Source organism: Tychonema sp. LEGE 06208 (assembly GCF_015207505.1).
Taxonomy (GTDB): domain Bacteria; phylum Cyanobacteriota; class Cyanobacteriia; order Cyanobacteriales; family Microcoleaceae; genus Microcoleus.
On sequence record NZ_JADEWT010000050.1, the window covers coordinates 1 to 44,347 of the forward strand.

Genomic DNA, 44,347 nt, shown 5'->3' on the forward strand with positions numbered 1-44,347 from the left:
TAATGACTAATGACTAATGACTAATGACTAATGACTAATGACTAATGACTAATGACTAATGACTAATGACTAATGACTAATGACTAATGACTAATGACTAATGACTAATGACTAATGACTAATGACTTCTTGGCTTCTTAAGAGCGCTTTGGAGATGCTAGATTGCGGAATGAGGTAAATTGGGCATCGAATAAAAGTTTGATGATGCCTGTGGGGCCGTTTCGGTGTTTGGTGATGATGACTTCGGCAATTCCGCGATCGGGCGAATCGGGGTTGTAATATTCATCTCGGTAAAGCATAATGACTAAATCGGCGTCCTGCTCGATACTATTATGAGCGTACAATCCTTGTGTAGCAAAGTTTTTAACTTTATCTACCGTTAGATCGTAAACCATTTCTTCGCCGATGAAATCTATCTTTTTTATTTTATCCCAATAGATATCGCTAGCAGCAATTTTCAGAATTTCTTCAGATTCTAGAAGATTAGCTAACTGCATAGCTCGTTCTCTACTGATATCACATTGATAGGAACTGTCGCCACAATAGCGCACGCCCAAACCTGCTTTAATTTGTTTAGTTGTTAAACCCAAACGTTCTCTGGCAATATTAACTTGGGTTCGCCAAACTTGGTTGGGAATTAAATCTCGGTTGGTATTAGCCCGTCCAGAATTTTCTAGATATATTTTGAGGGCGAATAAACTTTCTTGTTTATAATTGCCAACCGCACCAATCCCATATACAAATTTTTCTAGACATTGCTTCCCGCCCACCCATACTTGATATTGAGTTCGTCCTTTGTTTCCTTGGGAAACGGATTTCAAAGATGCATTAATATTCAATTTTAATAATAACGATCGAACTCCCCGCGCTAGTCTTTCGCTACTAGATCCATAGTAAACACTGGGATAGTGGGAATTGTCTTTACTCGTGCGGATACAACCATCAGTTGCCCATAGGTGTCGAAGGAAAAGAGCGATCGATTCTTGCGGTTGGGTAAATACTAAACTGGGAATAAATTTTTCATGGGAACGTAAACCAAAGATTTCTAATTGTTCGAGCCATTTAGTAATCTGATTTTTAATATTGGGAGCTAGACGATAACTAGCGGGGAGATAAACTTGATACCAATCGCGTTCGCGTTTAATGCGGGGATTAATTTGATCGCCAAATACTTCTCTAGCCAAATGTGCAACTAATTCAGCTAAATCTAATTCTCGCGTCGTGTACTGAATGGTATGTCGGGGCAAAGTACAACCATCACCAATTAAATGTCCTAGTAAAGCTAATTCAGCATTACCCATCGTCTGCACTTCAGTACAAGGAATTGATCGAGGTGTAGCAATCCGATCGCCTATTTTTAATTCATCTAAACGCTTCCAACCATCTGATGTAAAGAACTTATGATTGCCGGTTGCTGTAATCGAATTTCCCAAGCAAGTTGTCATCTCCCAGACTGGCTTGACTCCCGTACAAAAAGCATTAGTCACAATCGCTTTTTCCTGTTTCAGGGTATCTGAATTTAATCCCCAAACAGCAAAGCCAGATTTGCCGACTAAATCGCGAATTGGGACTTCTAATCCACTATCCGCCAGCGTAACTAAACTATCACCTGTTAAGCAGCCACTTTCGCGTAAATCAGACATCATCGGCCGCTTATTTGTCCTTGCTTCTACACTGCGACTCAACTGAGACAAAGCAATAATCGGCACGTTGAGCTCGCGGGCTAAACCTTTGAGGCTTCTAGTAATTCGAGATAATTCTTGGACGCGGTTGTCGCTGCTACCTTCCATTAATTGCAGGTAATCTAGCAAAATCAATCCTAGAGCTCCGCCTTGTTCCGCTTGGAGGCGGCGGACTTTCGATCGAATCTCCATCACGGTAATATTGGGAGTATCGTCAATAAACAATGGCAGTTCTGATAAGTTGCCAATGGCTGTACTAATTGGTTCCCATTCGTTTTGACTGATTCTGCCCGATCGCAACCTGTTACTTTCTATTTTGGCTTCACTGGACAAGATACGCTGCACTAGCTGTTCTTTCGACATTTCTAAGCTAAAAACGGCAACCGGCAATTTTTGCTGTCCAGCAGCGATGTGGTGGGCGATGTTGGTACAGAAAGCCGTTTTGCCCATTGCTGGCCTAGCCGCAACGATGATTAAATCCGATCGCTGAAAGCCACCTGTCATGGCATCTAAATCATAAAAACCGCAGGGAATACCGGGAAGTGTCAGGCCTTCATTGCGATTTTCTAAGTCTTGAAATGTTTGGTTTAGGGTTTCGCCGATGGATACTAAATCCTGTTGCGGGCGGTCTTGAGTGATGCCAAAAACTTCTTGTTCGGCGCGGTCTAAGACTGTTTCTAGCGGTGCTGCTGTCTCGTAACCTAATTGTACTATGTTGTTGCCAGCTTCGATCAATCGGCGGCGCTGATATTTGTCTTCAACTAGGGCTGCATATTGGTCGATGTTGACTGCTGAAACTGTGCGATCGACTAATTGTGCTAATTTAGTGAGTCCTCCGACTTGTTCTAACTGGTTGCGATCTGTCAACCAAGTTGTCACCGTCATTAAATCTGTCGGTTGGCCTTGCAAAAATAGCCCTAATGCCGATCGATAAATGACTTGATGAGCGGTGATGGCAAAAAACTCCGGTCGCAGAAGTTCGGCAATTCGAGAAATCGCTTCGGGGTCAATTAAAATCCCGCCTAAAATTGCTTCTTCTGCCTCTATATTTGTCGGCATCAAATCGCTCATTAGTCAATAGTCCTCAGTCATTAGTCATTAGTCATTAGTCATTAGTCATTAGTCATTAGTCATTGGTCATTGGTCATTGGTCATTGGTTGCGATTTATTAGTCTTCAGTTTTCAACCTGCAAGTTAGCATTCCTCAGTCTTTCGTTAGCTGTACTCAGTTCTTAGCTAATGACTAATGACTGATGACTGATGACTAATAACTAATGACTGATGACTGATGACTCTTAATTACATCGGGACAACTTGAATATTAACTTCGGCGGTAACTTCCGCGTGAAGTTTGATTTCAGCTTTGTATGTACCAGTGCCCCGAATTTCGGGTAGGGTGATGCCGCGCCGATCGACTTCTTGACTGGTAGAGTTGAAAATCAGTTCTGCTACTTCTTGGTTGGTGACAGTACCAAAAATCGCGTCTCCTTCGCCGACTTGCTTGGAGATGATGAAAGGCCCGGCTGCTTCCAAGGCGGTTTTGCGGACTTCAGCTTGCTGCTTGAGTTCTAACTGGCGCAGTCTTTCTTCTTCACGGCGGCGCTCTGCTTGCTTGAGAATGCCCGGAGTGGCTCTAAATCCCATTCCTTGGGGTACTAGGTAGTTGCGGGCGTAGCCTGGGGCTACTTCTACTACGTCGCCAGCTTTGCCGAGTTTGCTGACATCTTTGTTTAATACTAATTGGACGCGCTTGGCCATGATCGTTGCTTGTGGGGTTTTAATTGCAACTTTCTATAATAGCGAAGTTTGAAGGGCGATCGCAAGGGAGAAGAAAGAAGTCATTAGTCATTAGTCATTAGTCATTAGTCATGTTTTGCTGTCCCCCCCCGAGCTTTCCGTCCAACGTCATCAGGAAGAGGAATGAGATATCATTCATTTTTGGCGGGTTCATCCGTCTCAAGGGAAGGTTGTTAAGGCATTGGAGAGGACTCAAGTCCTCACTGCGAAGCTGATTGAGCAAGGACTGAAGTCCGAACGATCGAACCTGTTATGGATTTTTTAGCTTTTGGCTCATCAATCGCCCTACAGCGGCCAATAACTCACTCGGATCGATGGGCTTAGATAAATGTTGGTCAAATCCGGCTTGCAAAATTTGGCGCTCGTTCGCTTCTCCAGCATAGGCCGTTAGGGCGATCGCCACCAAATCTCGATACTCTGGCGCAAGCTGAGTGCGGATGTGACGGATCAGCATATATCCGTCCATCTGCGGCATTCCGATGTCGCTGACGAGCAAATCCGGTGCAGTTTGCGCGATCGACAGCAGCGCCTCAGCAGCAGAAGATAGCGCAATCACCTTTGCACCCCCTTGGCCGAGGACGAAGGCGACAAAATCCCGCGAGTCGAGATCATCATCTACCACCAAAATTCTCAATCCCGAGAGCGGGAAAGATGAAATATCGCAACTACCAGACGAATTGACCGCTTCTAACCGCTGCGCTCTAGAATCATCATTTAATAGCGGTAATCTCACCGTAAACGTCGCTCCTTGACCTTCTCCAGCGCTTTCTACAAATACCGTCCCGCCGTGCAGTTCGATCAGTTGGCGGACGATCGCCAATCCCAATCCCAAACCCCCAAATTTGCGAGTAGTCGCGCCGTCTTCTTGTCGGAAATGCTCGAAAACATAGGGCAAGAAATCGGGAATAATACCTTTACCCGTGTCGGCGACTTGAATTTCCACTTCTTGGCCACCGACTTGCGTTAATCTAACTTCAACTCTACCGCCTTCGGGCGTAAATTTTACCGCATTCGATAACAAATTCCACACAACTTGCTGCAAGCGACTTGTATCGCCGAGAACGAGTCCGACATCGGGATTTAAAATTGTTTCGATTTGAATTTTTTTAGCTTCGGCTGCTAATTGCACCGTTTCCAAAGCAGACAAAATAATGATTCCCACATTCACCGGAGCCACAGTCAATCTGAGCTTCCCTTGCAGAATTCTAGACACATCTAGCAAGTCTTCGATTAATTGAGATTGCAGTCTGGCGTTGCGCTCGATTGTCTCCAACGCTTTGGCTGTTTGAGTCGCGCTCAGCTTCCCTGCTAGCAGCAGTTGCGACCAGCCTAAAATCGGATTTAGGGGCGATCGCAACTCGTGAGAAAGCACCGCCAGAAACTCGTCTTTAATCCGGTTAGCTCGCTCGGCTTCCGCGCGGGCAGTTTGTTCCAATTGCAGAACCATATCGCGCTCGATTTCTACTTTTTTGCCCTCTGTCATATCGATCGCAGAGCCAATAAAACCTTCAAATTGTCCGCTTTCAGTAAATCGAGGAGCCGCCGCATCCAGCGCCCAAGAATATCCGCCATCCGGGCGTCCCACGCGAAATTCCATGCGGTAAGGTTCCTGGCGTTCGTTGGCCATCAAAAATGCGTTTTTGGCTGGTTCTCGGTCTTCTGGATGCAAAGCATTTATCCAACCAAATCCTAAACCTGTTTCTTGAGTTTGACCGGTGAATTCATACCAGCTTTCGCTGAGGAAAGTGCAGTAACCTGTGGAGTCTGTTACCCAGACCATAAAAGGAGTGTTGTTAGCCATATTGCGGAATCGCTCTTCGCTTTCTTGCAACGCTGCTTCTGATTGTTTGCGTTCTGTAATATCGCGACAGACAATCACTCCACCTTGGATTTCGTTGCTAGTATCAACCACCGGATAACCGCTGATACTGATCCAGCGACTTTCGCCATCTTGGCGGTCGATAAATACTTCTACATCATTGACATATTCGCCTTTGATTGCTCTGACTAGGGGTAGTTCAGCGTTGGGAAATAGGGTTTTTTTGTCTGGCAAAAATACTCCGTAGGTGCTCGACCATTCCTCCCAGGATTTTTCATTCGATAGCTGACCGAATATCCCCTCGGCGGCTCGGTTAAACAGCACAAACTCCCCTTGTTGGTTGGCAAGAATTAAACCGTCACCAATGCTGTCAATAATTACTTGTAGTAACTTTGTTTGTTCTTGCCGCTCGATTTCTGCTCGTTTGCGATTTGTGATGTCGCTGGAGATGCCAATCAAGCCGATCACTTCTCCCGCCTGATTGCGGTAGGGAGCTTTCATTACCAGAAATGTCCGAATGCCATCGTGAGATTCTTCGAGGACTTCTGTTTGTCCAGATTCCATAATGCGCCGATCGTTTTCCGTGACTGTGACTGCAAGTTCTACTACTGGGTATAAATCGATATCGCGCCAGCCAATTACTTCATCAGCAGTTTTTCCCAGCGCCTCCAGCGCGGGCGGATTGGCATAAATAATCCGTCCTTCTCGATCTTTGACAAAAATTGGCGTGGGCGCTGACTCGTTAATCACGTTCAAAATTGCATTCTTTTGTCGCAGTTCTTCTTCTGTGCGTTTGCGATCGGTAATATCGCTCCAATAAGCCGTCAATCCTCCGGCGGCTGGATAGGCGCTGACTTCTACATAAACTTGAAGTGAAGGTGAAAATTCTTCAAATTTGACAGAAACTTGCTCGTTAATAACTCGATGAAATTCTTGATATACTCTCGAATTGGATTCTTTCTCGGCGGGGAACATCTCCCAGATCGATCGACCTAACAAGTCGTTTCTCGATCGCGCCAGCAATTTTTCAGCAGTGGCATTAACGTAGGTATAGCGCCATTGCGAATCGAAGGCGATAAAGGCATCGGTAATACTTTCGATAATATTGCTGACCTGCTGTTTGGCCTCGGCGATGGCGAGTTCAGCGTTTTTGCGATCGGTGATTACTTCCGAAAAAATCATGATCCCGCCAATCTCACCGCTGTTGGTGCGCCAAGGGTGAATTTCCCAGCGCACCCAGTCCATCGAGCCATCAGCGCGGGGAAACAGTTCTTCTGGGCAGATTTCGACTGCTCCCGCCAGACAGCGCTGGTGGATTTGTTTCCAACGATCGGGCAAATCTGGCAATATATCGTAATGCGATCGCCCGACAATATTTTGAGCGCCCAGCCCGTAGTTAGCCAGCCAGCGATCGCTCACCAGCATATACTGCATCTGGCGGTCAAACATCGCCACCCCCACAGGCGAATGTTTAACAAACAGTCGCAACTTGCTGTAGTGTTCGCGCAGAAGATTTTCCGCCTGTTTGCGATCGCTGATGTCTTTGAAAAGTATGGCGACTTTGCGGCTGTGCGGCTCGGGAGTGCGGAACGCCGAAACCTCAAACCAGCGGTTCATCGCTTCGGAGCCGTGTTCAAAGCGCAGCGGTTCCCCCGTGAGCGCGACTTTGCCGTACACCTCAAACCAATAATTTTCGTGCTCTGGAATGAGCTGTCGCATCGTTTTACCCGCAGCTTGTACGAGTCCGGTTTGTTTCTCGAAGGCCGGATTGATTTCTAAGAAGCGGTAATCGATCGGCTTTTCGTTGTCGTCAAACAGCATTTCGATGATGCAAAAGCCTTCGTCTAGGGACTCAAACAAAGTGCGGTAGCGTTCTTCGGATCGGCGCAAAGCTTCTTCTGCTTGTTTGCGATCGCTAATATCCACAAACGCTCCCACACAGCCGCAAACTGCGCCCTGTTCGTCAAATAACGGCACCGCATTCACCAACCAATCAAAAGTCGCTCCGTCCGATCGCACCATTTGAATTTCCACATCCCGCACTTCGGAGCCCGAAGCCGCAGCCCGCTGCATTGGGAGCTCTTCTGGCGGGATTTCTACTCCGTTGCTGAGTTGTCTGAACGGAAGGACTGCGGCTTGCTCTCCGCTTGCAGAAACATTGGCATCGGGCGGCACTGCGAGCATCGATTGAGCAAACCGGTTAGCGCGAATTACTTGACACTGGGCGTCGTCTGCGATCGTAATTCCGACGGGTACGGCATCAAGGATTGATTGCAATTCATTCACTCGCCACTCTAGTTCCTGGTTGAGCCGTTGAATTTCTCTTTTGCTAGCTTGGCGATGCGTAATTTCGTGTACCGTCACGTTCACGCCCAAAACGCGATCGTCCTCGGCCCTGAGCGGATAGAGACTCAACAGCCAATCCTGTTCGACTCCCGGCTGTGCTGAGTTCGTCCTGCGAAGTTCGAGCTGTTGAAGTGGAACTTTAGTTTCAATAACTTGTCGGTAAAGCGGCTCTAAATCATCTGCCATTTCTGGCAAAATTTCGCGCAATGTTTTGCCGATGTGGGCGGCGGCTGGAACTCCGTTAATTTCTGCTAGCCGATCGTTGATCCGGACAAACCGCAACTCGGTATCGACAAAGCAAAGTCCGATCGGCGCGCTAGCATAAATCGCCTCAATTTCTGCAAGTTGTTGCCGCGCAGTTTGGGCTTGTTGAATAAAAGCAGCCCGATCCGCTTTCTGCTGGGTGACATCTTGAAAATAAACCGCAATTCCCGAGGCGATCGGATAAGCTCGTACTGCATACCAAGCATTGAGCGGCTCATAAAAAGATTCAAAACTAACCGTAACTTGCTCTCTGGCGCAGCGCAGGTATTCCTGCTCGAACAAACTACCCGCAGATTCGGGAAACTCTTCCCAAACGCTGTTACCAATCAGCTCTTGCGGGAGTCGATTCAGCCACTGCGCCGCTTGAGAATTGAGGTAGGTAAATCGCCAGTCTCGATCCAAAGCAAAGAACCCGTCGGAAATACTTTCGAGTGTGTCTGAGAGTTGTGGCGCGCCGACGTTACAGGCTGCTTCTGGCTGAGGTTGAGCAATTTCGGTGAAGGTTGTAACTACGGCGTAGGGAGTCGATCGATCTCCCTGAAATAAAGGTTGAGAATTGAGATTCAACCAAATCAATTCTCCCTGCGGTTGATAAAAGCCCATAATAACATTTGAGCTTGGCTGCCCGGTTGAAAGCGCCACCATCGGCGGGTGCATCTCGCCGGGAAAATCCGAGCCATCTTGACGCACAGTCTGCCACGGACAGTTTATCGAAGAGTTGCCCTGCATTTGTTGTGCTGTCATCCCCAACAGTTTTTCGGCGCGAGCATTGCACCCCTGAATGCTACCGTCTGCCAATTGCAAAACCATGCCTATATCTGTTGGTAAAGGCGCGCCCGGGTAAAGCGCGTTGTTAGAATACGTTGAAACACAGGGGTCGATGTGCTGTTGGGGTTCAGTATTGCCTAGATTTTTCATCGATTTCTAACAACGGTTTGAGTTTTGGCTAAGCCAATCGCGATCGTTAAATAATTATACGGAAATCATTCCGAGGAAGTATTACTTTAAACAGGGTTACAATTCAAACTTAAGAGGGATGTCGATCGTCCTACTGGAATGTTGATATCGGGACAATTTATTGTATCGCACAGTCCCTGAGCTTAACCAGTTGCCGCTACAGAGCAAAGGCCAGAGGCAGTTTTCTGGCTGTTTCAAAGCAGGGGTAAGCCCGATCGGTTTTCTTGGTGGCTGCATATTATCAACGGCTGTGGCTCGTTGCACACATTTGACGTGATGCAGGTATGTAAGGCTGACGTTGCTATTGTCAAAATCGGTCTTTCATGGCGCGCAATTGAGCGAAGGTTTGGACGGGATCGCGGGTGTTGGCTGCTGATTGGAGGTTGGGCAAATCCCAGCGCAAAAATGGGTTGGTCTTTTTCTCGATGCCGATCGAGGATGGTATGGTAGGTTGCGATCGGCTGCGCGCTTCTTTAACTTCGGCTAAGCGCTGCTGCAGATCGGGATTGTCGCCATCTACGCCGATCGCAAATTGCAAGTTTTGCAGCGTGTATTCGTGGGCGCACCAAACTCTGGTACTGTCCGGCAGGTTTCGCAATTGTTCCAGAGAAGCTAGCATTTGAGCTGGAGTGCCTTCTTTCAGTCTGCCGCAGCCTCCCGCGAATAAAGTGTCCCCACAGAACAATTCGCCGGTTTCGCCTTGGTTGCGCGCGGGGAAATAGTAGGCTATGTGAGCTTTTGTGTGGCCTGGTACGAAGAAGACTTCGGCGGTTCTGCCGGCAAATTCTACTCGATCGCCCGCTTGCAAAAACACTTGCTGTCCGGGAATTCTGCCTCTATCTTGTGCGCCGCCGTAAACTTTAATTTGCCGAAAGCGATCGATCAGTTGCTGGTTGCCGCCTATGTGGTCGTTGTGGTGGTGCGTGTTGAAAATTGCTGTTAATTCGGCTCCGAGCGAGCTCAGTTGCTGCAAGACCGGTTCTGCTCGGGCTGGATCGACGACTGCTGCTGTCTGGCGATCGGGGTCGTGCAGCAAGAAAATGTAATTGTCGGACAGTACCGGGATTTGATAGACCTGCATAGAATTACCTCTGGATAAAAATTATTATAGAATCAAATTTAGTGCGATCGCACTTCCGAGGCAGGCTTAATTCATAATTATAGACTCCGCGCATCTATCTTTGGGAGTATAACCTCGATCTTGTGTCCGATCGATTAACCGCAGGCGCGACGGGTTCGTAGTGCGGAATGCGAGTCCGTAAAATTCTGCGGAATGCGAGTCCGTACTAGGAACCATTTTTGTTATCGTAATCGAGCGGACATGATATGATAGATTATTTCTGCTGTTCCACAAATCGATTTGCATCATTTCTGAGTTAAGAATTGCCAGCATCTTTAACTATTCTGACATAAAGGCGATCGAATAAATGCGAACATCTCCCAACAAATCGAACTTGACAATTTCTCAAATGGTCGATCGGATTGTAGCGTCTGGCAAAATTGCTCGCCGCGAACATTTAGTTTTGACTTCCACTATCCTATCTGATGATAAAATTTCCGAAGAAGACCGATATCAAATCAATCGCATCTTTGATTATCTTCAAATTGGTCGCCTTAAGTTTATCGATTAATTTTTTTAGTTGACAGTTGAAAGTTGACAAAAAAACAGACTTAACCCAACCCTAAAATAATACAATCGACTATCCAACTACAAAAAAAAACAGAATAAAATGAGTACAAAAAAACCAACAATTTTGGTAACAGGTGGAGCTGGATATATTGGCTCTCACGCAGTATTAGCACTGAAAAAAGCTGGTTACGACGTGATAATTTTGGACAATTTAGTTTACGGACACCAAGATTTAGTAGACCGGGTTTTGCAAGTAAAATTGGTAGTGGGCGATACGAACGATCGCGCTTTGCTCGACAACCTGTTCGCCACTCACGAAATTGCAGCAGTAATGCACTTTTCAGCCTATGCTTACGTGGGCGAATCTGTTACCGATCCAGCTAAATATTACCGCAACAACGTCATCGGCACAATTACACTTTTAGAAGCAATGATCGCTGCGGGAGTGAAAAAATTTGTGTTTTCTTCAACCTGCGCGACTTACGGCGTACCGCATAAAATTCCCATCGCAGAAGACCACCCACAAAATCCGATAAATCCCTACGGCGCTACTAAGTTAATGGTAGAACGAATTTTGTCCGATTTTGATGTTGCGTACAATTTTAAATCAGTTTGTTTCCGCTATTTTAACGCGGCTGGGGCAGATCCAAACGGGTTGTTAGGAGAAGATCACAATCCAGAAACTCACCTGATTCCGTTGGTGTTGATGGCGGCTTTGGGTAAGCGGGATTCGATCGCAATTTTTGGGACAGATTACGATACTCCCGACGGTAGTTGCATTCGCGATTACATTCACGTTAACGATTTGGCATCGGCTCACATTTTAGGATTGGAATATTTGTTAAATGACGGCAAATCTGATTTCTTTAATTTGGGAAATGGCGGCGGATTTTCGGTAAAAGAAGTGATACAAACGGCTCGTGAAGTGACTGGAAAAGAGATTAAAGCGGTTGAGTGCGATCGCCGTCCGGGAGACCCAGCAGCCTTAGTTGGTAGCAGCGAAAAAGCTATCAAAATTTTGGGTTGGTGTCCAGAATATCCCGACATTAAGGATATTTTAATTCACGCTTGGCAGTGGCATCAAAAACGACACTCCACTTAGTAAGCTGTTGCTCATATAGATTGTGTATGGCAATTGACGCTCCGATGGGGAGAGAATTTGACAAATTTTATTTGCACAACAGCTTATTTAGGGTGCTGACAACCAGAGAAAGTCTGGCGCGAGAGACAAGGTAAACTCGAAAGAATCGAGGGCGACAGCTTCCACGGAGTTAAGAAAATGTTTTTTGGTAAGCCGGAAATGCTGCCGCCAGCTCGTTAATAAGAGGAAAAAGAAAGAGTAGGCTTGAGTTGCGTAAATATTGGATTGATGGGTTAACCGCAGATGTCAAGCGGATACACACAGATGGACGCAGATAATTCAATAATTGAAAGTGAATTAGTGCGAGATGTCTAGTGGATGCTCCAAACCATATTTGATGATATGACTTACCGGCAAAAAACTCCCATCAGCGTGCTGGTGGAATTACCCAGCTTGAATTATATATATGAAGTTTGCCCGATCGCTCCGAAAAGCAATTCTGTTATTTCTGATCTCCTGTTTGCTATCCGTTGCAATTCCTCCCGCAGTTGCTCAGATTCAGTCACCGCCTGCTGTGCAGCTTGTCCGACAAGCTCGCACTCTGTGGGAAGAAAAACGTTTTTCCGAAGCTGTACCGCTCTTGCAGCAAGCGGCGGTACAGTTTGAGAAAACAGGCGAAAATCTCCCTCTCGCCACAGCCTTGAGCAATTTAGCTGCAACCTACGGGCAGTTAGCACTTTGGGAACAAGCAGAACAAGCTGTGAATTCGAGTTTGTCGGTGGTGCGAACCGAACCCAAAACTGCCGAACAGCAGCGGATTTTGGCTGAAACTCTCAACATTCAAGGACAGTTGCAACTCGAACGGGGACAGACTCAAGATGCGATCGATAACTTCGACTCAAGCGCTAAAATATTCGAGCAAATCGATCGCAAAAACCAACTTTTTCAAGTTCAAATCAATCAAAGTCGGGCTTGGGAAACTCTCGGACTTTACCCAAGAGCTTGCAAAATTCTGTTAACTTCCTTGATGTTGGAAAACCAAACTTGTGCAGTTTCGACATCAGATTTGGCAACTTTAAAAAATCAGCCTATTTCTGCCGAAAAAGTCCGGGCAGTTCATGCTTTAGGGCGGGTGCTGCGGGTTTTGGGACAACTGGAAAACTCCCAAACTTTGCTATTAGAGGCACTGACAGCAGCCCAAAAATTAGGTATCAAACAAGATGAAGCGGCAATTTATCTCAATCTGGGAAATACGGCGCGGGCGAAAAGTAATAAACCGGGTTTGAACACCCGACAGCAGGCTGACTTGGAAGCCTCGGCTCTAGAATATTACGATCGCTCGGCGGCAATCACAGTCGCAACACCTCTACAAATTCAGGCGCAGTTGAACAAATTAAGTCTGTTGGTCGATCGCACAAACTGGTCGGAAGCAGAGGTTTTGTGGCGTTCCATCGAACCTCAAACCGCTGAATTGGCTTCAAATCGTGCGGGACTTTACGCTCGAATTAACCTAGCTCAAAGCTTGATGAAATTAGCTCAGTCGCCTGCAAAAACTTTGAGCTTAAGCGATGTTGACAAAATGCTCGAACGCTCAGCAGCACCGGCAAATAGTTTGGGCGACAAACGCATACAAGCTTACATTCTGGCAGCTAGGGGCAAACTTTCGGAATTGCAGCAGCAGCATCAGCAGGCGGAAAGTTTGACAAATCAGGCTTTGAGTTTGGCACCAGTGTTTGAATCTCCCGATATTGCCTATCAATTATTGTGGCAACTCGGACGGATTCGGAAAGCTCAGGGAAATACAGAAGGGGCGATCGCCCAATATACTCAAGCTGTAAATGTATTGTCTTCTCTGCGGGGCGATTTGGTGACAGTGAATCCCGAAGTACAATTTTCGTTTCGGGAAAGTGCCGAACCGGTTTATCGGGAATTAGTCGGACTGCTTTTGGCAGAGGAATCTCCGAGTCAAGCTAAATTGAAACTGGCGCGCCAAACGGTGGAATCTTTGCAGTTGGCGGAATTGGATAACTTTTTTCGGGATGCTTGCGCTGATGCTAAACCACAGTCGATCGAGCAAATCGATCCTGCTGCGGCGGTGATTTATCCAATTATTTTGAGCGATCGTTTGGAGGTAATTTTATCAATTCCCGGCAAACCACTGCGCCGCTACACTACCAATAAGTCTCAAGCCGAGTTAGAAACAGCCTTCAGACTAGCCAAAAATACGATCCGGCCTGCTGCGTTTCCCCGCGACAGGTTGCCCGCCGTCCAACAGGTTTACGACTGGTTAATTCGCCCCGCAGAGGCTGATTTGACTGCCAGCGGAATTAAAACTCTGGTATTTGTACTCGACGGTTATTTGCGAAATCTGCCGATGGCGGTGCTGCACGACGGCGAAAAGTTTTTGCTAGAAAAGTACAGTATTGCTTTGGCACCAGGACTGCAATTGCTGACACCCAAACCTCTGAGGGAAGTTAAGTTAAGAGTGCTCGCGGCTGCCCTCTCAGAAGCGCGTCAAGGCTTCTCGGCTTTGCCGGGGGTGAAACGAGAAATTCAACAAATTTCTGCTCAGATTCCCGCTACTGACCTGCTGAATGAAGATTTTGTTAGCGGGCGGTTGCGCGATAAAATCAAATCTTTGTCTTACCCGATCGTCCATTTGGCAACTCACGGTCAGTTTAGCTCGAATGCGGCGGATACTTTTATTGTGACTTGGGACGAGCGGGTGAATGTCAAGGAGTTCGATCGACTGCTGCGATCGCGCACTGGGGATAACCAACAGCCGATCGAGCTTTTAGTGTTGAGTGCTTGCGAAACAGCTTCGGGCGACAATCGCGCGGCTTTGGGTTTGGCCGGGGCGGCAATTCGATCGGGTGCCCGGAGCACAGTCGCCACGCTTTGGCAAGTCAACGACGAATCTACTGCTATCTTTATGACTGAGTTTTATCGGCAGCTTGCTGCTTCTAAAACCACCAAAGCTGAAGCCCTCCGCAACGCTCAATTAACCTTGTTGCAAAACCAAGAATATAAAAATCCCTACTACTGGGCTGCTTTCATACTCGTGGGGAATTGGCAATAATGTGAACTACCAGACGCTGACCACTTAAGTGGTACAGCGCTGGCTTCCTGATTCAACGGGGCGGGGCGTCCAACAAAACGGAAGTTTTGACGAGGAAAGGCTTACATCCCCTTCACAGGCAGAAGCGCTAGTCCCTAACGCCAGAATCCGCAAGGCTTCATTTCTAATATTCATCGCTGCATTTACATCACGGTCATGGTGCGTACCACAATGCTCGCAAGTCCATGCTCTAACATCAAGAGTGAGATTATCAACTCGATTTAGGCATACATGGCAAGTCTTAGAGCTAGGAAACCATCTATCGATTTCAACGTATTGTTTTCCTTCACTCTGGGACTTGTACTTGAGCATCGTGCAGAACATACCCCAGCCAACATCACTAATAGCTTTGGCTAAATTATGGTTCTTTACCATGCCTTTGATGTTGAGATTTTCTACTGCAATAACTTGGTTTTCGTTAACTATCTTGCGGGATAGCTTGTGCAGAAAATCTTCGCGGCACCGGGCAATTTTGGAGTGGACTTTTGCCACCGCCAGTTTCGCCTTTTTCCTGTTTTGACTGTTTTTCTTTTTGCGAGAAAGCTTTTGCTGCTTGCGTTTCAAGTTTCGTTGGCGCTTGACAAAATGCTTGGGATTGCCAAACTTAGAGCCATCACTGGTAATCGCAAAATGAGTTAACCCGACATCAATGCCAATAGCTTTATCTACTGGGACTAACTCAGGCTGTTCTTTTGCATCGTCAATCAAAACAGAAACAAAGTGTTTACCGTCCGGGTTGCGAGATACGGTAACAGTCTTAATGCTTCCCTCAAAGTCACGATGTCGCCGACAGAAAACTAAACCAATTTTAGGTAAATTGATATAGTCACCCTCAAATTTGACATTTTGAGGGTAACTGATCGACTGCCTACTATGCTTGGCTTTAAATTTGGGCAGCATAGCCCTCTTGTCAAAGAAGTTTTTGTAGGCAGTAGATAAATTCAATGCAACCACCTGCAAGCATTGAGAATATGGCTCTTTCAACCATTCGTATTCTTTCTTGAGTACAGGGAGCAAGCCTTGTATGTATGCTCTGGATAGTCCTTTTCCGGTATTCTTGTAAGTTTCTTGACATAAATTCAAAGCATAGTTCCAGAACCATCTCGCACAGCCAAAAGACTTTGCAAGCAAGACATCTTGCTCATTTGTGGGATAAATTCTGTACTTGTAAGCTTTATACATTTATCAGGAGTGCAGAATACCGATAAAATTATCATAGCGCACAAAAATGATTATTGATTCGCTGTCGCTCAATTTATTTTATGACTCTTTTTCATCCCGACGCTCACCTTCGGTAGAGCGCGGGACTTCCCATTCGCATTAGTTAAGATGGGAATCGGCCAAACAGGGCATCGGGCTTCCAGTCAACAGTCAACAGTCAACAGTCAACAGTCAACAGTCAACTGACAACAGTCAACTGACAACAGTCAACTGATACCGCTAGGGAATTGATTCCCTAGCGGTATAAATGCCGTGAGGGTTTGCAGGAGATGTGGATAATCACAAGGTTTAAACTCCTACCCGAAGTCCGTACAAACTCAAAGCTCGATCGAACTTTCATTCAAATTCGGCAGCACTAGGCATAACCAACCAATTTCAATATAAAAAATATACAACTACTTTCAGTGATATTACTTAGTCCCATATTTTTTTAAACTTTCTCAAATTAGCGATCGACTGCGCCAGAGGAAACTAGCATCGCCATTCAAGCTATACCGCTAAACTTTAAAATTTATTACTTTTGACACTTGACATGAATAAAGTGTTACACTATACAAACAAATTAAAAAACTTTATAGTCGCAAATTTGAGCGCTTACTACAATGAACACACAAGTATTTAAGCATTTCAATGAATTGCAGCAACATATCGATCCATTACCTCTAGAACAAAAAGAAAATTTTACCAGTAATATTAACAATTTATCCTGCTCTTTGCAGGAATTGTCAGTCGAAACTCAGCAAATTTTATCAACAAAAGAAAAGCAAACTAAATCAGAACAAATTAACCACTGTTTAGAACTTAAAGTATCTCAACAAGGTGCTCGAATCAGAAATTTAGAGCAGCAGTTAGACGAAAGTCAGGTGCAGTATAAAAAAGTGACTCAGGTGCTGACAAAAGCAGAAGTAAGATTGCACACTCTCCTCGCAAATTCTTCCGATTTAATCACAATTATTGAAGCTGACGGGCGGATAGGAGACGAAACTTCGGTGGCGCTAGAGCGGATTTTAGGCTACAAACCAGAACAAAAAATCGGTAAATTATATAATGATTTAATCCACCCAGATGATGCCCCTGCTTGGCAGGAATATTTTGCCAACTTGCTCAAACAACCGGGGATTGCACCGCCCATAGAATATCGCAAACGCCACGCTAACGGTGACTGGGTATATTTAGAAACCATTGCTAACAATTTACTACACGATTCCAGCATCAACGGCATAGTAATCAATTCTCGCGATATCACAGAGCGGAAGCTCTCAGCAGCAGCGTTAGAAAAATCGCAACAGCAAATCGTTAATATCTTAGAAAACATCACAGAGGGCTTTTATACGCTCAACCGCCATTGGCAGTTTACTTACATTAACCAGAAAGCAGAAGATTGCTGGTACAGAAAGCGTCAAGAGCTTTTAGGTAAAAATATTTGGGAGCAGTTTCCAGAAAGCGCAAAGACGATTTTTTTTAATGAACTTCATAATGCCGTCTCCCGTAATGTTGCTGTTAAATTTGAATGGTATTACGAGCAGCCAAATATCTGGTTGGAAATCGAAGCTTATCCGTCGGAAGAAGGTTTATCTGTGTTCTTTCAAAATATCACGGCTCGCAAAAACCAAGAAGATGCGCTGCAAAAAATCCACTCTCAGCTCCTACAGCAAACCAACCTGCTCAATAGTGTCCTCTCAAATACACCGGGCAGACTTTTGATGTTCGATCGCGCAGGGCGGTTAACTTATATCAATCGCGCCGGATTAGAGTTAACTCCGCTGTCAAAAACCTGCATTTTAGGCAAATCAGTAGCAGAAATTGGCTGGCCGCCAGAACTGATCGAACTCCACAATAATTGCTGGAAAAATATACTAGCCACAGGAGAAAGTTTAACAATAGAAACAGAGTTTATTCATCCGCGCACCGGGCGCAGGAATTATTGCAGTTACATTTTTAGCCCGATCGCGAATGCGGAGGGTAGCATCGAAGCAGTTCTCGTGACAAATAGAGACATTACCGAACTTAAAACAGCCGAAGCAGCTTTGCGGGAATCAGAATCTCGCTATCGCATTCTCTCGGAAATTACCTCAGATTTTGCCTATTCTTTTAACCTATTGCCCGACAAAACTTGGGTGTGCGAGTGGATGACTGAAGCTTTTACTCGGATTACAGGCTATAGTGCATCAGAAATCGCAAATTCCGGTTGGCCCGAATGCAACTGCATCCATCCCGAAGATCGAGAAATGCTGCAGGAACAAATGCAGTCTCGCTCCTGCAGCAGCAAGGAAGTCAGCGAATATCGAATTGTCACCAAATCCGGTGAAATCCGCTGGCTGTGGGATTGCCGGCAAGTTGTGTGGGATGAAGCCGAGAATCGCGCTGTAGGTGTTTACGGTGCTTGTCAGGACATCACCGAACACAAGTTAGTAGAGGCTAAATTGTGCGAAACCAATCAAGTTTTAGAAGGGTTAATTGAAGCTTTGCCCGTGGCGGTTTTTGCTGTCGATGCGTCGGCTGCGGTGACGCTGTGGAATCCGGCGGCGGAGCAAATTTTGGGCTGGGAAAAATCGGAGGTTTTGGGGAAGATTTTGCCGATCGTCCCCAGCGATGAAATTCTCGACTTTAGCGCTATGCTTCAGTCAGAATTGGCAGGAAAAGCGCCAGTTGCCAAGCAGTGCCAGCGGCAGCGCAAAGACGGTTCATTAATCGATGTCTGTGTCTCAAGTTTACCGCTGCGAAATCCCCAAGGCATGATTACCGGGAGTTTGAGGATATTTTCTGCGATTTCCGCAGCCCTAGGAAAGCAGGAGAAAAAAGGGAATATCAAGGGCGAGGGCGATCTACTCGATCCCTTTTGGGCGCGTTACGTCAGCCTTCCTCACCTTAATGTTGCAAGGAGGCTCCCGCTATAACGAAGTTTAGCGGCGAGAGGAATTGCAACCAGTATAAACGTGCGACAGCACAACGGCAATAATTAAGCTATACTCATAGTAGTGAGTTTTTTGGTGAGATGGAACAAGTCCTGACTTTAGTTGTAAAGCTTCAAGCTAGTATCGAACAGCAACAATTGTTGTCCGATACAGCTTATGCTTTTGCGTCAGCTTGTAACTGGATTAATCAAAATGTTAATCATAACCTAACTAACAGAAACTCCATCCAAGCTGTCTGTTACAAAGATGTGAAAGAACAGTTTGGACTAACAGCTAACCATGTTGTTAGAGCTTGTGAAGCGAGTAGGAGCCAATCGTCTAACGGCAAAACAGAAAGGGAAAAAGGTCAAGAGCTTTAAGCCCACTAGCTTTGATTGTGATGCTAGGACTTTTCGTTTCGTTGAGTCAAATTGGACGGTGAGCATTTCTACAACTCTCAAGCGGTTAAAAGTTTCTTTGAGAGCTAGTAACTACCCTAAGGGCAAGCTAACAGGTCATAATCCTACTTCGGCTCAAGTTTGTTTGCACAAATATGGTTGCTGGTACGTCCATATTCAGCTAAAATCGGAAACTCCGAAACCTCAAAAAACAACTAACGTAATTGGTGTCGATTTCGGAAGGCGTGATCTAGCTGTAACTAGCACAGGTAAATCGTGGTCAGGTAAGGAGATTCAAAAAACTAGAGATAAGTATAGCCGTGTTCGGGCTTCTTTGCAAAAAAAAGCATCTCAAGGCACAAGGTCATCTAGACGTAGAGCTAGACAGATTTTGAAACGGTTAGGAGGACGCGCGGGAAGATACCAAGCATGGCTAAATCATAACATCTCAACAGCCATTATTAATGATGCAAAACAGACTCAATCCTTTGTTTCAATCGAAGATTTAACAGGGATTCGCGAACAAACTAACTCTAAACCCAGAAACAAGACTGAAAGAAGAAGGTCTAATTCTTGGGCTTTTTATCAGTTAAGAACGTTTCTCGAATACAAAGGAATAAAGGAAGGGATTGAGGTAGTTGCCGTCAATCCAGCCTATACGAGCCAAAGTTGCCATTGTTGTTTGCATATCGGTGTCAGAACCGAGAAGAAATTTAAGTGCAGCAATAAAGTCTGTGGTTGGATTGGTGATGCAGACGAAAATGGCTCGAAGATGATTGCATTATTGGGGGCGAGTGTAAGCCGTCCTAGAGGTTCTGAGTTGTTGTCTTGTGCAATCGCTCAAGGGCTACCAAAAGCCCCCACTATAGCGTTAGCTTAGTGGCGGGTAGTTTACCTCACCAACAAATAAACAAGTTCGCAGCGAATAATATCACTAACATAGGTTAGTATAGCCTTTCTGTGCTCTCATATTATGAGGTACTATGCGGCATAGGGCATAGGGCATACCTCACTTTTTTGAGAAAGGCTATAGTGCAATACGGTTCACTTAACATATTTATGCCCCGGAGATCCCCCTCGCATCCCCCGGATAGTCGGGGAGTAGGGGTTGACTTTGAGGGGATTCTTGTTCCCCCCTTTTTAAGGGGTGTGCCAGGGAGATCGTCTTAAGTAAACCGTATTGGGCTATAGTGAGGACTTCATTCCTTCTTAAATCCAACTAACAGCTAGCAATAATATCACTCAAATAAGTTAGTAGTGAGGACTTCATTTCTTCTGAAATCCAATCGGTAAAAACTCAAATTCTCAATAACTAATATCAAATCCTCTCTTCATCAGAATAGTAAATTCGAGTTCACTGTTGACGGTTGACGGTTGACAGTAAACAGTCAACAGTCAACATCATTCCGGTGTCACCGGAAATGATATAACCCGTAGTTTTCAATCTTCAACTCGTCTGACAGCCATGCGTTGCAGCGGCAGGCTGAGGATGCTAGAAGCAGTCAACAAGTAAGAAAGAACAGTAGTCAGCTTCAAACTGAGCAATAACCAGCTATCCTCTGGTAAATGAAGTTTCAGCCCGAAGACAGAAATGCAGTACACTATCCAGTAAGTAAAGCTCATCTCAATCAGCATTTCTTCGCTCAAAGCACGATCGCCCGCCAGCTTCGACTCACGCTTATCGCCCAGCAACAGCAGACCTGCAATTGAAGCCATAAAAGAAATCATCACCACACAGTCACGCCAGTTAAGCTCAACCATTTTCAACTCCGCTGCGATCTGAATTTTTGAAATTAAAAATCAGTCTAAGGGATAAGTTTTCCCGCTTCCAGCAATAGTTACAAATTGAAACAGCAGCAGTTACAAATCGCAATGAAAATGCACCGCAACCGCCCGCAACCGTCTCGTTTAGTCGGCCGAAAAGAAAAATCCACCTTAAATATTGTTAAGTTGGGAATACCTCGCCTGCATTTTGCCGACCTCTACCACAAACTGCTAACTCTTTCTTGGCCGCAATTTTTCCTTCTGATTTGTCTGTCGTATTTAGTCATGAATGGTTTATTTGCCTTAGCTTACTTGGCAGGAGGAGATTGCATTGCTAATGCTCGGCATGGTTCTTTGAAAGATGCCTTTTATTTCAGCGTGCAAACAATGGCGACCATCGGCTACGGCGCAATGTTTCCCCGCACCGATTACGCTAATACTATAGTCGCGATCGAAGCGTTTTTTGGTTTGTGGGCCGTGGCGATGGTGACGGGACTAGCTTTTTCAAAATTTTCCCGGCCAAGCGCTAGAGTTATCTTCAGCCGCGTAGCAGTAATAGCTCCTTTCAACGGCGTTCCCACTCTGATGTATCGCGCGGGAAATCAGCGCTTCAATCAAATTTTAGAAGCCCAGCAGGGAGTTACTTTGATCCGCGACGAAGTAACATCGGAAGGAGAATATATGCGCCGTTTTTACGATTTGCAATTAATGCGGAATCAATCTCGTATTTTTTCCTTAACTTGGACGGTAATGCACGCAATTGATGAGAGCAGTCCTTTGTACCAACTTACTGCTAAAGACTTGATGGAGCAGGAAATAGAAATTGTAATTACGCTCACTGGAATTGACGAAACAGTTTCGCAAACTATTAACGCGCGACATTCTTTTGTAGCGTCGGAAATTATGTGGAATATGCGGTTTGTAGATATTATTTTGAGAGCGCCGGATGGTGGTCGGGTGGTTGATTATACTCGGTTTCACGATGTGAAACCTATTGAATGAGACAAAATTTACCCGCGAGTGCGTCGAAACCCTATTTTTGGCGAAATATAGCTTTCCCACCTTGAATTTCCATAAAAACCCGGTTTCTTTGGTATCGATCCAGGAGTGCTATGAAAATTTTGATTTAGTCACTGCTAGAATACTTGTATGCCAAAATAAGCTAATATTTATGAACTCAATAGCTGCGAATATGACACTGAAAGAATTGCAACCGCAACTCCTAGCGTTAAGTCCCGAGGAAAAGACTCAAGCTATACAATTACTCGCCCAAAGTTTAACCAACTTTTGGGCGGGCATTCAAAAGACTCCAGATGTCATGGGGGGAGAAGCCTGTATCCGAAAAACTCGGATTCCTGTTTGGCTGTTGGTAAGTTATCGCCGTCAAAGTGCCACCGATGCTCATATTTTAGAAGGTCATCCGGATTTGAGTGCTGCAGATTTGGTGAATGCTTTTAGTTATGCTGAGGCATATCCTGATGAGATTGAAAGAGCAATTCGAGAACAGGAAGAGGCATAAACTGTGGCGCGTCTTTATGCAGATGAACAATACCCGTTTCCTGTTGTAAAATTACTGCGAAATTTGGGCCATGATGTCCTGACAGTTCAAGAAGCGGGTAAGGCTAACCAAAAGATTCCGGATGAAGAAGTTTTAGATTCTGCTATTAGCAATAATCGTGCATTTTTGACATTAAATAGACCGGACTTTATACAAATGCACAGGTTGAGTTCTGACCATGCGGGCATAATTGTCTGCACAAACGACCAAAACTGGGAACGGCTGGCTGTACGCATTAATGAAGCTATTTCTAATCTGGAAACACTGAGAAGTCTACTGATTAGAGTTAATCGACCGTCGGAGTGAGCATAAGTGATAGAATACATCGAGTATGAAATGAACTTGCAAACTTGACAAATAAATCCACTCTCAATTTACCCAATTAAACATAAAATACCGCTCTCCTAAAAGCTTTCTGTGCATCTTTTATTCCATCTTCCTTCTTCCATCGGACTGATGACGTTGTACGGAAAACTCGGAGGCGACAGCACTGATGACTAATGACTGATGACTAATGACTGATGACTAATGACTGATGACTAATGACTGATGACTAATGACTTCTTCCTTCTTCTTACTATGCGAATAATTCATACTGCTGACTGGCATTTGGGGCGGCGTTTTCGAGGGATCGATCGCACTTCCGAAATTGCGATCGCCCTCGAACAGATTTTGAAACAAGCCAAAGAGCTCGATGTCGATGCCGTGCTCGTCGCCGGCGACATTTTTGACGTTCCCAACCCTCCAGCCTACGCTGAGCGCGTTGCCTATCACTTTTTCTGCGAGCTCCAAGCTGCCGGAATTCCCGCAATTGCGATCGCCGGCAATCACGATTCCGCATCCCGCATCGACAGCATCGCCCAATTGCTCTCCCTCGCCGGCGTTCGCGCCCTAGGCAAACCCAAGCGTTCCGCCGACGGCGGCAGCATTACTCTTAATACAAAAAGCGGTAAACTCTGCGTGGGAGCGATGCCTTTTGCTTCCGAACAAAGACTGTTAGATGCTAATGCTATCTGGCACTCCGGCGATGCCAAAGTCCGCCAAGACTACCGCGAAATTGTAGCAGATTTACTGCAAGATTTAACTACAGATTTTCGCGACAATACTGTAAATATGCTGATGGGACACATGAGCATTGACGGCGCTCGCTTGGCCAAATCCGAAGTCGCTTATTACACGCGAGAAAAATACTTGCTTTCATCGCAAACTCTGCCACCAGAAGCCCAGTATATCGCCCTCGGACACATCCACATCCACCAGCGCATTGCTAAGAATTCCCTCGCCTATTATTCCGGTTCTTTGATTCAGTTAGATTTCGGAGAAGCCGAACAGGAAAAAGGATTTTGTTTGATAGAAGTTGAGCCTGGAAGTCAGGCAAAGGTAGAATTTAAACCTGTGGCTTGCAACAAACCGTTAAAAGTGCTTCAATGTGATAATGACAATCTTGATGCTGTTTTAGAAGCTCATCAATATCATCCTGGTTTCTTAAAGGTAATTGTCGATCTAGACAGCCCGCAAATCGGATTAGCCGATCGCGTGCGGCAAATCTGTTCTCAAGCGTTGTTGATTGAACCGCGCTATCGAGATGCACCGCTAGAAGCCACGGAAATGACTAATATCGATCCCAACAATTTCGATCCGGCGGCCGAGTTCTGCAACTATTACCAAAACCGTTTGGGAACGACACCGCAACCCGCTGTATTGGAGGGATTTCAGGATTTGTACAAGAAGTTTAAGGAAACAGTTAATAATTAAATTAGTAATTGGTAATTGGTAATTCTTTGCCATTACTCCGATGCCGAATGGACTTGATAAGTGCCACAGCACTCGGAAAAACATCATTGTAAAAATTCCACAATCTAAAATCCACAATCTAAAATCTAAAATCGTTTATGCGTCCACTAGAACTTTTACTCGAAGGATTTACCAGCTTCCGCCGGGAACAGCGTTTAGATTTTTCTCAACTCGATTTGTTTGCAATTACTGGTGCTACGGGTGCGGGGAAATCTTCGCTGCTAGATGCGATGACTTACGCGCTTTTTGGTACGACAACTCGCAGCGGCAAACAAGTAGGCGATTTAGCAAGTCAAGGTAGTAAAAATTTAAAGGTACAGTTGCGTTTTACTGTGGGTTCTGCCCAGTATCGGGTGACGCGGACATGGCGTTTTCGTCCAAAAACTCCTGAAAACAAGGTGATTTTGGACTGCTGGCAAAACGGCCAGTGGGAAACTTTGGGAACGAGTATTGTTGCAGTGCAAAATACGATCGAACAAATTTTAGGAATGGATTTTGATACTTTTACACGAGCAATTATTCTGCCTCAAGGAAAGTTTGATGAGTTTATTAAAGGGGATGCTTCTAAGCGCCGGGAAATTTTGCGGCAGCTAGCGGGATTTGAGATTTTTGAGCAGATGCGGAAGGAAGCAAACGAACTCGCAAAGTTGCTGAAACAGGAACGGGAAATGGTGGAAAGGCAGTTAGCTGACTTGAGCGCGCCGACGGCGGATGAGGTGGCCGGAAAGCGATCGCAACTTGGGATTTTAGAGCAGCAGTTACCTGAGTTCGAGCGCGCCGTGATGACAGCTCAGAAAGCCTTAGACGAAGAGGAACAGCTATTTTTACAAATCGCTCGGTGGCAAGAATTACAACAAAAATTGGCTGAGTTAAATGCTAGTTCCGCCGAGATTGAAATTTTAGCACAGCGTTTGGAAAGGGCGCAAGCTGCCAATCATTTACAGGGAGATTGGGCTTTAGTGCGATCGGCTCGCAGTCAAAATGAAACTGCCGAAAAAGCCGCTAAATCAGCGCGGGAACAATTAATTAAAGCTCGCTGCGAGCTAGCAGCAGAGCAACAGCAACTTGACGAGGCTCAAGCCAAAGCAGAGGCACTAGCACCACAATTTAAGGCTCGTGAAGATGCTCTGGCTGCTGCTAAAGTATATGAAGAACAGCGCACTCAATTAGAAAAAGAAGTGGCAATCGCCCAAAAAAGACAACAGGAAAAACTCCGCTTTTTCCAAGCGGCAGAAAAAGAATTGCAAGCTACTAACATTCAAATTCAGAATGCGGGTTTTCGAGTTACTAGAGCAGCGGTATTGCTCGAACAGTCTTCGCCGGGAGGAAAGCGTTTAGAGCAGTTGCAGGAAATTGCACCTTTATTGGTGGAACTTCAGCTTATTGCCAAACAGGGAAAAAGTCAGCAGGAAATGTTGGGTAAGTCTCTGGCAGAAAAAGAAAGTGCTCAACAGAATTATGTCGAAGTTGTCACTAATTTAACAGCGGCAGAAATCCGGCTCAAAGAGTGCAGCGACGAGTTAGAAGCGGCGGAAACTGCTAATGCGGAAGCGGCGCGTTTAGAGACTGTTGCTGCTGTCAGAATGTCGCTGAATTCTGGCGATACTTGTCCGGTGTGCGGCGGGGTGCATCCTGAGAGCGATTTGCTCCCTCCTTTACCGATTTCTAAGATTGTAGATGTTGCTGGTTTGCGCCGGAAACTGGCGACAGCAAATCAGTTTTTTCAATCAGCTCAAATGGCCGTGGCTGAGGGAAAAAGTGCAGTTTCATCCTGCGAGCAAAAACACTCGGAAATTGCTCAAATGTTAGAATTGACGGCGAAAAGAGTTGGCGAATTGCAGCACCAAATCTCGGAAATTCTGGAGGAGCGAGAATGGGAAGTGTCGCAGTTGCAGCAGGAGTTGGCCATTCTTAAAGAGAACGATCGCCAATATCGAGAAATCGAGCAACAATTCCAAATCGCATCCTTGGAATATAATAATTACGAAGAAAAATTAAATTTTGCAGCGACGACAAAAGCTGCTAAACAGCAAGAATATCAAGAGGCAATCGCCGAATCTGACCGCCGACAGCAGCAGTTACAAAGTTGTGTAAACGCGCTCTATCAAATTACCGAATATCAACCTTATGTTAATTTAGCACAGGCTTTAGAAACAGACAAGCAAGAGTTAAAGGATCTGCTGAGAATTGCCGAAAAATCTTATCGACTTGCTCAAAATATTGCTATTCAAGCTGCAGAAAGAGAGCAACAAGCGGGAGAATTTTTTGCACGAACTCAGGCGGAAAAACAGCAGCTAAATTTGGATTGGTTGGCAAAATTAACAGCGGCTGATTTCACCGAAGAGACTTTTTTAGCAGCGGTGACATTAGTTAACGAACAATTGCAGTGGGAAAATGCGATTCGATCCGTGCGGGAGTCAAAAATTCAGCTAGAGACGCGGGCGAAAGATTTGAGCGAGGCGATCGCGGGTCGGACTACCGATGAAGATACTTTAGCACAAGTGCGATCGGCAAAACAAACCGCCCAAGAAAACCTCAAACAAGCCAACAACAACCGCACCGAGCTTTTAGCGTGGGTACAAGTAGCAGCGCAAACCCTCGAACAATCCGAAAGACTGTCGCAGCAAATCACAAATTTCGCAGAACAAGAGCAAACCTACCACACATTAGCGCAAAATCTGAAATCCAACGAATTTCAATCCTACATTTTAGAACATTTAGAAGCAGAATTAGTCGGCAGCGCCACCGTAATTTTGCAAGAATTAACCGACAATCGCTACCAGCTAAAAAACCAAGAAGGCGAATACTGGGTAACAGATAATTGGAACGGCGGCGAAGCGAGACGAGTCCGCACCCTTTCCGGCGGAGAAACCTTTGCAACTTCCCTATCAATGGCTTTAGCTTTATCAGAAAAATTATCTCAAGGAGCTCAATTGGGCAGCTTATTTCTTGATGAAGGATTCGGTACCTTAGACGCAGAAACTCTCGAAAGCGTTACTCAAATTTTAGAATCTTTGCGGCAGCGAGAAAGACTAATTGGAGTGATTACCCACGTTCGAGGCTTGGGCGAAAGATTGCCCGCCCAAGTGAAAGTATTTAAGTCACCCCAAGGTTCTAGAATAGAAGTTGAAAAAGTTTAATACAGGGCGGTTGAAACCAGGTTTACACAAGCAAAACCCGACGAAAGCGGGTTTAAGATTGGACGGTTAACAGTACGTTATTTTCTTCAGTCCGCGCAGGCGGACTTCCCTTTTGTAGACGCGGTTTCAACCGCCGTCTGCAAACAAATTTAATCCTAAAAACAAAGTTAAATTAATGAAAAATTACCCCACTCGAATGCAATCGGTACAATCGCCAATAATTCCCGTAGTAGGCGAACTAATCCAGCAAAATCCGGGAACAATATCTTTAGGACAAGGCGTAGTTTACTACAATCCGCCCCAAGAATCCTTTAACAAAATCCCCGAATTCCTCGCAAACCCCGACAATCACAAATACAAAGCCGTCGAAGGAATTCCCGAATTACAAGATGCAATCGCAGCCAAACTCAAGACAGATAACGGCATAGAAATTAACAACAAAAACTGCATTGTTGTCACCGCCGGCAGCAACATGGGATTTACCAACGCCATTCTCGCCATCACCTCGGCGGGAGACGAAATTATTATCCAATCACCTTATTATTTTAACCACGAAATGGCGGCAATCATGGCAAATTGCCGCCCAGTCATAGTAGAAACCGACGCTAGCTATCAACTCAATATCGATGCTATCAAAAAAGCAATTACTCACAAAACGCGAGCAATTGTCACCATTTCACCCAACAACCCAACCGGCGTAGTTTATGATTCTGAATCACTGCGCGAAGTAAACGAAATTTGCCGCCAGCACAACATTTATCACATCAGCGACGAAGCTTACGAATATTTTACCTATAACGGCGTTAAACACTGTTCTCCCGCAGCTTTTCCCCACAGTAACGAACATACAATTTCCCTGTTTAGCCTTTCTAAAGCCTACGGTTTTGCGAGTTGGCGCATCGGGTATATGGTAATCCCAGAACATTTGCTGGTTTCCGTGAGAAAGATTCAAGATACTATCTTAATTTGTCCGCCGGTAATTTCTCAATATGCAGCCTTGGGAGCCTTGCAAGTTGGTAGAGGTTACTGCGATAATTATGTAAGGGCGATCGCATCCGTGCGACAACTCGTATTAAACGAACTCAATACCATCCAAAATCTGTGTACAATTTCCCCAGCCTGCGGAGCTTTCTACTTTTTCTTAAAAGTTGACACAGAACTCGATACAATGGAATTAGTAGAACAATTAATTCGCGAATATCGCGTAGCAGTGCTTCCCGGTACAACTTTCGGCATGGATAGCGGCTGCTATTTGCGCGTTGCTTACGGTGCTCTGGAAACTGAAACAGCGGCCGCAGGAATTAGCAGGTTGGTCAAAGGTTTAAAGGCAATTTTAAACAAGTAAAATAGGATGTAAAAAATGGTTGCAACTAATTTAATAACAGATAAAAATATTAAAATGTTACCCGCTGCTAAGCTTAAAGACTTGCGCGAGTTGATGGCAAGTTACGACTTAGATTGCTATTTAATTCCAGCAGTTGACGAACACTTAAATTTATCAGTTCCAGCAGCCAAGCAGCGACGAGCTTGGATTTCCGGTTTTACTGGTTCGGCCGGCGATTTGTTGGTTGGTAAAGATGCTGCTTGGTTGTTTGTGGATTCCCGCTATTACGAACAAGCAGAATTGCAAGTGGATGCTGCACTGATTCAAATATCGAAACTCGGCTTAGAAGGAAATTTAAGTTTAATTGAAACCTTAGAAAAAATCGCGGTAGAATCTGCCCAAAAGTCAACTAAAATTAGATTTGGTTTTGACCCGTTTACGGTAGCGACAGAGCAATATCAAAACTGGGTCAGAAAATTTGCAACTGCTGGAATTGAACTCGTAGCGATATCGGAGAATTTAGCAGACAAAGTTCGACAAACTACAGAAGTTTTACCCGCCATTGACGAATCTCCGATATTTAGTTTACCAGTATCTCTGACGGGAGAAACCGCTGCTCAAAAGTTAGCGCGAGTCAGGGAAGCGATGCAAACTGCAAACATCGACGTGCTACCGATTAGCAACCTGAATCAAATAGCGTGGCTGTTCAATCTCCGAGGTTCGGATATTCCCCACATTCCGATTTTTATATCCTATGCGATTGTCACCGCAGATACTGCGTTTTTGTTTACCAATCCCGATCGCATTTCAGCAGAAATCAAGCAAGAATTGTCGCCTGCTGTAACTGTGCTTCCCTACGCAGACTATCCGTCAATCTTAGAATCGTGCGTCAATTTGCCGAAAAAAGTTCGGGTGCTATTAGACTCGAAACACAGCACAGCAGGCACGTACAAGTTAATTTTAGGTCAACAAACAACTGAAAATAAGATTGAAATAGTTTTCGCTCCGAATCCGGTAGAAGGGATGAAAGCTCGGAAAAATCCTGTGGAAATCGAGCAGATGAAATCAGCCAATTTTAAGGCAAGTCGAGCGAAAGTTCTGACTTTAATGTGGTTGACAGAGCAGCTAAAAAATGGTAAGGTTTTGACTGAGTTTGATGTTAAAGAAAGCATCGAAAGTTTTTATCAGCAAGAAACGGATTTTCAGACTTTAACGTTTAGAACGATCGCCGGTGCGGGTGCAAATAGCTCGATCGTACATTACGGAACCCCAAGCCCCGAAATCACCTTAAAACCGGGAGAATTGCTGCTGCTGGACTCAGGGGCGCAATATTTAGCAGGTACAACCGACGATACGAGAACCATGATTGTCGGAGAACCGACGGCGCTGCAAATCGAACACTACACAACCGTCTTAATCGCGCACATCAACTGTGCAATGCAGCAATTTCCCAAAGGTACAACGGGATCGCAATTAGATGCGATCGCCCGTGCGGTATTATGGCAACAACAGCTAGACTACGGACATGGCACCGGGCACGGAGTCGGCGCGTTTTTAGCCGGTCACGAAGGCCCCAACGGTATCAGCAAATTTGTCCAATATCCCCTAGAAGCGGGAATGGTAACAAGTATCGAACCGGGATATTACGAACCGGGATGGGGCGGAATTCGTCTCGAAAATCTCTATATTGTCAGGGAAATGCCCTCAAAAAACGGTTCGGTTTGGTACGGATTTGAACCGTTGACGTATATTCCCTTTGAAAGGAAATTGATTGATGGCGATCGGCTGTCAAAGACTCAACTACAATGGTTGAACAACTATCACGCCTCCGTAATCGAGAAACTCGCACCCGTACTTGATGCAGCAACAATCGCCTGGTTGAAAAAAGCCTGTGCTGTATTAGGTAAAGCCTCGTAATTTCTCGCAGATTTAACTTGTGCACCTATTTTCATCGAAACTTTTGTACCTTTGGACACGCGAGTCCGCCCCAAAGGTACAAAATAGCACATATCAGATAGGGACACGGCACTGCCGTGTCCCTACTGTATTTAATCCGATATTTCATTCGATTTAAAACTGCTATAAAGCTGGTGACAAGACTCGAACTTGCGACAGGCTGATTACAAATCAGCTACTCTACCAACTGAGTTACACCAGCAGTGAAACTTAATATAGCAAACTTACAGTCATTAGCGCAACCCCCCCAGCCAACTTTTTTTTCAAATTCGCCCAAAACCCCTCCCCGTAAGGGCAGAACCGGAATTAGAGGAATTTAGCAGTCTGGCGCGCACCCAGACTCCAGAAACCGGGTTTCTTCCTAGATTTCTCGTCACTCAACCCAAATTTTCCCAGAAACCCGGTTTCTCGCCCCCGTAGGTAAATGTTGTGGAACTTATCGCCGCGACAGGGCGGACTCCCAGCCACAGCAGATCGTCTAAACTACTGACTAATGACTAATGACGGCAGGAGGGCGGGCACGCACCATCCACCGCCCCTACTGACTAATGACTAATGACTACTGACTAATGACTAATGACTAATGACTAATCGCAGCGCCAAATCTTAATTGTCTCATCCGCGCTGCCGCTGGCTAGCAAATTGCCCGAAGGTGCGATCGCCACCGAGTATACAGTACCCGAATGTCCCTTAAGAGTGCTCAATAGCTCCCCCGTATGCAAATTCCAAAGATTAATCGTATTATCATCGCAGCCGCTAGCCAAAGTCAAACCGTCCCGACTGATAGCAACCGAATCGCCCCTACTTACATAATTCTGCAAAATATGTAGCCCCTCATTCATCCCTAAATTCGCTACACCCTTTCCCCTCGCAGAATGAGAATTGAAAATCCGCAACAAACTGCCCGTATGCAAATTCCGGAGCTTAATTGTATAATCATTGCTGACGCTAGCGAGAATTTGACCGTCCGGCGCGATCGCCACAGAATTCACCCCCACATTCACCCCCGAAAGAGTCCGCAGCAACTTACCGCTTTCCACATCCCAAACCTTGCTCGTCGCATCCGAACTACCGCTCGCCAATATCTTACCATCCGGGCTAAAAACCACCGCATTCACATTGTTAGAATGACCCCTCAAAGTCCGCAGCAACTCACCAGTCCGCAAATTCCAAAGCTTAATCGTATTATCTGCCCCGCCGCAGCTAGCAATTATCTGCCCCTTCGGGTTAATCGCCACCGAATTCACTTCCATAGAATGTCCCGGAAAAGTACACAGCAAATCGCCGTTGTACAAATTCCAAAACTTAATTGTTTCATCCGAACTGCCGCTAACCAACATTTTTCCGTCATAGCTAATAGCAACGGAATTTACGCGATCGGAATGTCCCGTCAAAGTGCCAATTAATTCCCCTTTTTCTAAATTCCAAATCTTAATAGTTTTATCCCAACTACCGCTAGCCAGAATTTTACTGTCAGGACTAATCGCCAGAGAATTCACAAACGATGAATGTCCCGGCAACGTATATACGCACCGCCATTTCAGATTTTTCAATTGGTGAGCTAATTCCTTCGCTCGTTTAGATGCCTCCTCAGTTTCCTCTCTGTGCTTGAGTTCCCGATCCTCCAAACGCTTCCTTTCTGCCCTAGCTTTCGCCTCTCGCAGCGCCAACCGCCGCATCTCTCCTTTATAGACTATTCGCTGCTGTTCCTGAATTTCTTTAAGAGTTTCAATATACGGTTGAGCCCAATCTTTAGAAAACCATTCTTGAGCAAATTCCGCCTCTAATTTGAATAGCTGAGGTTCGTGGGTAAAATCAATATTTAAATAATACAAATCCGCTAAAAAAGCCGCTAATAACTTATGAATTGTTACAATTATTTGCCGAATAATCCGCAGACTAACCTTTTCATCTTTGCCCTCGGCTTCCAACTGCTGATAAACCTCTTCCCAATTCCAAGGCTGCATCGCCACTAGAGAAACGCTCTGATTGATGATTCCCCAAAAACCAAGGTGAAAATTGACTTCATAATCGCTGATATCGCTGTACAATATAGCTGTCGGCACGGGAGACAAAACAGTCTGCAACCGCTCCACATCAATATCAGAAATCGCTTTTTTAAAATAGTCTCCGTAAAATTGAACCGGACAAGATTCTCCGTGCTGGGGGTAGTGCTGATTCAAAAAAGATCTCAACTTAGCCGGCAGCTCGATATTTAGATTGTGACGAAAAGAATCCGGGCAATCTTGGCTAATTTTTGCGGGAGCAACCAACAGCAGCAATCGGTGCTGTTGCTGCTGCAAAATTTGTTCGGTTTCCTGTCTGCTCAAATTAGAAAACCAGTTGTCTTTGTCCCAAATAGTTTGAATTTGGCTCAGCTTAACTCGAATTGCTTCTGATTGAAACTCCCGCATTAACTCGCGGCAAAGCCGGCTAATGGCCCGCTTATCTCTCAATTCTTGTGCCTTAACTCGATTGGCGCGTTCTTCCTTTACCCATTCTTCTTCTATGCTGGCGATCGCGATTAATTCTTGTTCGCGGCTGTGCTGTCGCTGCAAATATTTCACTTGTGCTTTAATCCAGCGGGGGTCTTTTTTGATTTGCTGGTTCAAAGCCGAAGAAGCAGCCGAAGGCTCAATTTCTGCATAGCGTTCGTTAACAGCGCTTGCTCCCAATCTTTCTCCCAATTCGCTAGCTACAGGCTTCAACAGTTCAATTATCGTGTCTGAGAGGGGGCGGGGTAAGGACATATCAGTCAAAACTTTTTTTAACTCAAGGGCGATCGGGCGAGTGAGGCATATTCGCCAAGGCTGGACTCTTACCGCGATCGCGCTTATTTGGGAGAGCAGCCAGCGCATCCGTAAGGCCTATCGTGCAGGCTTAGCACCTTGACTCAATCATGGTATTTATACGGTTTACATTTTACCGCGAATCTGAGTCAAAACCACCGAGCGTAAGACTTGAGGATAGTCGATCGACCCCGAATTCCCCCAATTCATTTTTTTTGTTGCTATTTTTACTTGCGCCTGTTTATAATCGTACTTCACAAACATAATTACGGTATTCCGACCCAAAAACCGTAGTTTTCCTAGAGGAACCAATATAATGAGCCAGCGGCAACACCTAACTCAACAATTTCACCGATCGCCACAGCCACCAGCAGCCAAAAATCGATCGTTGACTTCACTCAAAAGATTCCTGTCCCTATTTTTAGTAGGAATAACTTTAAGTCTGGCCGTTGTATCCTGCCAGCAGGGAACCCCCAGCAACCCCGCAGCCACTCCCGGCGGTGCTAACCCAGCAGCCAACAAAGGCAACATAGAACTAACCCTCGTTTCCTTCGCCGTCACCAAAGCCGCCCACGAAGCGATAATTCCCAAATTTGTAGAACAGTGGCAAAAAGAAAAAGGGCAAACCGTCAGCTTCAACCAAAGCTACGGCGGTTCCGGTTCCCAAACCCGAGCCGTAATTGACGGATTAGAAGCCGACATCGTACACCTAGCCCTCGCCCTCGACACCGCCAAAATCGAAAAAGCCGGACTCATTGCGCCCGGGTGGGAAAAAGAAGTGCCCAACGAAGGCATCGTCAGCAAATCCGTAGCAGCCATCGTCACCCGCGAAGGCAATCCCAAAAACATCAAAAATTGGGAAGACTTAGCCAAAGACGGAGTGAAATTGATTACCGCCGATCCCAAAACATCAGGCGTGGCTCGCTGGAATTTCCTAGCACTTTGGGGCTCAGTTGTCAAAACCGGAGGCGATGACACCAAAGCATTAGATTTTACGAGCAAAGTCTACAAAAACGTTCCCATCCTGACCAAAGATGCCCGCGAAGCCACCGACGTATTTTTCAAACAAGGCCAAGGTGACGCCTTAATTAACTACGAAAACGAGATTATTCTGGCATCTCAGAAAGGCGAAAAACCGACTTATACTATTCCCGACGTGAATGTGTCGATCGACAATCCGATCGCCATCGTGGATAAAAACGTGGACAAACACGGCACCCGCGAAGTCGCCGAAGCATTTGTCAAGTTTCTCTACACCCCAGAAGCTCAGCGAGAATTTGCTAAAGCAGGTTTTCGGCCCATAGATGCCACGGTAGCCAAAGAACCCGAATTTGCCCAAAAATATCCCCCCGTCAAAACCCTATTTACAGCTCAAGACTTAGGAGGTTGGGGAGAAATTCAGAAGCAATTCTTTGATGACGGAGCCACTTTTGACAAAATCCAAGGTTCAATTAAACGCTAAGCAAATCAGAATTTACTCGTTCCCAGGCAGAGCCTGGGAACGCATATCCGGAGGCTCTGCCTCCCTGTAAAGCTTTCCGATCTTCCTCACTTGCTGTTTCGTCAAAAAGCAAGGCAGAGCCTTGAGTTCGGCATTCCCAGGCTCTGCCTGAAAGCAAGTAAATAAGCGTTCATCTGCGGTTAAAAATTACCCTATGACAGTATCATCTCCAGCCACCAACCCTCAATCTGCGATCGCCAACATCAAAAGAGCGATCGGCAAAATCACCCTACCTTGGGGAATCACCCTAGGCTACCTCAGCCTCATGCTATTTTTGCCAGTCACAGCCATGCTGGTAAAAGCCAGCACAGCAAACCCCAGTGAATTTTGGAAAATTGCCACAAGCCCGATCGCCCTTTCCGCCTACAATGTCACCTTTTTTACCGCATTAATTGCCGCATTAATTAACGGAGTATTCGGCACATTAATTGCCTGGGTATTAGTCCGCTACGACTTTCCCTTAAAACGGATTGTCGATGCAGCAGTAGATTTACCCTTTGCATTGCCGACATCAGTCGCAGGTTTAACCCTCGCCACAGTTTACAGCGATAACGGCTGGATAGGCGGGCTGTTTGCACCGTTAGGAATCAAAATATCATTCACTCGCTTAGGCGTAGGCGTAGCAATGATATTTATTTCCTTACCATTCATCGTGCGGACTGTACAGCCAGTTTTAAACGAAATGGAAAAAGACATCGAAGAAGCAGCTTGGTGCTTGGGTGCTTCTCAATTTCAAACCTTCTGGCGAGTAGTTTTACCGCCACTATTTCCCTCAATTTTAACCGGAGTTGCCCTCGGATTTTCGCGAGCGGTGGGCGAGTACGGTTCTACTGTAATAGTAGCTTCTAATATACCGTTTAAAGATTTAATCGCCCCGGTCTTAATTTTCCAGCGATTAGAGCAGTACGACTATGCAGGAGCCACGGTAATTGGCACTTTCATGTTAGGTATTTCCCTGACAATGTTATTCGCTATAAATCTCTTACAATCATGGAGAAGACGCTATGACGGCTAATCTAAATTTATCGAAAGAGTACAACTTTCCACCGAGTGGTTCAGCTAGAAAAAACGCAAAAACTTGGGTAAAACCAACGTTGATAGGAATTGCGATCGCCTATCTCGGTCTCATCTTATTTATTCCAGCTCTCAACGTTTTTTACCAAGCTTTCAAAAAGGGAGTAGATCCATTTTTGAGCAACTTAACCTCACCAGATTTTCTATCAGCCGCACAACTCACCCTGCTGATTACTCTGATTGTTGTACCTGTAAATACGGTATTCGGTTTGTGTGCAGCTTGGGTTATAGGCCGCAACAAATTTCCGGGACGCACACTCTTAATCAGCATTTTAGACGTACCATTTGCCGTATCTCCCGTAGTAGCAGGTTTAATGATTGTACTGCTTTACGGTCGCTTGGGATGGTTCGGCTCGTGGCTGGAGAGTGCCGGAATTAAGGTTATCTTTGCTTTCCCCGGAATGGTACTAGCAACTGCTTTTGTCACTTTACCTTTTGTCGCCCGCGAAGTAATTCCTGTTTTGGAAGAAGTGGGAACCGATCAAGAAGAAGCGGCGAAAACCTTAGGAGCAAATGATTGGCAAATTTTCTGGAATGTCACGCTACCGAACATTCGTTGGGGCTTGCTTTACGGAGTAATTTTGACCAATGCTAGAGCGATGGGAGAATTTGGAGCCGTCTCTGTGGTGTCGGGAAATATTGCTAAGAAAACCCAAACTTTGCCTTTATTTGTAGAGGATGCTTACAAGCAATATGCGACGCAATCGGCTTTTTCTGCGGCGGTAGTTCTCGGATTGTTAGCAGTTGTTACTCTCGTACTTCAGGAGGTTTTGGAAAAGAAAACTAGCATCAAGGAGGTTGAGTAATCAAATATAATGATGTGTTTTTGCGATTACAAACCAATCGCAACTATCTGTAAATGTAGGGTGCACACTACGCACCTTACCTCGGAAATAAACCTTAGGAGCCTCAAATGTTAAACCAGAACAATAGCGAATTTGAATTTGAATCGAGCGACAATTTTCACAAAACCAAAGAATCAGATATCCCCCACGCTGATTCACGAGACACCAGATTAACTCAAACCCGCATTCGGATTCGTGTTCCTAAAGAATATCATCAGGAACCTGTCATTTCTAACCTGATTTCGCAATACGGTTTGACGGTGAATTTTAATGCGGCTTTGTTGGGTGTCAAAACTTCGGATGACGGTTGGTTTGATTTGGAACTTAACGGTACAAGTCAACAGATTGAAAGTGCTCTGTTTTATCTCAACGATTTAGATGTGGAAATATGGAGCAATTCCAATCATCCCGATGAAGAAACTTGGTAAAGGTTTGTAGTGAGGACTTGAGTCCTCATAAAACTAGAACTGTGGGTTCTCACTACAAACCAATTTTATCGGCGTTGTTCGATCGCGCATCCATATCTTTCAGCCGAAAAAAATCATGGTAACATCACTTTACAGCTAATCACCGTGACTGATGAATCTTGACTAACAAACAAATATCGCCCTCAGTTAATTATTAGATTGACAATTTTTATCAAATTTGGTATATTCTCCATCTCTGGAAAATCCAAAAATAGCACGCCGCTCCTTTCAAAGATTTTTGTAACAGCCGGAACAATATCCCCCTTTAAAACTTCTAAACAATCAAACTAAGTCATTTTATGCTGGCAAAGCATAAAAGAAAGTTTTTGTCAATATCTATTTGATTGATACAAATTAAGGGCTATCCTGTTAGTTGGCGCAGTCCCCGTAGAGGCCGGCTTCGCTAACGATAAACACCGGCGCAGGAAAAAGCTCGATCGCTGGTGTGCGGGGTTTGTGATATGAATTTGATGTGTGCGTGTACCAGAGGAATTTAAGCGTGGAATTTTATAAAGAACCGAAACACCAGATAGTTTTTGCAGATTCACAAGTTACAGATTGGGCAAGTTTAACAGAAACTGTAAATCCAGATACAGAAGTTATTATTCTCAAGGGCGATCGGGACGGCATCGAGCAAATCGCCGAAACACTTAAACAGCGGCAAAACATTGCAGCCGTCCACATTTTGTCTCACGGCGCAGCAGCCAGCTTGCAACTGGGAACCACAGAACTCAATCTCAGCAATATTGAAAGCTACCGCAATTATTTAGAAACATGGTTTGCTTTACCAGCGGCCGAAGCAAACTCGAACTATTCAACTACAGCTAAACCCGAAATTCTGCTTTACGGTTGCAACGTTGCCGCCACAGAAGTCGGTGTGGCCTTCGTAGAAAGGCTGAGCCAGCTAACCGGGGCGGAAGTTGCGGCTTCGGATAACTTGACCGGTAGTGCCGCCCTCGGTGGAGACTGGGAACTCGAAGTCACTACGGGGAAGATCGAGACGGCATTGGCATTTTCCCAAGAAGCGAGAGAAGCTTATAGCGGGGTACTTGCTGACTTAAACCAGAGTGCTGGCGACTTTGGCGCACTGCAAAATGCCATCAATGTTGCCAACATCAATGCTGGGATTGACACAATTACCCTGACTGCGGATATCACCCTCGCGGGGCTGCTGCCAAAAATTAGTGACAACACCAATATCATTGGCGGAGGTTTTGCCATCAGGGGCGGTAGTAATTTCCGCGCCTTCGTAGTTGATAGCGGTGCAAACCCAGTCAACATCTCCAACCTCACCATTGATTCTGCAAGAGCATTAGGTGGCAACGCACCAGTTGGTGGTGGTGGCGGCGCTGGCGGTTTAGGCGGCGCACTTTTTATCAATACTGGCAGTGTAATTGTTGACAGAGTGACTTTCTCTAACAACCAGGCGCTCGGCGGTAACGGTACTCTTGGCAGCGGTGGCGTTGGTGGCAACAGCGACTTAAACACTGGTGTTCCAGGTGGCACTCCTGGTGTGGCAGGGGCTGGTGGTGTTGGTGGTACTCCTAATGGTACTGGCGGCATTGGTGGCACCGCTGGAAATGGTAGCCAGGGCTTCCCTGGTGGCACTGGTGGCATTGGTGGCATTGGTGGTACTGGTGGAGCCACTACCGGTAGTGGTGGGCCTGGCAGTCCTGGTGGGATTGGCGGTGCCGGAATCTTCGGTGGTGGCGGTGGTGGCGGTGGTGCTGGTGGCGCTGGCGGCCCTGGTGTTGGTACTGGTAACGGTGGTAATGGCGCGATCGGTGGCGGTGGTGGTGCTGGTGGTATCGGTGGCGGTGGTGGTGCTGGTGGTATCGGTGGCGGTGGTGGTACTGGTACTGTTGCTGGTACCGCTGGTACTGTGGGTGTTGGCGGTGCTGGTGGCTTGGGTGGTGGCGGTGGTGCTGGTAGCACTGGTGGTGCTGCTGGTGCTGCTGGTGGCGGTGCTGGTAGCACTACCGCAGGTGGTGGCGGTGCTGGTTTGGGTGGTGCGATTTTTGTCGGTGGCGGCAGCTTGACCTTGACCAACAGCACCTTGTATAGCAATACAGTCAGGGGTGGAAATGCTGGTGATGCTACCGCAGGTGCGGGTACAGCAGCAGGCGGTGCAATTTTTGTTAACTCTGGTGCTACAGCTACCCTGACTAACAACACGATCGCCTATAACTCTGCTACAGCGGCTACTGTTGGCGCACCGGCTAGTCTGATTGCTAGATCCGGAGGAATTGACAACGGTGGTACTGTCACGGTCAAGAATACGATCGTCGCTGGCAACACTGCTGCTACCAACACCGATGTTACAGGAGCATTCACAGGGAACAACAACCTGATTGGAGTTATCACCGGGAGTACAGGTTTTGCGGCTACTGAGCAATTAGCAGTTCCTATCGCAAATGTATTAGCACCAGCCGCCGCTGCCGGACTCAACGGCGCAACAGCAGGGCCTTTGACCCTTGCCCTGGTTGACAATAGCCCCGTAACTACCAGCAGCAACCCTGCCATCGGTGGAGGCGACCCAACCATAACGGCCGTGGGCGCTACTGCTTTCGACCAACGCGGCGCTGGTTTCCCTCGCAAAATTGACAATACTCTCGTTGCAAAACCCAATATTGACATCGGTGCTTACGAGTACGGGCCAGTTGTTCAGGGTCAGAAATTCAACGATCTCAACGGCGACGGCGTTAAAGCTGCGACAGATCCAGGTTTAGGTGGATGGACTATTACCGCAGGAACTAAGACTGCTGTTAGCTCTGCGGTTCCTGCAACTTTGGGTCAATACACCCTTACCGATACTAAGGCAAACACTGCGATCGCAGAAACACCACAAGCCACTTGGACGCAAACTTCCCCTACCACTGTGCCTACCATTGGTACTACGGATCTCTTTGGTACCACCGCCGTCAACTTCGGCAACTTCCAGGACATGACCATCAGTGGTCTGAAATTTAATGACCTCAACGGCAACGGTACTCAAGATGCAGGGGATGCGGCAGTAGCTGGGGTTACGCTTAATTTAACCAATTCCGTCACAGGGGCTGCGATCGGAACACCAGCCACCACAGATGCCACTGGTGCTTACACTTTCACAGGATTGAAGCCCCTTGCAGGTGGTGCTCTCTACCGTGTCCGGGAAACGGTGCCAACAGGTTCCACACAAACCACAACCGATCCTGCCGACATCCCTCTCCAAAGCGGCGCAGCGATAACTAATGCTACCGTTCCGGGCCTCAACTTCGGTAACTTCCAAAACATCACCGTCAGCGGCACCAAATTCACCGACCTCACAGGCGACGGCTTCTCTGCCGACGATACCCCCCTCGACGGCACTACCATTCGCTTGTTGAAGGATACTAACAATAACAGCACTTTAGATACCGGCGATACCGAAGTCGCCAGTCAAGTTACCGGGACAGCGCCTGCGGCTGCTGGTACTTATAGCTTTACCAACGTTGGCATCGGTCGGTACTTTGTGAGAGAAGATGTACCGACCGGTTTCTCACAAACCGCCGGCCCGGCTTCTTATACAATTAACACCGTTAGCAACACCCCGATTACGGGTCAAAACTTCGGCAACTTCCAGTTCGGCAAAATCAGCGGGATCAAATTTAACGACCTCAACAAAAATGGCGTGCAAGATGCGCCTGCAGAAGAACCCCTAGGAGGCTGGACAATTTACTTGGATGCCAACGACAACGGCGTGCAAGACCAAGTACCAGCAGAAACTGGCACCAACGCCACCGTTACCGATGTCACCGGTAAGTACCAGTTCACCAACTTACCAGCCGGCACTTATACAGTGCGGGAAGTTGGACAAACCGGCTGGACGCAAACTGTGCCGCCCGCCGACGCAGCCACGCCTACCCTTTCCGGGGCATTTAAGATCGCAGTCACCAGCGGTACCGACTCCCAAAACAACAATTTCGGCAACTTCAAGCCGAACACGATTAGCGGGCTCAAATTCAACGATCTCAACAACAATGGCATCCAAGATTTGCCAGCAGAAACAGGACTGCCCAACTGGCAAATATTCCTCGATACTGACGGCAACGGCACTCTGGACACCGGGGAACCGAACACCCTCACCGATGCCACCGGCAATTACAAATTCCTCGATTTGTCAGCAGGAACCTACAAGGTGCGGGAAGTCTCCCAGCCTACTTGGACGCAAACTACCTCGAACCCGGCCGACATCACTGTCATCAGCGGTCAAGACATCGCTAATATCAACTTCGGCAATTTCCGATCGAGCACCATCAGCGGTCAAAAATTCAATGATGCCAACAACAACGGCGTTAAGGATGCCGGAGAACTGGGGCTGCAAAATTGGCAAATATTCCTCGACAGTATCAATCCCGATGGCATATTTGAACAGGGCGAACCCACTACCATCACTGATGCCCTGGGCAACTACACTCTCAAAGACATACCTGCAGGCACTTTCCAGGTAAGGGAAGTACCGCAAACCGGCTGGACGCAGACGACGCCTAACCCCGCCCCGATTACGGTGGCCGGTGGAGATGCGATCGCGGGCATTGACTTCGGCAACTTTCTGCCGGAACCGGGCACGATCCGAGGTCTGAAGTTCCGAGATAGCAACAACAATGGCATTCAGGAAGCCGGAGAACCGGGTTTACCCAATTTCCAAATTGAGTTAACCAAGGTCGTACCTCCAACCCCAGGAGTTCCTGCTGCGCCTGCTGTTACTACTACCACCGACAACAGCGGCAACTACTTGTTCGCGAACCTAACGCCGGGAACCTACAGCGTCCGGGAAGTCAACCAAACTGGTTTCACCCAAAGCACGCCCAACCCCGCCGACATCACGCTGACTTCGGGTGCTATTGTCAGTGGCATCAACTTCGGGAACTTCCCGACACCGACTCCGACTCCGACTCCGACGCCTGGATCTTTGCCAACGCCGATACCTGTACCGACACCGGCGCCTGCACCGACACCGGCGCCTGCACCGACACCAACGCCGACACCGGCACCGACACCTGCGCCGACACCTGTACCGACACCAACGCCGACACCGGCACCGGTACCGACACCGACGCCTTCACCTGTACCGACAGATTTGGTTTGCCCTGCAGACTTCCCCAGAAACCCTATTTCTAATCAGTTCGGCAATTCTTCTGGGGGTAATGTCATCAACGGCCCTAACGGCGACGATACGATCGTCGGTACGGCCAACAGTGACTCGATCTTCGGATTGGGCGGCAACGATTTGATTTTTGGCCAACAGGGCGGCGACTACATCAATGGCAATACGGGCAACGATACTGTCTACGGTGGCATCGATAACGACACTCTCTTTGGCGGTAAAGGCTTTGACCTGATTTTTGGCGATCGCTCGAATGATACGATTTACGGCAATCGCGGCAACGACTCGCTCAGCGGCGACGAAGGCGATGACCTATTGTACGGTGGCAAAGCCGACGACGTAATGTTGGGAGGCGCTGGCGACGACGTGCTGTTTGGCGATGAGGGCAATGACACTCTCTGCGGCAACGACGGTAACAATACCTTAATTGGCGGCAACGGTGATGATTTGCTCTTTGGTGGCACCGGCGATGACTTGCTCTTTGGAGGTATTGGCAACGATACCCTCGTCGGCGGATCTGGCCGCAATGGTTTTATCTTGGCAGACGGCGCGGGAATTGATACTATTTTCAACTTCACCGCAGGAGTTGATTCACTTGTGTTGGTGGGAGGCTTGGACTTCAATCAACTGTCAATTACTGAAAATAATGGCTCAAGTGCGATCGGGCTTGCTAACAGCGACCAGATTTTAGCTGTAGTGGCGGGCGTACTTCCGACACAGCTATCGGCGAGCAGTTTTAGCTTGCTGGTTTAGTCTGCAGTCCCCAGCACGCAGGGGTTTCAACTTAAACAGGCTCAAAGACTGAAGTCTTTGAGCCTGCTTAAATCCACGCTTTGTGGACTTTGAGTTTGAGGTAGGAGTTGAAACCCCTGCTTTCCCTGCGGGTTTGAGGTTTAATATCCTGTGCGATCGATTAACCGCACGCAGGTTCGTAGTGCGGACTTCAGTCCGCATCTCAAAAGGACTTGAGTCCGCATCTCAAAAAAGCCGCGCACCTTACCCAGACAATCGGAAGTAGGGAAACGAAATTCCGTTCCCATTCTGCGGTCAAATTTGTTCCAGATACTCCAGCAAGTCAGCCATTTCTTGCGGACTCGGCTGAAACTGCGGCATTGGTGGAGTTCGCCCGCTGGTGACTTGGCGGATCAGCTCAAATTGGGATTTGCGCTCGGAAACTCGCTGCAAGTTAGGCCCGACTTGACTGTCTGCAACGGATATGTGACACCCGGCACAGTTCATTTGAAAGATGGCTGAACCCTGAAGCTGGTTTCCCGTCAGGGAAAGTACGCTTTTGACGTAGGGATCGGCGATTTGAAACTGACGAATTGTCAGACTCGCCAATATGATGGCAAGCAACACCGCGATCGCAAATATAGCAAGTCGCTCGATCGGGTTCTTAATTTCATTTTTGGCAAGTTGGTGATTCAAAGGAGTTCAATTTAAAAATAGTATCTACAAGAAAATTTACTTCTCATAACATAGCTTAATCCTTCCCAGCGGGGAGATCAAGCCTTGAGAAGGGTTGAAGGGCGTTTTTGCGAAAATTCATCTGTATAAGTGCTGGTAATATTAAAAACAGGTTGTTAAATCTTAACGTTAAGGAGCTCTCATGGTAGAACCGCTACTTTCAGGTATTGTTCTGGGTCTAATCTTTGTTACTCTGTCGGGGCTGTTTTTTGCTGCATATCAGCAGTACAAGCGCGGCGATCAGTTGGGTATCAACAAGTAAAAGGGGCCTATAGTGCCTCGGTGAAGCGAGGGGGAGAGGGGGAGATTGGGACATTGGGAGAGGGGGAGATTGGG

The 44,347-nt window shown here is 46.5% G+C and carries 27 protein-coding genes and 1 tRNA gene; 19 read left to right on the plus strand and 9 right to left on the minus strand.

Features of this window, described 5'->3' with window-relative positions:
- Positions 1-137: 137 nt before the first annotated feature.
- From IQ263_RS14740 to gloB, 4 genes are all read right to left on the minus strand, one after another.
- A complete protein-coding gene (locus IQ263_RS14740; protein ID WP_194068082.1) occupies positions 138-2,753 on the minus strand; it encodes a replicative DNA helicase in 2,616 nt (871 codons plus the stop codon).
- Positions 2,754-2,981: 228 nt separating this feature from the next.
- Positions 2,982-3,440 carry a 50S ribosomal protein L9 gene (gene rplI / locus IQ263_RS14745; RefSeq protein ID WP_194009876.1) on the minus strand — a complete coding sequence of 153 codons (459 nt, stop codon included), beginning with the start codon at positions 3,438-3,440 and terminating at the stop codon, positions 2,982-2,984.
- 289 nt (positions 3,441-3,729) lie between these two features.
- Positions 3,730-8,826: a PAS domain-containing protein gene (locus tag IQ263_RS14750; RefSeq protein ID WP_194068083.1), complete on the minus strand. Its 5,097-nt coding sequence runs from the start codon at positions 8,824-8,826 to the stop codon at positions 3,730-3,732.
- Between the two features lie 346 nt (positions 8,827-9,172).
- On the minus strand, positions 9,173-9,946 hold the full coding sequence (gloB, locus tag IQ263_RS14755; protein WP_194068084.1) for a hydroxyacylglutathione hydrolase: 774 nt from the start codon (positions 9,944-9,946) through the stop codon (positions 9,173-9,175).
- 346 nt (positions 9,947-10,292) lie between these two features.
- On the opposite strand from gloB, the gene IQ263_RS14760 reads away from it, so the two are divergent.
- From IQ263_RS14760 to IQ263_RS14770, 3 genes are all read left to right on the plus strand, one after another.
- Positions 10,293-10,496: a hypothetical protein gene (locus IQ263_RS14760; protein ID WP_194068085.1), complete on the plus strand. Its 204-nt coding sequence runs from the start codon at positions 10,293-10,295 to the stop codon at positions 10,494-10,496.
- Positions 10,497-10,595: 99 nt separating this feature from the next.
- Positions 10,596-11,597, plus strand: coding sequence for a UDP-glucose 4-epimerase GalE (galE, locus tag IQ263_RS14765; RefSeq protein ID WP_194068086.1), 1,002 nt, complete (start codon positions 10,596-10,598; stop codon positions 11,595-11,597).
- Positions 11,598-12,042: 445 nt separating this feature from the next.
- Complete coding sequence (locus tag IQ263_RS14770; RefSeq protein WP_194068087.1) at positions 12,043-14,655, plus strand: CHAT domain-containing protein; 2,613 nt, start codon at positions 12,043-12,045, stop codon at positions 14,653-14,655.
- Positions 14,656-14,679: 24 nt separating this feature from the next.
- On the opposite strand, the gene IQ263_RS14775 is transcribed toward IQ263_RS14770, so the two are convergent.
- Positions 14,680-15,876 (minus strand): RNA-guided endonuclease InsQ/TnpB family protein, encoded by a 1,197-nt coding sequence (locus IQ263_RS14775; RefSeq protein ID WP_228050064.1) that lies wholly within the window; start codon positions 15,874-15,876, stop codon positions 14,680-14,682.
- 641 nt (positions 15,877-16,517) lie between these two features.
- Between IQ263_RS14775 and IQ263_RS14780 the strand changes: the two genes are divergently transcribed.
- The 3 genes from IQ263_RS14780 (at position 16,518) to IQ263_RS14785 (ending at position 20,087) form a co-directional block, all read left to right on the plus strand.
- A complete protein-coding gene (locus tag IQ263_RS14780; RefSeq protein WP_194068088.1) occupies positions 16,518-18,812 on the plus strand; it encodes a PAS domain-containing protein in 2,295 nt (764 codons plus the stop codon).
- Between the two features lie 98 nt (positions 18,813-18,910).
- Complete coding sequence (locus IQ263_RS28560; protein ID WP_228050070.1) at positions 18,911-19,189, plus strand: hypothetical protein; 279 nt, start codon at positions 18,911-18,913, stop codon at positions 19,187-19,189.
- A complete protein-coding gene (locus IQ263_RS14785) occupies positions 19,110-20,087 on the plus strand; it encodes an RNA-guided endonuclease InsQ/TnpB family protein (RefSeq protein WP_228050065.1) in 978 nt (325 codons plus the stop codon). The genes IQ263_RS28560 and IQ263_RS14785 overlap by 80 nt, the downstream gene beginning before the upstream one ends.
- Before the next feature lie 560 nt (positions 20,088-20,647).
- On the opposite strand, the gene IQ263_RS14790 is transcribed toward IQ263_RS14785, so the two are convergent.
- On the minus strand, positions 20,648-20,968 hold the full coding sequence (locus tag IQ263_RS14790; RefSeq protein WP_194068089.1) for a hypothetical protein: 321 nt from the start codon (positions 20,966-20,968) through the stop codon (positions 20,648-20,650).
- Between the two features lie 84 nt (positions 20,969-21,052).
- On the opposite strand from IQ263_RS14790, the gene IQ263_RS14795 reads away from it, so the two are divergent.
- The 7 genes from IQ263_RS14795 (at position 21,053) to IQ263_RS14825 (ending at position 30,704) form a co-directional block, all read left to right on the plus strand.
- Positions 21,053-21,973 carry an ion channel gene (locus IQ263_RS14795; RefSeq protein ID WP_333192712.1) on the plus strand — a complete coding sequence of 307 codons (921 nt, stop codon included), beginning with the start codon at positions 21,053-21,055 and terminating at the stop codon, positions 21,971-21,973.
- 190 nt (positions 21,974-22,163) lie between these two features.
- A complete protein-coding gene (locus tag IQ263_RS14800; protein WP_194068102.1) occupies positions 22,164-22,490 on the plus strand; it encodes a DUF433 domain-containing protein in 327 nt (108 codons plus the stop codon).
- A 3-nt stretch (positions 22,491-22,493) separates the two neighbouring features.
- Positions 22,494-22,835: a DUF5615 family PIN-like protein gene (locus IQ263_RS14805; protein ID WP_194068090.1), complete on the plus strand. Its 342-nt coding sequence runs from the start codon at positions 22,494-22,496 to the stop codon at positions 22,833-22,835.
- Positions 22,836-23,108: 273 nt separating this feature from the next.
- Positions 23,109-24,284 carry a metallophosphoesterase family protein gene (locus tag IQ263_RS14810; RefSeq protein ID WP_194068091.1) on the plus strand — a complete coding sequence of 392 codons (1,176 nt, stop codon included), beginning with the start codon at positions 23,109-23,111 and terminating at the stop codon, positions 24,282-24,284.
- A gap of 137 nt (positions 24,285-24,421) precedes the next feature.
- Positions 24,422-27,463 carry an AAA family ATPase gene (locus IQ263_RS14815; RefSeq protein WP_194068092.1) on the plus strand — a complete coding sequence of 1,014 codons (3,042 nt, stop codon included), beginning with the start codon at positions 24,422-24,424 and terminating at the stop codon, positions 27,461-27,463.
- A 175-nt stretch (positions 27,464-27,638) separates the two neighbouring features.
- A complete protein-coding gene (locus IQ263_RS14820; RefSeq protein ID WP_194068093.1) occupies positions 27,639-28,808 on the plus strand; it encodes a pyridoxal phosphate-dependent aminotransferase in 1,170 nt (389 codons plus the stop codon).
- 15 nt (positions 28,809-28,823) lie between these two features.
- Complete coding sequence (locus IQ263_RS14825; protein ID WP_194068094.1) at positions 28,824-30,704, plus strand: aminopeptidase P family protein; 1,881 nt, start codon at positions 28,824-28,826, stop codon at positions 30,702-30,704.
- 168 nt (positions 30,705-30,872) lie between these two features.
- Here IQ263_RS14825 and IQ263_RS14830 read toward each other — a convergent pair.
- Both IQ263_RS14830 and IQ263_RS14835 read right to left on the minus strand, forming a co-directional pair.
- Positions 30,873-30,945: transfer RNA gene (locus IQ263_RS14830), tRNA-Thr, on the minus strand.
- Positions 30,946-31,330: 385 nt separating this feature from the next.
- Positions 31,331-33,601: a WD40 domain-containing protein gene (locus IQ263_RS14835; protein WP_228050066.1), complete on the minus strand. Its 2,271-nt coding sequence runs from the start codon at positions 33,599-33,601 to the stop codon at positions 31,331-31,333.
- Positions 33,602-33,848: 247 nt separating this feature from the next.
- On the opposite strand from IQ263_RS14835, the gene IQ263_RS14840 reads away from it, so the two are divergent.
- The 5 genes from IQ263_RS14840 to IQ263_RS29845 all read left to right on the plus strand — a co-directional run bounded on the left by IQ263_RS14840 (position 33,849) and on the right by IQ263_RS29845 (position 43,297).
- On the plus strand, positions 33,849-34,994 hold the full coding sequence (locus IQ263_RS14840; RefSeq protein WP_194068095.1) for a sulfate ABC transporter substrate-binding protein: 1,146 nt from the start codon (positions 33,849-33,851) through the stop codon (positions 34,992-34,994).
- A gap of 193 nt (positions 34,995-35,187) precedes the next feature.
- The gene (cysT, locus tag IQ263_RS14845; RefSeq protein WP_194068096.1) at positions 35,188-36,048 is read left to right on the plus strand and encodes a sulfate ABC transporter permease subunit CysT; all 861 of its coding nucleotides are present in this window, start codon (positions 35,188-35,190) and stop codon (positions 36,046-36,048) included.
- Positions 36,038-36,913 carry a sulfate ABC transporter permease subunit CysW gene (cysW, locus tag IQ263_RS14850; RefSeq protein ID WP_194068097.1) on the plus strand — a complete coding sequence of 292 codons (876 nt, stop codon included), beginning with the start codon at positions 36,038-36,040 and terminating at the stop codon, positions 36,911-36,913. The genes cysT and cysW overlap by 11 nt, the downstream gene beginning before the upstream one ends.
- A 107-nt stretch (positions 36,914-37,020) precedes the next feature.
- Complete coding sequence (locus IQ263_RS14855; protein WP_194068098.1) at positions 37,021-37,380, plus strand: NIL domain-containing protein; 360 nt, start codon at positions 37,021-37,023, stop codon at positions 37,378-37,380.
- Positions 37,381-37,918: 538 nt separating this feature from the next.
- Positions 37,919-43,297 (plus strand): SdrD B-like domain-containing protein, encoded by a 5,379-nt coding sequence (locus tag IQ263_RS29845; protein ID WP_194068099.1) that lies wholly within the window; start codon positions 37,919-37,921, stop codon positions 43,295-43,297.
- A gap of 294 nt (positions 43,298-43,591) precedes the next feature.
- Here the strand turns inward: IQ263_RS29845 and IQ263_RS14865 are convergent, their stop codons facing one another.
- On the minus strand, positions 43,592-43,972 hold the full coding sequence (locus IQ263_RS14865; protein ID WP_194068100.1) for a c-type cytochrome: 381 nt from the start codon (positions 43,970-43,972) through the stop codon (positions 43,592-43,594).
- A gap of 181 nt (positions 43,973-44,153) precedes the next feature.
- Here IQ263_RS14865 and petG point away from each other — a divergent pair, with 181 nt between their 5' ends.
- The gene (gene petG / locus IQ263_RS14870) at positions 44,154-44,273 is read left to right on the plus strand and encodes a cytochrome b6-f complex subunit V (RefSeq protein ID WP_015174208.1); all 120 of its coding nucleotides are present in this window, start codon (positions 44,154-44,156) and stop codon (positions 44,271-44,273) included.
- Positions 44,274-44,347 lie beyond the last annotated feature (74 nt).

Excerpts from the sequence above, each read along its gene's own strand:
- IQ263_RS14740 (WP_194068082.1), bottom strand. The coding sequence starts at position 2,753 with ATGAGCGATTTGATGCCGACAAATATAGAGGCAGAAGAAGCAATTTTA.
- rplI (WP_194009876.1), bottom strand. The coding sequence starts at position 3,440 with ATGGCCAAGCGCGTCCAATTAGTATTAAACAAAGATGTCAGCAAACTC.
- IQ263_RS14750 (WP_194068083.1), bottom strand. The coding sequence starts at position 8,826 with ATGAAAAATCTAGGCAATACTGAACCCCAACAGCACATCGACCCCTGT.
- gloB (WP_194068084.1), bottom strand. The coding sequence starts at position 9,946 with ATGCAGGTCTATCAAATCCCGGTACTGTCCGACAATTACATTTTCTTG.
- IQ263_RS14760 (WP_194068085.1), top strand. The coding sequence starts at position 10,293 with ATGCGAACATCTCCCAACAAATCGAACTTGACAATTTCTCAAATGGTC.
- galE (WP_194068086.1), top strand. The coding sequence starts at position 10,596 with ATGAGTACAAAAAAACCAACAATTTTGGTAACAGGTGGAGCTGGATAT.
- IQ263_RS14770 (WP_194068087.1), top strand. The coding sequence starts at position 12,043 with ATGAAGTTTGCCCGATCGCTCCGAAAAGCAATTCTGTTATTTCTGATC.
- IQ263_RS14775 (WP_228050064.1), bottom strand. The coding sequence starts at position 15,876 with ATGTATAAAGCTTACAAGTACAGAATTTATCCCACAAATGAGCAAGAT.
- IQ263_RS14780 (WP_194068088.1), top strand. The coding sequence starts at position 16,518 with ATGAACACACAAGTATTTAAGCATTTCAATGAATTGCAGCAACATATC.
- IQ263_RS28560 (WP_228050070.1), top strand. The coding sequence starts at position 18,911 with ATGGAACAAGTCCTGACTTTAGTTGTAAAGCTTCAAGCTAGTATCGAA.
- IQ263_RS14785 (WP_228050065.1), top strand. The coding sequence starts at position 19,110 with ATGTTGTTAGAGCTTGTGAAGCGAGTAGGAGCCAATCGTCTAACGGCA.
- IQ263_RS14790 (WP_194068089.1), bottom strand. The coding sequence starts at position 20,968 with ATGGTTGAGCTTAACTGGCGTGACTGTGTGGTGATGATTTCTTTTATG.
- IQ263_RS14800 (WP_194068102.1), top strand. The coding sequence starts at position 22,164 with ATGACACTGAAAGAATTGCAACCGCAACTCCTAGCGTTAAGTCCCGAG.
- IQ263_RS14810 (WP_194068091.1), top strand. The coding sequence starts at position 23,109 with ATGCGAATAATTCATACTGCTGACTGGCATTTGGGGCGGCGTTTTCGA.
- IQ263_RS14815 (WP_194068092.1), top strand. The coding sequence starts at position 24,422 with ATGCGTCCACTAGAACTTTTACTCGAAGGATTTACCAGCTTCCGCCGG.
- IQ263_RS14820 (WP_194068093.1), top strand. The coding sequence starts at position 27,639 with ATGAAAAATTACCCCACTCGAATGCAATCGGTACAATCGCCAATAATT.
- IQ263_RS14825 (WP_194068094.1), top strand. The coding sequence starts at position 28,824 with ATGGTTGCAACTAATTTAATAACAGATAAAAATATTAAAATGTTACCC.
- IQ263_RS14835 (WP_228050066.1), bottom strand. The coding sequence starts at position 33,601 with ATGCGCTGGCTGCTCTCCCAAATAAGCGCGATCGCGGTAAGAGTCCAG.
- IQ263_RS14840 (WP_194068095.1), top strand. The coding sequence starts at position 33,849 with ATGAGCCAGCGGCAACACCTAACTCAACAATTTCACCGATCGCCACAG.
- cysT (WP_194068096.1), top strand. The coding sequence starts at position 35,188 with ATGACAGTATCATCTCCAGCCACCAACCCTCAATCTGCGATCGCCAAC.
- cysW (WP_194068097.1), top strand. The coding sequence starts at position 36,038 with ATGACGGCTAATCTAAATTTATCGAAAGAGTACAACTTTCCACCGAGT.
- IQ263_RS14855 (WP_194068098.1), top strand. The coding sequence starts at position 37,021 with ATGTTAAACCAGAACAATAGCGAATTTGAATTTGAATCGAGCGACAAT.
- petG (WP_015174208.1), top strand. The coding sequence starts at position 44,154 with ATGGTAGAACCGCTACTTTCAGGTATTGTTCTGGGTCTAATCTTTGTT.